This is a genomic window from Pseudomonas sp. VE 267-6A, assembly GCF_024126555.1.
Lineage (GTDB): Bacteria > Pseudomonadota > Gammaproteobacteria > Pseudomonadales > Pseudomonadaceae > Aquipseudomonas > Aquipseudomonas palmensis.
Map to the genome: position 1 here is coordinate 1 of NZ_JAMYBY010000027.1, position 56,172 is coordinate 56,172.

At 63.6% G+C, this 56,172-nt stretch carries 52 protein-coding genes, 3 tRNA genes and 1 riboswitch (1 of these 56 only partly in view); of the genes, 35 read left to right on the top strand and 20 right to left on the bottom strand.

The features are described 5' to 3' along the window. On the top strand, positions 1-3,734 hold a 3,734-nt coding region (locus NJH59_RS24100), incomplete at its 5' end, for a type I secretion C-terminal target domain-containing protein (RefSeq protein WP_253087402.1). A 124-nt stretch (positions 3,735-3,858) separates the two neighbouring features. On the opposite strand, the gene NJH59_RS24105 is transcribed toward NJH59_RS24100, so the two are convergent. Further along, on the bottom strand, positions 3,859-4,224 hold the full coding sequence (locus NJH59_RS24105; RefSeq protein ID WP_043864128.1) for a YbaN family protein: 366 nt from the start codon (positions 4,222-4,224) through the stop codon (positions 3,859-3,861). Positions 4,225-4,234: 10 nt separating this feature from the next. Further along, positions 4,235-4,822, bottom strand: coding sequence for a YecA family protein (locus tag NJH59_RS24110; RefSeq protein WP_054916593.1), 588 nt, complete (start codon positions 4,820-4,822; stop codon positions 4,235-4,237). Positions 4,823-5,067: 245 nt separating this feature from the next. Between NJH59_RS24110 and recQ the strand changes: the two genes are divergently transcribed. Beyond that, a complete protein-coding gene (gene recQ / locus NJH59_RS24115) occupies positions 5,068-7,200 on the top strand; it encodes a DNA helicase RecQ (protein WP_043864126.1) in 2,133 nt (710 codons plus the stop codon). 118 nt (positions 7,201-7,318) lie between these two features. Further along, positions 7,319-7,753 carry a MarR family transcriptional regulator gene (locus tag NJH59_RS24120; protein WP_043864125.1) on the top strand — a complete coding sequence of 145 codons (435 nt, stop codon included), beginning with the start codon at positions 7,319-7,321 and terminating at the stop codon, positions 7,751-7,753. Here NJH59_RS24120 and NJH59_RS24125 read toward each other — a convergent pair. Further along, positions 7,750-9,939 (bottom strand): patatin-like phospholipase family protein, encoded by a 2,190-nt coding sequence (locus tag NJH59_RS24125; protein ID WP_043864124.1) that lies wholly within the window; start codon positions 9,937-9,939, stop codon positions 7,750-7,752. The two genes, NJH59_RS24120 and NJH59_RS24125, sit on opposite strands and share 4 nt — an antisense overlap. A 70-nt stretch (positions 9,940-10,009) precedes the next feature. On the opposite strand from NJH59_RS24125, the gene NJH59_RS24130 reads away from it, so the two are divergent. Then, complete coding sequence (locus NJH59_RS24130; RefSeq protein ID WP_253087403.1) at positions 10,010-10,294, top strand: SelT/SelW/SelH family protein; 285 nt, start codon at positions 10,010-10,012, stop codon at positions 10,292-10,294. Between the two features lies 1 nt (position 10,295). Here NJH59_RS24130 and NJH59_RS24135 read toward each other — a convergent pair whose 3' ends face one another. Further along, on the bottom strand, positions 10,296-11,180 hold the full coding sequence (locus NJH59_RS24135) for a DMT family transporter (protein ID WP_253087404.1): 885 nt from the start codon (positions 11,178-11,180) through the stop codon (positions 10,296-10,298). A gap of 140 nt (positions 11,181-11,320) precedes the next feature. Between NJH59_RS24135 and NJH59_RS24140 the strand changes: the two genes are divergently transcribed. Continuing rightward, complete coding sequence (locus NJH59_RS24140) at positions 11,321-12,139, top strand: UDP-2,3-diacylglucosamine diphosphatase (RefSeq protein WP_253087405.1); 819 nt, start codon at positions 11,321-11,323, stop codon at positions 12,137-12,139. Positions 12,140-12,164: 25 nt separating this feature from the next. Here the strand turns inward: NJH59_RS24140 and NJH59_RS24145 are convergent, their stop codons facing one another. After that, positions 12,165-12,476 (bottom strand): DUF962 domain-containing protein, encoded by a 312-nt coding sequence (locus NJH59_RS24145; RefSeq protein WP_043864120.1) that lies wholly within the window; start codon positions 12,474-12,476, stop codon positions 12,165-12,167. A gap of 159 nt (positions 12,477-12,635) precedes the next feature. Here NJH59_RS24145 and NJH59_RS24150 point away from each other — a divergent pair, with 159 nt between their 5' ends. Continuing rightward, positions 12,636-13,721, top strand: a complete 1,086-nt coding sequence (locus NJH59_RS24150) for an AraC family transcriptional regulator (RefSeq protein WP_043864119.1) — start codon at positions 12,636-12,638, stop codon at positions 13,719-13,721. Here NJH59_RS24150 and NJH59_RS24155 read toward each other — a convergent pair. After that, entirely contained in the window at positions 13,678-15,132 is a 1,455-nt protein-coding gene (locus tag NJH59_RS24155; RefSeq protein ID WP_043864118.1) for a TrkH family potassium uptake protein, read from the bottom strand. The two genes, NJH59_RS24150 and NJH59_RS24155, sit on opposite strands and share 44 nt — an antisense overlap. A 100-nt stretch (positions 15,133-15,232) precedes the next feature. Here NJH59_RS24155 and NJH59_RS24160 point away from each other — a divergent pair, with 100 nt between their 5' ends. Continuing rightward, positions 15,233-15,796 carry a nitroreductase family protein gene (locus tag NJH59_RS24160; RefSeq protein WP_043864117.1) on the top strand — a complete coding sequence of 188 codons (564 nt, stop codon included), beginning with the start codon at positions 15,233-15,235 and terminating at the stop codon, positions 15,794-15,796. A 128-nt stretch (positions 15,797-15,924) separates the two neighbouring features. On the opposite strand, the gene NJH59_RS24165 is transcribed toward NJH59_RS24160, so the two are convergent. From NJH59_RS24165 to NJH59_RS24190, 6 genes are all read right to left on the bottom strand, one after another. Then, positions 15,925-17,262 carry a HAMP domain-containing sensor histidine kinase gene (locus tag NJH59_RS24165; protein ID WP_253087406.1) on the bottom strand — a complete coding sequence of 446 codons (1,338 nt, stop codon included), beginning with the start codon at positions 17,260-17,262 and terminating at the stop codon, positions 15,925-15,927. Between the two features lie 57 nt (positions 17,263-17,319). Beyond that, positions 17,320-17,736, bottom strand: a complete 417-nt coding sequence (locus NJH59_RS24170) for a Spy/CpxP family protein refolding chaperone (RefSeq protein ID WP_043864115.1) — start codon at positions 17,734-17,736, stop codon at positions 17,320-17,322. A 163-nt stretch (positions 17,737-17,899) separates the two neighbouring features. Beyond that, positions 17,900-18,577, bottom strand: coding sequence for a response regulator transcription factor (locus NJH59_RS24175; RefSeq protein WP_043864114.1), 678 nt, complete (start codon positions 18,575-18,577; stop codon positions 17,900-17,902). A gap of 7 nt (positions 18,578-18,584) precedes the next feature. Beyond that, complete coding sequence (locus NJH59_RS24180) at positions 18,585-18,986, bottom strand: translation initiation factor 2 (protein WP_043864113.1); 402 nt, start codon at positions 18,984-18,986, stop codon at positions 18,585-18,587. A 202-nt stretch (positions 18,987-19,188) separates the two neighbouring features. Continuing rightward, positions 19,189-19,488, bottom strand: a complete 300-nt coding sequence (locus NJH59_RS24185) for a YciI family protein (RefSeq protein WP_043864112.1) — start codon at positions 19,486-19,488, stop codon at positions 19,189-19,191. Between the two features lies 1 nt (position 19,489). Continuing rightward, positions 19,490-20,086: a septation protein A gene (locus NJH59_RS24190; protein WP_043864111.1), complete on the bottom strand. Its 597-nt coding sequence runs from the start codon at positions 20,084-20,086 to the stop codon at positions 19,490-19,492. A 66-nt stretch (positions 20,087-20,152) separates the two neighbouring features. Here NJH59_RS24190 and NJH59_RS24195 point away from each other — a divergent pair, with 66 nt between their 5' ends. From NJH59_RS24195 to arfB, 7 genes are all read left to right on the top strand, one after another. Then, positions 20,153-21,016, top strand: coding sequence for a PHP domain-containing protein (locus NJH59_RS24195; RefSeq protein ID WP_043864110.1), 864 nt, complete (start codon positions 20,153-20,155; stop codon positions 21,014-21,016). Positions 21,017-21,029: 13 nt separating this feature from the next. Then, entirely contained in the window at positions 21,030-21,659 is a 630-nt protein-coding gene (locus NJH59_RS24200) for an L-threonylcarbamoyladenylate synthase (RefSeq protein ID WP_043864297.1), read from the top strand. Positions 21,660-21,787: 128 nt separating this feature from the next. Continuing rightward, the gene (locus NJH59_RS24205) at positions 21,788-22,486 is read left to right on the top strand and encodes a ScpA family protein (protein WP_162484885.1); all 699 of its coding nucleotides are present in this window, start codon (positions 21,788-21,790) and stop codon (positions 22,484-22,486) included. 18 nt (positions 22,487-22,504) lie between these two features. Continuing rightward, complete coding sequence (scpB, locus tag NJH59_RS24210; RefSeq protein ID WP_058540764.1) at positions 22,505-23,269, top strand: SMC-Scp complex subunit ScpB; 765 nt, start codon at positions 22,505-22,507, stop codon at positions 23,267-23,269. 153 nt (positions 23,270-23,422) lie between these two features. After that, the gene (gene rluB, locus NJH59_RS24215; RefSeq protein WP_054916588.1) at positions 23,423-24,487 is read left to right on the top strand and encodes a 23S rRNA pseudouridine(2605) synthase RluB; all 1,065 of its coding nucleotides are present in this window, start codon (positions 23,423-23,425) and stop codon (positions 24,485-24,487) included. Positions 24,488-25,189: 702 nt separating this feature from the next. Continuing rightward, positions 25,190-26,611, top strand: a complete 1,422-nt coding sequence (locus tag NJH59_RS24220; protein WP_043864106.1) for an amino acid permease — start codon at positions 25,190-25,192, stop codon at positions 26,609-26,611. A 100-nt stretch (positions 26,612-26,711) separates the two neighbouring features. Beyond that, positions 26,712-27,125 carry an alternative ribosome rescue aminoacyl-tRNA hydrolase ArfB gene (gene arfB / locus NJH59_RS24225; RefSeq protein WP_043864296.1) on the top strand — a complete coding sequence of 138 codons (414 nt, stop codon included), beginning with the start codon at positions 26,712-26,714 and terminating at the stop codon, positions 27,123-27,125. Here arfB and NJH59_RS24230 read toward each other — a convergent pair. From NJH59_RS24230 to phhA, 5 genes are all read right to left on the bottom strand, one after another. After that, positions 27,119-28,318 (bottom strand): MFS transporter, encoded by a 1,200-nt coding sequence (locus NJH59_RS24230; RefSeq protein WP_253087407.1) that lies wholly within the window; start codon positions 28,316-28,318, stop codon positions 27,119-27,121. The two genes, arfB and NJH59_RS24230, sit on opposite strands and share 7 nt — an antisense overlap. Before the next feature lie 137 nt (positions 28,319-28,455). Next, complete coding sequence (locus NJH59_RS25550) at positions 28,456-28,587, bottom strand: hypothetical protein (protein ID WP_255002693.1); 132 nt, start codon at positions 28,585-28,587, stop codon at positions 28,456-28,458. A 203-nt stretch (positions 28,588-28,790) separates the two neighbouring features. Further along, complete coding sequence (locus tag NJH59_RS24235) at positions 28,791-29,984, bottom strand: amino acid aminotransferase (protein WP_253087408.1); 1,194 nt, start codon at positions 29,982-29,984, stop codon at positions 28,791-28,793. Further along, positions 29,984-30,340, bottom strand: a complete 357-nt coding sequence (locus NJH59_RS24240) for a 4a-hydroxytetrahydrobiopterin dehydratase (RefSeq protein ID WP_036994257.1) — start codon at positions 30,338-30,340, stop codon at positions 29,984-29,986. Before NJH59_RS24240 ends, NJH59_RS24235 begins: the two co-directional genes overlap by 1 nt. Positions 30,341-30,384: 44 nt before the next feature. Next, positions 30,385-31,173 (bottom strand): phenylalanine 4-monooxygenase, encoded by a 789-nt coding sequence (gene phhA, locus NJH59_RS24245; RefSeq protein ID WP_043860279.1) that lies wholly within the window; start codon positions 31,171-31,173, stop codon positions 30,385-30,387. Positions 31,174-31,445: 272 nt separating this feature from the next. Here phhA and NJH59_RS24250 point away from each other — a divergent pair, with 272 nt between their 5' ends. Next, a complete protein-coding gene (locus NJH59_RS24250; RefSeq protein WP_043860280.1) occupies positions 31,446-33,005 on the top strand; it encodes a sigma-54-dependent phenylalanine hydroxylase transcriptional regulator PhhR in 1,560 nt (519 codons plus the stop codon). 87 nt (positions 33,006-33,092) lie between these two features. Here NJH59_RS24250 and NJH59_RS24255 read toward each other — a convergent pair whose 3' ends face one another. Then, positions 33,093-33,353: a DUF2790 domain-containing protein gene (locus tag NJH59_RS24255; protein WP_043860281.1), complete on the bottom strand. Its 261-nt coding sequence runs from the start codon at positions 33,351-33,353 to the stop codon at positions 33,093-33,095. Between the two features lie 414 nt (positions 33,354-33,767). Here NJH59_RS24255 and acs point away from each other — a divergent pair, with 414 nt between their 5' ends. From acs to astE, 13 genes are all read left to right on the top strand, one after another. Further along, positions 33,768-35,729, top strand: a complete 1,962-nt coding sequence (gene acs / locus NJH59_RS24260) for an acetate--CoA ligase (RefSeq protein ID WP_043860282.1) — start codon at positions 33,768-33,770, stop codon at positions 35,727-35,729. A 535-nt stretch (positions 35,730-36,264) separates the two neighbouring features. Next, a complete protein-coding gene (locus tag NJH59_RS24265; RefSeq protein WP_043860283.1) occupies positions 36,265-37,047 on the top strand; it encodes an ABC transporter substrate-binding protein in 783 nt (260 codons plus the stop codon). A gap of 90 nt (positions 37,048-37,137) precedes the next feature. Further along, positions 37,138-37,827, top strand: coding sequence for an ABC transporter permease (locus NJH59_RS24270; protein WP_054916585.1), 690 nt, complete (start codon positions 37,138-37,140; stop codon positions 37,825-37,827). Beyond that, positions 37,824-38,522, top strand: coding sequence for an ABC transporter permease (locus NJH59_RS24275; protein WP_054916584.1), 699 nt, complete (start codon positions 37,824-37,826; stop codon positions 38,520-38,522). The genes NJH59_RS24270 and NJH59_RS24275 overlap by 4 nt, the downstream gene beginning before the upstream one ends. Positions 38,523-38,587: 65 nt before the next feature. Further along, positions 38,588-39,352: an ABC transporter ATP-binding protein gene (locus NJH59_RS24280; protein WP_043860285.1), complete on the top strand. Its 765-nt coding sequence runs from the start codon at positions 38,588-38,590 to the stop codon at positions 39,350-39,352. A gap of 107 nt (positions 39,353-39,459) precedes the next feature. Further along, complete coding sequence (gene argR, locus NJH59_RS24285; RefSeq protein WP_043860286.1) at positions 39,460-40,440, top strand: transcriptional regulator ArgR; 981 nt, start codon at positions 39,460-39,462, stop codon at positions 40,438-40,440. Positions 40,441-40,758: 318 nt separating this feature from the next. Then, positions 40,759-41,979: an aspartate aminotransferase family protein gene (locus NJH59_RS24290; RefSeq protein WP_043860287.1), complete on the top strand. Its 1,221-nt coding sequence runs from the start codon at positions 40,759-40,761 to the stop codon at positions 41,977-41,979. A 128-nt stretch (positions 41,980-42,107) separates the two neighbouring features. Then, positions 42,108-43,127: an arginine/ornithine succinyltransferase subunit alpha gene (gene aruF, locus NJH59_RS24295; protein WP_043860288.1), complete on the top strand. Its 1,020-nt coding sequence runs from the start codon at positions 42,108-42,110 to the stop codon at positions 43,125-43,127. A 62-nt stretch (positions 43,128-43,189) separates the two neighbouring features. Beyond that, on the top strand, positions 43,190-44,218 hold the full coding sequence (gene astA, locus NJH59_RS24300; RefSeq protein WP_043860289.1) for an arginine N-succinyltransferase: 1,029 nt from the start codon (positions 43,190-43,192) through the stop codon (positions 44,216-44,218). Further along, a complete protein-coding gene (gene astD, locus NJH59_RS24305; protein ID WP_253087413.1) occupies positions 44,215-45,681 on the top strand; it encodes a succinylglutamate-semialdehyde dehydrogenase in 1,467 nt (488 codons plus the stop codon). Before astA ends, astD begins: the two co-directional genes overlap by 4 nt. 25 nt (positions 45,682-45,706) lie before the next feature. Beyond that, positions 45,707-47,056 (top strand): N-succinylarginine dihydrolase, encoded by a 1,350-nt coding sequence (gene astB, locus NJH59_RS24310; RefSeq protein WP_253087409.1) that lies wholly within the window; start codon positions 45,707-45,709, stop codon positions 47,054-47,056. Positions 47,057-47,070: 14 nt separating this feature from the next. Continuing rightward, positions 47,071-47,361 carry a topoisomerase II gene (locus NJH59_RS24315; protein WP_253087410.1) on the top strand — a complete coding sequence of 97 codons (291 nt, stop codon included), beginning with the start codon at positions 47,071-47,073 and terminating at the stop codon, positions 47,359-47,361. A gap of 12 nt (positions 47,362-47,373) precedes the next feature. Next, entirely contained in the window at positions 47,374-48,384 is a 1,011-nt protein-coding gene (gene astE / locus NJH59_RS24320) for a succinylglutamate desuccinylase (RefSeq protein ID WP_058540770.1), read from the top strand. 89 nt (positions 48,385-48,473) lie between these two features. Here astE and NJH59_RS24325 read toward each other — a convergent pair whose 3' ends face one another. Then, entirely contained in the window at positions 48,474-48,980 is a 507-nt protein-coding gene (locus tag NJH59_RS24325; RefSeq protein WP_043860294.1) for a 6,7-dimethyl-8-ribityllumazine synthase, read from the bottom strand. Between the two features lie 93 nt (positions 48,981-49,073). Continuing rightward, positions 49,074-49,225, bottom strand: a riboswitch (FMN riboswitch). 213 nt (positions 49,226-49,438) lie between these two features. On the opposite strand from NJH59_RS24325, the gene alaS reads away from it, so the two are divergent. The 7 genes from alaS to mgtE all read left to right on the top strand — a co-directional run bounded on the left by alaS (position 49,439) and on the right by mgtE (position 56,083). Beyond that, positions 49,439-52,057: an alanine--tRNA ligase gene (gene alaS / locus NJH59_RS24330; protein WP_043860295.1), complete on the top strand. Its 2,619-nt coding sequence runs from the start codon at positions 49,439-49,441 to the stop codon at positions 52,055-52,057. Positions 52,058-52,147: 90 nt separating this feature from the next. After that, on the top strand, positions 52,148-53,383 hold the full coding sequence (locus tag NJH59_RS24335; RefSeq protein WP_043860296.1) for an aspartate kinase: 1,236 nt from the start codon (positions 52,148-52,150) through the stop codon (positions 53,381-53,383). Between the two features lie 183 nt (positions 53,384-53,566). Next, positions 53,567-53,755 carry a carbon storage regulator CsrA gene (gene csrA, locus NJH59_RS24340; protein ID WP_010226667.1) on the top strand — a complete coding sequence of 63 codons (189 nt, stop codon included), beginning with the start codon at positions 53,567-53,569 and terminating at the stop codon, positions 53,753-53,755. Positions 53,756-53,827: 72 nt separating this feature from the next. Beyond that, positions 53,828-53,918 (top strand) — tRNA-Ser (locus NJH59_RS24345). A gap of 108 nt (positions 53,919-54,026) precedes the next feature. Next, positions 54,027-54,103: transfer RNA gene (locus NJH59_RS24350), tRNA-Arg, on the top strand. A gap of 77 nt (positions 54,104-54,180) precedes the next feature. After that, positions 54,181-54,257, top strand: a tRNA-Arg gene (locus tag NJH59_RS24355). 383 nt (positions 54,258-54,640) lie between these two features. Next, entirely contained in the window at positions 54,641-56,083 is a 1,443-nt protein-coding gene (gene mgtE, locus NJH59_RS24360) for a magnesium transporter (protein WP_043860297.1), read from the top strand. 56 nt (positions 56,084-56,139) lie between these two features. Here mgtE and NJH59_RS24365 read toward each other — a convergent pair whose 3' ends face one another. After that, positions 56,140-56,172 carry the 3' portion of an Arc family DNA-binding protein gene (locus NJH59_RS24365; RefSeq protein WP_003254499.1) on the bottom strand. It continues 294 nt past the right edge of the window, so 33 of the gene's 327 nt are visible here — the last part of the coding sequence; its start codon lies off the right edge, out of view — the gene reads right to left on this strand; the stop codon is at positions 56,140-56,142.

Below are 56,172 nucleotides of genomic sequence, written 5' to 3' on the forward strand. Positions count from 1 at the left end.
CCAATGGCGAGGCGATCTACAAGGCCGACCCCAACTCGGTAGCGCCAACCGGCGCCAAGGACGTGTTCACCTACACCATCCGCGATGCGGACGGCGATGAAAGCACCACGACCATCACCATCAATGTCACCGACAGCAAGCTGGTGGCCTGCGCCGATACCGAGGTGAAAGTCTACGAAAAAGCGCTGGACCTGACCCAGGACCCGCAGGACCTGGCCCCGGGCACGGTGGTGGGCAGCAACCCTACCTCGCCTGGCGAGACGGGTATCGGCACCCTGGTCGGCTCGGTCACGGGCGGTTCCGGCGCGCTCACCTACACGCTGGTGGGCAGCACTACAGGTGCCTATGGGCAGATTCAGCTCAATGCCGACGGCAGCTACAAGTACACCCTGACCTCGGCGCCGCACATCGGCAACGGCGACGACGGGGCGAATATCGTCACGTCCGAGACCTTTACCTACAAGGCGACCGACCAACTGGGCAACAGCGTCACCAGCACCATCGTGATCAAGATCGTGGATGACGTGCCAAGGGCGGAGTCCGACAGCACCACGGTGGTGGAGGGCGGTACGGTCACCGGCAATGTGCTGGATAACGACACATTGGGGGCAGACGGCCCGGCCCAGGGCGGGGCGGTGGTGGGTGTGCGGTTCGGCGCCGACACCTCGACCTCGGCCATCGGCTCGCTGGGCGTGGGCATCGCCGGCACCTATGGCACCCTCATCCTGCATGCCAACGGCGAGGCCGAGTACAAGGCCAACCCCAATGCGGTGACGCAGGACGGTGCCCAGGACACCTTCACCTACACCATTCGTGACGCGGACGGAGACGAAAGCACCACCACCATCACCATCAATGTCACCGACAGCAAGATCGTCGCCTGCCCCAACAACGATGTCACGGTGTACGAGAAGGCCCTGGACCTTAGCCAGGACCCGAACGACCTCGCCCCCGGCACCGTGACCGGCAGCGACCCCGGCTCAGCGGGTGAAACCGCGACCGGCAGCCTGGTGGGCTCGGTCAGCGGAGCCAGCGGCGCGATCACCTATACGCTGGTGGGCAGCAGCACGGGCGCCTATGGGCAGATTCAGCTCAACGCCGACGGCAGCTTCAAGTACACCCTCACGTCCGCACCCAAAACCGCAGGCGGGCTCAACGACGGCCCCAACGTGGTCACCAGCGAGACCTTCGTCTACAAGGCTACCGATGCGGCCGGCAATTCGACCACCAGCAACATCGTGATCAATATCGTCGATGACGTGCCCACAACGGCTGACGCCGTGCGCTCGACCACACCGGGGCAGGTGGACACCAACGTCATGCTGATCATCGATGTGTCCGGCAGCATGGCCGACAATTCCGGGGTGCGCGGCCTGTCGCGCCTGGAGCTGGCCAAGGAGGCCATCGGCGCACTGCTGGACAAGTACGACGACATGGGCGATGTGAAGGTGCAGGTCGTCACGTTCTCCACCGGTGCCAGTGATCGCACCGACGTGTGGGTGACGGTGGCCGAGGCCAAGGCCCTGATCAAGGACCTGACCCCGGGTGGCTCGACCTATTACGACTCGGCAGTCAACGTGGCGCAGACGGCCTACCAGACGCCGGGCAAGCTGGAGGGGGCGCAGAGCGTCAGCTACTTCTTCTCGGACGGTGCGCCGACCTCGGGGCATGCCCTGACGGAAACGCGCACCGGCAACTGGGAGAACTTCCTGGGCGACAACGGCATCAAGTCGTATGCGATCGGGCTGGGCAGCGGCGTCAACACCGGCAATCTCAACCCGGCTGCCTATGACGGCAGTACCCACACCAATACCAACTCGGTGGTGGTCACCGACCTGGCGCAACTGGACAACGTGCTGTCGGGCACCGTGCAGGGCGCGCCGATCACCGGCAGCCTGATGAGCGGTGGCGACTTCGGTGCCGATGGTGGCTTCATCAAGTCGCTGTTGATCGACGGCACCACCTACACCTTCGACCCCAAAGGCAACGCCAACCAGCCCAGCTATGCAGCCAGTGGCGGCGCAGACCGCGGCACCTTCGACGCGAACACCCACAGCATCACGGTCAAGACCGCGCTGGGCGGGACGCTGGTGGTGGACATGGACAACGGCCAGTTCACCTATACGCCGCCCAAGGACAGCGGCAGCAATCAGGTGGAGACCATCCGCTTCGTGGCCAGCGACAACGACGGCGACCTGAGCGGTGCCAACCTGGTGATCAACGTCAACACCAATGCTGCGCCGGTGGCCGGTGCCGATCATGTCATCACCAATATCCTTGCGCCGAGCATCAGCGTGCCGGCCGCCGCCTTGCTGGCCAACGACAGCGACGCCAACCACGATCGCCTGAGTGCGGCGCCGATCACCTTCAACACCGGCTGGACCAAGGGGGCGGATTTCACGGCCGGCAACGGCAAGACGGTCATCACCTTCACCGGCCAGGACGACACGCTGGCCAATCAGGAGCGGGTTCTGGCGCGCAGTGCCTTTACCGGCGCAGCCGGGTCGATGACCGCGGCGCTGGTGGTCAGTGGCTACCTGGGGGCGGTGAGTGCTGCCAATGGCAATGACGAAGACGTGATCAAGGTAAGCCTGCGCGAGGGCGAAACCCTGACCCTGGACCACAACCGCACCGCTGATCGCAACTTGCTGATGCAGTGGAAGGATGAGGGCGGCACCTACCATACCATCGCCGATGGCGGCAGTTTCACCGCCAGCCATGATGGGGTGTACAGCATCCATCTGGTCAACCAGGTCAATGACGACGGCGGCAAGGGCGCAGAAAGCTACCAACTGAACATGTCGATCAACTACGCCGGGGCGCATGACTACACGCCCACCTACAACGGCACCTATACCGTCAGCGACGGCCATGGCGGCAGCGCCACGGGGGCGGTGGACATCACCTACCAGGCCGGCAGTACCCTGGAAGGCACCAGCCACGACGACGTGCTGCTGGCCGGGAGCGGTGATGACGTTCTCAATGGCGGTGCAGGCAACGACGTGCTGATTGGCGGCGATGGCAACGACAAGCTCTACGGGGGGGATGGCAACGACCTGTTGATCGGCGGCAACGGCAACGATCTGCTCGACGGTGGCGCTGGCAACGACACCGCCAGCTACGCCGGGGCGAGCGCTGGGGTGACGGTGAGCCTGGCGCTGACCGGTGAGCAGAACACGATCGGCGCCGGGCTCGACAAGCTGGTGTCGATCGAGAACCTGATCGGCTCCGACCACGACGACAAGCTGACCGGCGACGACAACGCCAACACGCTGATCGGCGGCCTTGGCAACGACATCCTGATCGGGGGCGGTGGTGACGATCTGCTGATCGGCGGGCCGGGCAACAATACCCTGACCGGTGGCGCGGGCAGCGATACCTTCCTGTGGCAACAGGGCAATACTGGCCACGACAAGGTGACCGACTTTACCCCGGGTACCGATCGGCTGGACCTCTCGCAATTGCTGCAGGGCGAGAACGCGACGTCGGCGTCGCTGGACGATTACCTGCACTTCACGGTGACGGGCACGGGCAACGGCGTGATATCGACCATCCAGGTGAGTGCGGTGGCCGGCGCGGCGCCGACCCAGACCATCGAACTGGCCGGCGTGGACCTTGCCCATCACTATGGGGTGACGGCGGGCGCGGGTGGGGTCATCTCGGCGGGCGCGGATACAGCCACGGTGATCAACGGGATGCTCAATGATCATTCGTTGAAGGTGGATACGGTGTGACATGAGGCGTAGATGGCGCAGCTGACCTGCCGCTGCCATCACGGGCCAAGCCCGCTCCCACAGGAGCAATGAAGTAGCTGTGGGAGCGGGCTTGGCCCGCGATGGGGTGGGCGCGTGGTTGCGCCTAGGTACGCTTGCGCAAGGTCTTCTGCCGCGCGATGTACACGGTCACCAGTACCGCACTGGTGAGCATGAACCCGCGTGCCCACGGCAAGGGCACCAGGTAGCACGAAAAACCTATGCTCAACCACATCAGCCCGATGGCGTATGCCTTGGCCTTGAGCGGAATGCCCTCACCGCCCAGGTAGTCGCGAATCCACGGCCCAAGCCGCGGGTGATTGACCAGCCATGCGTGAAAGCGGGGCGAGCTGCGCGCAAAGCAGGCTGCCGCCAATAACAGAAAAGGGGTGGTCGGCAGCACCGGGAGGAAGATGCCGATCACCCCCAACGCGACGCTGAGCCAGCCGATGGCCAGCAGCAGGTAGCGCATGGATGCAGACTCAGTGGTGGCGAGGCTTGAGCAGCGCAGGTTTCTCGTCCGGGGCATGGCACAGCAGGTACAAGGCCGTCAGCGCCTCGGGGATCTGCACGATCATGTCGTCCATAAGGTTGGCGTCGCTGGCGATGTCGGCGAACTCGGCCTCTTCGTCGAACAGGCCGGAACCGACCATGATCGGCAGCAGCATTTCGCTGACTTCTTCCTCGGCGCTTTCGAACCAGGCCGCTTCACGCAGGAACACTCCTTCCATGAAGCCGATGCACCAGCCGCGCAGCTCGGAGTCGTCCGGCTCGTCGCCAAGGTCCAGGTCGCACGGCAGCTCGAATTCCTCATCGCTGGCCAGTTGGCGGGCGATGTGATCCTTGAGCTTGATCAGTGTGCTTTCGATTTCTTCGCGCTGGGCCTCGTCCTTGTAGTGCGGCGGCTCGGCGAACAGGGCGTCGATCCATTCACGCTCGGGAACGGCTTCGGAGCAGATCGACAGCGCGGTCAGGTAGCCGTGTGCGGCAACGTAGTCCAGCGCTTCTTCGTGCAGCTCGTCAGCGTCGAGGAAGGCTTGCAGGCGGGTTAATTGCTCAGCGAAGGACATTACAGGGCTACCTTGGGAATAAACGATGCTGGAATTCTAGCATCTTGCGGCGCCTGCGAGGCAAAGGATGACGCCTATCGCAGAGCCCCCTGCACGGGCGCCGTGTCCGGTATAATGCCCGGCTTTTGCGCCCGGTCACGCCAGCATGCGGCCCCGGCAAAAGCCGCTTACGCAATTTCAGGTGTGGCGGGGAAGCTTTTCATCCAGCCTGTGGCCAGGATGGTTCTGCGATTTATGGAGTTTTTATGCTCGAACAGGCTCAGCGCGTCCTCAAGGACATCTTCGGCTACGACAGCTTTCGCGGGCGCCAGGGGGCGATCATCGAATGCGTGGCCAAAGGCGGCGATGCGCTGGTACTGATGCCCACCGGCGGCGGCAAGTCGCTGTGCTTCCAGGTTCCGGGGCTGCTGCGCGAAGGCCTGGCAGTGGTGGTGTCGCCGCTGATCGCGCTGATGGACGACCAGGTGGCGACCCTCGACGAGCTGGGTGTCGCCGCGGCTTCGCTGAACTCCACGATGAGCGCCGACCAGCAGCGCGAACTGGCCATGCGCATTCGTCGCGGCGAGCTCAAGATGCTGTACCTGGCCCCGGAACGCCTGGTGCAGCCACGCATGCTGGATTTTCTGCGCAGCCTGGACATCGCGCTGTTCGCCATCGACGAGGCGCACTGCGTGTCGCAATGGGGCCATGACTTCCGCCCTGAATACCTGCAACTGGGGCAACTGGCCGAACTCTTCCCCAACGTGCCGCGCATTGCCCTGACCGCCACCGCGGACATGCGTACCCGCGAAGAGATCGTCACCCGCCTGCACCTGCAGAACGCCGAGCGCTTTCTGTCGAGTTTCGACCGGCCGAACATCTTCTATCGCATTGTGCCCAAGGAACAGCCGCGCAAGCAGTTGCTGGCGTTCCTCAACGAGCGGCGCGGCAACGCCGGCATCGTCTATTGCCTGTCGCGCAAGAAGGTCGACGATGTGGCCGCGTTTTTGTGCGAGCAGGGGTTCCCGGCGCTGCCCTATCACGCCGGCCTGCCTGCCGAGACCCGCGCCAGCAATCAGCGCCGCTTCCTCAACGAGGAAGGCCTGATCATGGTCGCGACCATCGCCTTCGGCATGGGCATCGACAAGCCCAACGTGCGTTTCGTGGCCCACCTGGACCTGCCCAAGTCGCTGGAAGCCTACTACCAGGAAACCGGTCGCGCCGGCCGTGACGGCCTGCCCGCCGATGCCTGGATGGCCTACGGCCTGCAGGACATGGTGATGCTCAAGCAGATGCTGCAGAACTCCGAAGGTGACGAGCGTCACAAACGGGTCGAGCAGCACAAGCTCGATGCCATGCTGGCACTGTGCGAAGAGACCCGCTGCCGTCGCCAGACCCTGCTCAACTATTTCGATGAAGAACTGCCCCAGCCCTGCGGGCACTGCGACAACTGCGTCGACGGCGTGCAGACCTGGGACGCCACCGAGCCTGCGCGCCAGGCGCTGTCGGCCATCTACCGTACTGGCCAGCGCTACGGCGTGGGGCATCTGGTGGACGTGCTGCTGGGCAAGGACAACGAGAAGATCCGCAGCTTCGGGCACGAGAAGCTTGCCGTGTATGGCGTGGGCAAGGCTCGCGCAGAAGGCGAGTGGCGTTCGCTGTTCCGCCAGCTGGTGGCGCGTGGCCTGGCCGATATCGACCTGGAAGGCTATGGCGGGCTGCGCCTGTCCGATACGTGCCGGCCCTTGCTGCGTGGCGAAGTCACCCTTGAGCTGCGCCGCGACCTCAAGCCGCAGACCAGCAGCAAGAGCAGCAGCTCGGGCAGCCCGGCCAGCCAGCTGGTGCGCGGTGAGGAACGCGAACAGTGGGACGCCTTGCGCGCCCTGCGGCGCAAGCTGGCCGAGGAGCATGGCGTGCCGCCGTATGTCATCTTCCCCGACTCGACCCTGCTGGAGATGCTGCGCAGTCAGCCCGGCAGCCTCAGCGAGATGGCCCAGGTCAGTGGCGTGGGGGCACGCAAGCTGGAGCGCTACGGCCAGGCCTTCCTCGAGGTGCTGGGCGGCGCTGCAGAGGCCCCGGCCCCGGTCGCCGACCTGCGCCACGAGCTGATCAGCCTGGCCCGCGCGGGCATGACTCCGCTGCAGATCGCCGGCCAGCTGCAATGCAGTGAAAAGAACGTTTACAGCCTGCTGGCCGAGGCCATCGGTCGCCAACAGCTGTCACTGGAACAGGCGCTGGACCTGCCCGAGGACCTGATGGGCGAGATCCAGGACGCGTTCCTCGACGGCGAAGGCGAGTTGCCGCCGGTGTCGGCGATCATCGAGCAGTTTGGCGGACGCGTGCCTGAGGGCGTGCTGTATTGCGTGCGCGCCGCACTGGCGGCCGAGTTCGAGATGTAGAAAGGTTGTTTGTCATCATTTATGACGATTATGCAGCGCCTGCCGACGGCATGAGCCTTGCCTAAGGCCCAAGGGCATGATTAGCTGCCTATTAATTAGTTCTGATGATGAGTTTCCTATGCCGTTGACCGATCACCACCGTTTCGGGATGCAGTTGGCCCATATGTCCCGGGGTTGGCGCGCCGAGCTGGACCGCCGCCTGGCCGGGCTCAACCTGTCGCAGGCGCGCTGGCTGGTGCTGCTGCACCTGGCGCGCTTCGACGAGGCCCCCACCCAGCGTGAACTGGCGCAGAGCGTGGGGGTTGAAGGGCCGACCCTGGCCCGTCTGCTCGACAGCCTCGAGGCCCAGGGCCTGGTCAAGCGCCAGGCCGTGCTGGAGGACCGGCGCGCCAAGAAGATCGTGTTGTGCCCGCCCGCCAAGCCGTTGATCGACCAGATCGAGACCATTGCCAACGCCTTGCGCGTCGAGCTGTTCGAAGGCATCGACGAAGAAGAGCTGCGCGTGTGCATGCGGGTGCACGCGCGCATCCTGGGCAACCTGGAGAAGTCCTAGAAGGTCTGCCCCAGGTTGAGGTAGAACGCCTTCTGGTTCTCGGTGTTCATGCCGTAGCTGAAGTTCAGCGGCCCCAGCGGCGTTTCGAAGCCCAGGAAGATGCTCGCGGCGTTGATGTAGCCGCTGTCGAACTCGTTGTCGTTGTTCCAGGCGCGGCCGCGTTCCAGCGAGCCGCCCAGATACAGCGGGAAGTCCAGCGGCAGGTAGGAGCGCGGGGTCAGGCGCCGGTAGTAGACCATGCGCATCAGGCTCAGGTTCTGGCCTGACACCGAGTCCTGGCGAAAGCCCGACAGCTGCCGGGCGCCGCCCATCACGAAGCTCGAGGTGACCACCTCGGCATCATCCAGAGTCCGCGCATAGCGACCGCCGAATACCCAGGTGTTCGGCCCGCTGCTCAGGGCCTTGTCCAGTTTCATGTCCCATTGGCGATAGCGCTGGTCGGAGCCCAGGCCCGGCTCGAACTGGCGCAGGGTCAGGCTGACGTCTTCGCCGCTGTGGGGGAAGTAGACGTTGTCCAGGGTGTCGAACGAATACTTGAGGTCATAGAAGCCTTCGTTGAAGTTCACCTTGGGCAGGCCCTGTTCGCCGATGCGTACCTCGGCCTGCCCCCAGGCCTGGCCCACCCCCAGGCGCACTTCGCCGTTGTTGCCGATCTGGCGGCCAAGGTTGAGCCCGAAGCCATAGCGTTCCAGGCGGTACTCGGCGATGGGGTCGTTGTCCAGGGTGGCCTCGATGTTCTGCGAGCCGATGTCCAGGTAGGGCGCCACGAAGTAGCGCGACCCGGTATCCAGCGGCTGGTAGAACTCGCTGTAGAGCTCCTGCTTGTCGCCGATCTGGGCCCGGGTGAGCCACTCGGCGCCCAGGCGGTTGATGCCGTTGACGCGGTAGCTGGCGCCCAGGTTGAAGGCGCTGTCGCCGCGCAGGTCATCGGACAGGTTCAGCCCCAGCCGCAGATAGTCGGTGCCGCCACGTCGGCCCCGAGCGTTGATCACCAGGGTGTTCTCGTCGCCCTTGTGCACCACGCGGTACTGCACCCGGTCGAAGTAGTCCAGGCCGTACAGGGTGCCCATGTCGGTGCGCAGGCGGTCGAGCTCCAGCGGTTCGCCGATGGGCTGGCGAATGTAGTAGCGGATCACGTCGTCACTGACCTTGGAGTCGTTCTCGACCTTGATGGCGGTGATCACCGGGGTGCGTTGCCCGGCCGAGCGCGCCTCGGCCAGTTGCACCGCCGTGTCGTTGACCCGGCGCAGGCTGGCCAGGCGCGGGTCGAGCAGGCGGGTGGCGCGGTAGCCGGCGTCGATCATGTCCTGGGCCCGGCCGAAGTCGGTGACGCCAAAGCTCGACAGCGGCGGCTGTACCAGGATGTCGTCGCGGTGCAGCGAGGCCAGTTGCTCTTCGGAGTTGCGCCGGGTCATCAGGGTGATCGACTGGTTGAGCACATCGACCACCGTGGCCAACTGCTTGCGATTGCGCAGCGGCGTGCCGATATCTACGACGATCGCCATGTCCACACCCATCTCACGCACGATATCCAGCGGGATGTTGTCGACCATGCCGCCGTCGACCAGCAGGCGGCCGTCCAGCTCGACCGGGGCGAACACCGCCGGGATCGACATGCTGGCGCGGATCACCTGGGGCAGGTGGCCCTTGCGAAACACCACTTTCTCGCCGCTGGCGATATCGGTGGCCACTGCGCGGAACGGGATCGGCAGCTTGTCGAAGTCACGGGTGTCACTGGCGTGGGCCAGCAGGCTTTCGAGCAGCAGCGCCAGGTTCTGCCCCTGGATCACCCCCAACGGCAGGCCCAGGCTGCCGTCGTCGCGAAAGCTCAGGCGCTGTTTGACCAGGAAGTCGCGGTCGTCCTGCTTGCGCCTGAAGGGGATGTCCTTGCGCGGCGGTGCATCGGACAACGCCTGCTGCCAGTCGATGGCCAGGGCCAGCTTCTCCAGCTCGTCGATCTTGTAGCCCGAGGCGTACAACCCGCCGATCACCGCGCCCATGCTGGTGCCGGCGATGGCGTCGATCTTCACCCCCTGTTCTTCCAGCGCCTTGAGCACACCGATGTGGGCCAGGCCGCGCGCCGCGCCGCCGGACAGCACCAGGCCGACCTTGGGCCGGGCGGCCTCGGCGGCGCAGAGGGCAAGGGAGGTAAGGGACAGCAACAGGCACAACAGCAGACGACGCATCGCGGCTCTCGGAGCAAAGGCTAAAGGTGGCTAGTATAAGCGCGACCACCTATCAGGAGACCGTTACCCCATGTCCGTATCCAAACCCGAAATTGTCATTACCTATTGCACGCAGTGCCAATGGCTGCTGCGCGCCGCCTGGCTGGCCCAGGAACTGCTGAGCACCTTCAGTGACGACCTGGCCCGGGTGGCCCTGGAACCGACCACGGGCGGCAACTTTCGCATCACCTGCGATGGCGTGCAGATCTGGGAACGCAAGGCCGATGGCGGTTTCCCCGAGGCCAAGGTGCTCAAGCAGCGGGTCCGCGACCAGATCGACCCGCAGCGCGACCTGGGCCACAACGACCGCGCCTGACTCAGCCGCCGGAGGTGGCGGGTGCGGTGTGTGGTGCGCCGGCGGCCAGACGGCTTGAAATCACGATGGCCAGAATGATCAGCACCCCGCCCATCAGCATGCGCAAGGTGGGCTGCTCGGCGAAGATCACCCAGGCCATGGCGATGCCGTAGACCGGCTCCATGGCAAACACCACGGCGGCGGTACGGGCCTTGATCACCGCCAGGCTGGCCACGAACAGGCTGTGTGCCACGCCGGTGCAGAACACCCCCAGCAGCCCCAGCCACAGCCAGTCCAGCGCGCTCACCGAAGGCAGCAGCGGGCCCGCCACCGGCAGCAGACACAGTGCCACCACGGCGTTCTGGCACAGCGCCGCCTGTACCGCCGGAATGTGCCGCGAGCCTGCACGGTTGAGCAGTGACAGCAGGGCGAACAGCAACCCCGAGAACAACGCCCACAGCAGCCCGCTGGTGGCCTGGCTGGCGAGGTCGAAATCGGGCGTCACCAACACCAGGCCGATGCTCACCAGCAGTACCAGCAAGGCTTCGTTGCGACGGATGCGCTCACGGAACAACAGCCCTTCCAGAATGCCCGTGAACGCCGGGAAGCTGGCAAAGCCCAGGGTCGCGATGGCCACGCCGGCCACCTTGACCGCGACGAAGAAGCTGACCCAATGGCCGGCCAGCAACATCCCGGCCAATGTCAGCCCGCGCCAGTCCCGCGCCTTCAGGGGTTGCCAGTGTTGTCGGGCAACGCCGACGAAGATGGCCAGGGCCAGCACGGCGAAGGCCGCACGGCCGAACACGATGACCGACGGGCCGGCACTGGCCAGCTTGCCGAACACGCCGGTCAGGCCGAACAACAGTGCGCCTGCATGCAGGGCGCCCAGGGCGGTACGAGGGGTCATGGCGGGCGGTTGCCTTGGATCGGGAGTACAGGCCACGCAGTGTACATGCGCCGACGGCCTGTCACAGGACTGCCGCACTACGGTCATGGTCGATTCACTGCCCACAGGCAAGCTCGCACAAACTCTCCCGGAGCCTGCCCATGACCCATGCCGAGCTTTGCAAACCTTCGCGCAAGCAGCGCGTGCGCACGCTGTGGATCTCGGACGTGCACCTTGGCACCCGCGACTGCCAGGCCGAGCATCTGTCGCAGTTTCTCAAGGGCTACCAGACCGATCGCATCTACCTGGTGGGCGACATCATCGACGGCTGGAAGCTGCGGGGTGGCATGTACTGGCCCCAGGCCCATACCAACGTGATCCGGCGCCTGCTGACCATGAGCAAGCGCGGCACCGAGGTGATCTATGTGACCGGCAACCACGACGAGTTCCTGCGTCGCTACTCCAAGCTGGTGCTGGGCAATATCCAGCTGGTGGACCAGGCCGAGCACCTCACCGTCGACGGCAGGCGGCTACTGGTGATCCATGGCGACCAGTTCGACGTGATTACCCGCTATCACCGCTGGCTGGCCTTCCTGGGTGACTGGGCCTATGAACTGACCCTTACCCTCAACCGCTGGCTCAACCACTGGCGCGCGCGGTATGGCTATGGCTACTGGTCGCTGTCGGCCTACCTCAAGCACAAGGTCAAGACGGCGGTGAGCTTTATCAGCGACTTCGAGGAGGCGATTGCACGCGAATGCGTCAAGCGAGGGTTTCACGGGGTGGTGTGCGGGCACATCCACCACGCCGAAATCCGCAAGGTGGGGGAGGTGGACTACCTCAATTGCGGCGACTGGGTGGAGTCGTGCACTGCCTTGATCGAGCACTGGGACGGCACGATCGAGCTGTACCGCCTGGCCGACGCCCAGGCCCGTGAGGCCCTGCGCCAGGCCCGGGCGGTGGGTGAGCCCAGCCTCTAGGCCACGCGCAGGGGGCGGGCGATGGTCAGAACTGCACCTTGCCGCGCAGCATGTCGCGGTACAGGACAAAATCGCCCAGCAGGCTGTAGAAGGGGTAGGTGAAGGTGGCGGGGCGGTTCTTCTCGAAAAAGAAGTGGCCTGCCCAGGCAAAGCCGTAGCCGGCCACCGGGACCGCCAGCAGCAGCCAGCCGTTGGCACTGGCCAGGGCGTAGGCCAGCAGGGCGATCACCAGGCTGGTGCCGACGAAGTGCAGGCGGCGGCAGACAGGATTGCTATGCTCACCCAGATAATACGGATAGAACTCGGCAAAGCTGTTGAAGCGTGGGGGGCTGTTCACTGCGTCGCTCCCGTATCGGTCGAAGGTGGCGAAACATGCACGGCGTGGAGCCTGAACCGAGTCTAGAATTGTGTCGCAGTATCAGTCAGTGACAATAAGCGCCACTTTAGTATCCTTTGCGTTCACCGCAGGAGCGGTCTTACCCAAAAGAAGCCAGCCATGAGCGAAAGAACCACGTCAGCAAGCTGGGCCTCGGGGATCGTCAAGGCACTTGAATTCGAAGGGCTCGATTGCCCTGCGCTGTTCAAGCAGCTCGGCCTGGACTTCGCCGCGCTGGACGACCCCGACGCACGTTTCACCCAGGACTCCATGACCCGCTTGTGGCAACTGGCCGAAGAGTTGTCGGGCAACCGTGCCATCGGCCTGAACATGGCGCGGGTGGTGCGCCCGGCATCGTTTCACGTGGTCGGCTATGCCTTGATGTCCAGCCGCACCCTGGCCGAGGGGTTCGAGCGCCTGGTGCGTTACCAGCGCATTATCGCGGAGAGTTCCGACCTGAGCTTTCGCCTGGGGCCGGAAGGCTACTCGCTGGTGCTGACCGTGCATGGCGATCACCTGCCGCCCACCCGGCACAGCGCCGAGGCCTCGCTGGCCTGCGCCCTGGCGCTGTGCTGCTGGTTGAGCGGGCGCACCATCCAGCTGCGCCGCGTGCTGGTACAAGGCCCGCAGCCTCAGGATATAGAACCCTACAAGCAAGCGTTTCGTGCCCCGCTGGTGTTTGGCGCGCCCCACGATGCGCTGGTGTTCGAGCGCGCCGACATGGAGGCGCCGTTGCCCACGGCCAACGAGGCCATGGCGATTCTGCACGACCGTTTTGCCGGCGAGTACCTGGCGCGTTTTTCCGAAAGCCGGGTGACCCACCGTGCACGTCAGGTGCTGTGCCGCATGCTGCCCCAGGGCGAACCCAAGCGCGAAATGGTCGCCCAGGCCCTGCACCTGTCGCAGCGCACGCTGCAGCGGCGCCTGCAGGAGGAGGGCACCAGCTTTCAGACCCTGCTCGACGATACCCGTCGCGAACTTGCCGAGCAGTACCTTGCGCAGCCGAACATGACATTGCTGGAGGCTGCCTACCTGCTGGGTTTTGCCGACCCGAGCAACTTCTTCCGGGCTTTCCGGCGCTGGTTCGACCTCACCCCCGGGGAATACCGCACACGCATGGAGCTGGCGCGCAGTGCCGGCCCCGAGGCGTCGGCCCAGGGCGTCAGTGCCGCCAGAACGCCGGCATGCACAGAACCAGCACCGTAATGATCTCCAGGCGGCCCAGCAGCATGCCGCCGGCCAGGATCCACTTGGCGGCGTCGGGCAGGGTGGCGAAGTTGCCCGCCGGGCCGATGGTTTCGCCCAGGCCCGGGCCTACGCCGGATACGGTGCTGGCCGCGCCGGTCAGGGCAGTCATCCAGTCCACGCCCAGCAGCGAAAGCAGCAGCGCGATGATGCAGATGGTGATGGCGAAGAAGAACGAGAAGGTCAGGATCGACCGCACGATCTCTTCGTCGAGGCGGTGACCGTTGTATTTCTGCTTGATCACCGCACGCGGGTGAATCAGCTGATTTAGGCTGGCCTTGAGCAGAATGTAGGCTACCTGGAAGCGGAAGATCTTGATCCCGCCCGCGGTCGAGCCCGAACAGCCGCCGATGAAACCCAGGTAGAAGAACAGCATCAGCGAAAAGTTGCCCCACAGGCTGTAGTCGCCCAGGGCGAAGCCGGTGGTGGTGACCACCGAGGTCACGTTCAGCGCCACGTGGCGCAAGGCATCGAACCACGGCAGGCTGGTGGTGGCCCAGTACCAGGTACCCAGCACCACCCAGGTGGCCACCAGAAGGCCGAGCAGGCCCTGTACCTGCTGGTCCTTGATCAGTGCCTTGCGGTTGCCACGCATCGTGGCCACGTAGAGGGTGAACGGCACACTGCCCAGGATCATCACCACCACCGCCACCCAGTGCACGGCCGGCTGGTCCCACTTGGCCAGCGACTGGTCGGAGGTGGAGAAACCGCCGGTGGAAATCGCCGACATGGCGTGGTTGATGGCATCGAACGGGCTCATGCCGGCCAGCCAGAACCCCAGCCCGCCGATGGTGGTGATGCCCACGTACACCGCCACGATCGACTTGGCGACCATGTGCGAGCGGGGCATGACCTTTTCGGAGCGGTCCGAGGACTCGGTCTGGAACAGGCGCATGCCGCCGATGCGCAGCAGCGGCAGGATCGCAACCGCCATGCCGATGAAGCCGATGCCGCCCAGCCAGTGCAGCAGCGAGCGCCATATCAGGATGCCCGGCGACATGCTGTCCAGGCCACTGAGCACGGTGGCGCCGGTGGCGGTGATGCCCGACATGCTCTCGAAGAAGGCATCGGTGTAGCTGATGTGCTGGGTCAGCAGGAACGGCAGGGCGGCGAAGATGCACACCACCAGCCAGCTGCTCACGGTGAGCAGGTACATGTCGCGCGGGCGCAGGTGCACGTGCTCGGGGCGCCCGGGTATGACCAGGGCCAAGCCGGCAATGAAGGTGATCAGGCTGGCCCACAGAAACGACGGCAGGTCGCCGGTGCGCTCGTAGATGACCAGGGTGGCCATGGGCACGGTCATGCTGATCGCCAGGGTAATCAGGAAGATGCCGATAATGAAACCGATGATCCTTAAGGTCGGCAACGCCATGTGATCTGCTCTGGGTTGAAACGGAGGGGCGCCATTCTACCTATGGGCCTCTTTAAGTAAACGGTAGAATAGCCGCACATTTCTCGACAGGGGGTAGCCGATGGAGGCTCTCGACGCATTGCTCAACCGTGTTTCCGTTCCTCGCCTGGTAGAGCCGGCACCTGATGCTGCGCAGCGCGAGTTGCTGTTTCGGGCGGCCTCGCGTGCGCCGGACCATGGCCAATTGCGGCCCTGGCGGTTCCTGACCATCGAAGGCGCGGCCCGCGAACAATTGGGGGCGCTGCTGGCCGAGGCGGTGCAGGCGCAGGGCGAAGCCACCGAGGCAGCGCTGGAAAAGGCCCATGCCATGCCGCTGCGGGCGCCGTTGCTGATTGTGGTGATCGCGAACGTGCAGGATCACGTCAAGGTGCCCAAGTCCGAGCAGCGGCTGGCGGCCGCGTGTGCGGCGCATGCCATTCTGCTGGCGGCATATGCCCAGGGGATCGGCGCGGTGTGGCGTACCGGCGAGCTGTCCTACAGCCCGCAGGTGGCCAAGGGCCTCGGGTTGGCGGATACCGAAGAGCTGATCGGCTTCCTGTATGTGGGCACGCCGCTTAACCCGCCGCGTACGGCGCCGGTGGTGTCTGTCGAGGCGTTTGTCAGCGCCTGGGAGCAGCCCCGCTAAGCTATACAGGCATCAGATGGCCCTTTCGCTGGCAAAGCCAGCTCCCACAGGTGCGCACTTGCCCTGGAGGACGGTGACATGCCTGTGGGGGCCGGCTTGCCAGCGAAGAAGCCAACACCCGTCTTTATTCAGGCGCTAGCCGGCCCCGCCACCGGCAACTCCAGCGTCGCCACGAACCCGCCCTGCGCATGGTTGCCCAGCACCAGGCTGCCACCATGACGTTCCGCCGCCTTGCGCGCGATCGCAAGGCCCAGGCCATGCCCGGCCGTGGTCTGCCCCGCGGCGCGGAAAAACGGCTCGCCCAACTGCGCCAGGTGCTCGTCGGCCACCCCCGGCCCGTGATCGCGCACCGTCAGCACGATACGCTCGCCTTCACGCTGTGCACTCATCTCGATCGGTTGCCCCGGCGGATTGAAGCGCACGGCATTGCGCAGCAGGTTGTCCAGCGCACGTTCGATCAGTGTCGGCCAGCCCTGCAGGCTCAGCCCTGGCGTGTCGTGCAGCTGGATGTCCTGTTCCGGCGCTGCGAGCTGAGCATCCTTGCGCACGCTGGCCAGCAGCGCATTGAGGTCGACTGGTTCTGCGCTGGCGCTTTCGGCATCCACCCGCGCCAACACCAGGATTTCGCTGATCAACGCCTCGAGGCGGTCGCACTCGCGGGTCAGGCGCGGCCAGTAGGCCTGCTGCTGTGCAGGCTCTGCCCGCTCGGCCAGGGCCAGGGCGATCCGCAGGCGTGCCAGGGGTGAGCGCAGTTCATGGGACACGTCACGCAGCAGTTGGCGCTGGCTGGCAATCAGGCTCTGCAGGCGCGCGCCCATGCGGTTGAAGTCATTGGCCAGCACACCGAATTCGTCGCGCCGGTTGGCCAGGCGTGCCAGGCTGTTCTGCTGGTAGGTGGTCTGCCCCAGGTCATGTACCGCGCCACGCAGGCGACTGAGGGGGCGGGTGATCGACAGGGTTACCAGCAGGCTGAACAGGGTCAGTACCACCAGGGCAATGCCCAATGCACTCAGCGGCCACAGCAGGCTGTCGCGGTGCCAGGCGTCGAGTTCGGGGTGAGGGATGCGGTAGATCAGCAGGTAGGTGTCGCCCGTGCCGGGGCTGGTGTACTCCTCGGTGAGGCGTCGCCAGGGCAGCGGCTCGCCGTTGTGCCGGCGCGCCTCGAAGGCTGCTGCGCGGCGCGGGAACGTGCCTGGCACCACGGCCTCGCCGCTTTCGTTGAGCACCTGCACGTCGATGTTGTAGCGTCGCTTGCGCAGCTCCAGATAACGCTGCGCGGCCTCGGGCCCTTGTTGTTCGTAGCGCGCCGACCAGTTCATGGCCAGGGTATTGAGCCCCGGGTGGCGGCTGAGGATCCAGGCGTCCTGATTGAGCATGTGGCCGAGCAGGATCGACAGCCCGGCAACCAGGGTGATGGCCAGCCAGAAACTGGCCAGGATGCGCCAGAACAGTGAACGCAAGGGCATTACCTCAAACGAAAGAAGCCCGACCTGCGGGGGCAGGTCGGGCGGGGTGTGGACAGCTTACTGGGCCTTGCTGGCTTTTTCAGCTTTCCAGGCTTTGAACTCGGCCCACTCGGCCTTGCGCTCTGCCTGCTTCTTCTTCATTTCATCGAACTGCTTCTGCTGCTCTGGCTTGAGCATGCCGCGGATCTGGGTGTCGACCTTGTCGTGGCTTGCCTTGAGTTCGTCCTTGAGTGCCTTCTGGTCGGCTGCCGGCAGCTTGGCCAGGTAGCGCTGGGTGATTTCGTGGCGGCTCTTCATCTGCTCGCCCATCAGTTGACGGATCTGCTGGCGCTGCTCGCGGGTCAGGTCCAGCTGGGCGAAAGGCGCTCCACCGCGTTGGTGCTCGGCGCCGTGACGGGGGCCGCCATCGGGCATGGCCATGGCTACGGTTGGCAGGGCGGCAGCGAACATCAGGGCGATAAGGGTCTTGCGCATGGTGACTCTCCTTGTTGAGGCCGGTCGTTACCGGATGTGCCCAGTCTAGGGAGATCAAGGTCAGCGGCGGTCAGGCAAGGGTAAAGCTTGGGTAAAGACGGTGGGCGAGGGTGTTTACACGGTGGGGCGTTGGCGTGCGCCCCATTGCCAGCAAGGCTGGCGCCTACAGGCTGTAGTAATAGCCGCGGCTGCGCAGGGCGACGATGCGCGGCCTGCCATCGGGATGCGGGCCGATCTTCTTGCGCAGGTTGCTGACGTGCATGTCCAGGCTACGGTCGTACAGGGTCAGCTTGCGGCCCAGGGCGAGCTGCGCCAGTTCCTGTTTGTCCAGCGGCTCACCCGGCTGGCCCAGCAGGGCTTCGAGAATGCGGCTTTCGGAAAGGGTCAGGGTCAGCTCGCGTTCGTCGATGTCGACCACGCCACGGGCGGGGCTGAAGCGCAGGTCGCCCACTTCCATCTGGGTGGGTGTGGCGGCCGGGTGGCTGCGGCGCAGCACGGCGCGCAGCCGCGCGGTGAGCTCGCGGGGGTCGCAGGGCTTGGCCAGGTAGTCGTCGGCGCCCAGTTCCAGGCCCAGGATACGGTCCAGCGGCTCGCCGCGAGCAGACAGCATCAGCACTGGCAGTTCGGCGTGGTCGCTGCGCAATTGCTTGAGCAGTTCCAGGCCGCTGCCGTCGGGCAGCATCACATCCAGCACCACCGCTGCCGGGGCGTGCTCGGCCAGGGCCTTGCGGGCGCTCTGGCCATCATGGCAGGCACGCACCTGAAAGCCTTCCTGGGTCAGCCAGCTGCTCAGCAGCTCGCACAGTTCCTGGTCATCATCAATCAGTAGCAGCTCGCTCATGTCTCACTCAATTCAACCATTGCCGGCGCCGTCTGTGGCTGCCACTGGCAAAGATACCGCAGAGCACGGCCAACAGGGCAACTCCGGCGCCAATCACGAACCATTGCTGCTGATCGGTGAGCAGCTTGGGCAGCGGGTTGGCCTGGTGTTGCTCGAGCTGCTGCTTCAGGCGTTGGTTCTCCTGGCGCAGGCGGGTCAGCTGGGCACTTTCGCGTTCGTTCTCGGCATTTTTCAGCTGCTGCTTGAGCGCTTCGTGCTGGCGCTCACTTTCCTTGAGACGTTGCTGCAGCTCGGAGATCTGGCTACCCGCACTCAACGACAAAGGGGTGCTGGCGGAGGCTTCGGCGGCCTTGGCGAGCGGGGTCAGCAGCAACAGGCACAGCAGCATGGACAACGGACCTTGACGCATCGGAACTCCTTGATTCCAATCGGGTGTTGCGTAGGTTGTCGGCAGGTGGACGAGAATGATGAACATTCGAGTGGATTTTAAGGCGTAGCACTACAGGCCCGCTGTAGTGGGCAAAGCCAGGAAGGGGAGCAGGGAGTGTGTGCGAAGGTGCGCAGAAGGTGAGGCGAACCGGCGCGACGAAGGGGTCGTCGCGCCGATCAGGTTACGGCAGGACCTGCTTGAACGGCTTCACCAGCACTTCGGCATATACACCCGCCGCAATGTAAGGATCCGCATCTGCCCAGGCCTTGGCAGCCTCGAGCGAGTCGAACTCGGCGACGATCAGGCTGCCACTGAACCCGGCCGCGCCAGGGTCGTTGCTGTCGATCGCCGGGTGCGGGCCGGCCAGTACGATGCGGCCTTCGGCCTTGAGCTGCTGCAGGCGCTCAAGGTGCGCCGGGCGTGCAGCCAGGCGGGCTTGCAGCGAATCGGCAACGTCTGTGGCGATGATGGCGTAGAGCATGTCAGTCCTCGGTCTTGGGGGTAGTAGGGTCGCTGTCGTGCAGGTGACGGGACAGGTAGACACCCTGGCCCACCAGGAACAGTACGGTCATGCCCAGGCTGCCGAATACCTTGAAGTCCACCCAGATGTCCTGGAAGGTGAAGGCAACGAACAGGTTGGCCGCGCCGCAGAACAGGAAGAACGCGATCCACGCCAGGTTCAGGCGCGTCCACACCGGCTCGGGCAAGGTCAGCGCATGGCCCATGATGCGCTTGATCAATACACGGTCACCAATGAAGTGACTGCCCGCAAAAGCGGTGGCGAACAGCCAGTTCACCGCCGGGGCCTTCCACTTGAGGAAGGTCTCGCTGTGGAAGGCCAGGGTCAGGCCGCCAAATACCAGGCATGCCACCAGGGTCAGCCACTGGCCCTTCTCCAGCTTGCGCTGGCGGATCAGCAATGCGCCATACACCACCAGCGAACTGATGATCAGCACCGCCGTGGCGCTGTAGATGCCGCCCAGCTCGAACGACTGGCCGGCAACGTCGACCGTGCGCGGGTCGAGCTTGTAGACGATGAAAAACAGGAACAACGGGATGAAATCGATGAATTGTTTCACAGTGGCAGCCAGAAGCAGGATGTGACGGCATAATAACAAACATCAATGAGAGCGTATGCGCCACCTATGAATGTTGATCTGCACTGCCACAGCACCGCTTCCGATGGCGCCCTGTCGCCCACGGCGCTGGTCGCTCGCGCCCACGAACACGGCGTGCGGATGCTTTCGCTGACCGACCACGACACCCTCGAAGGCCAGCTCGAAGCCCAGGCTGCCACCCAGGCGCTGGACATGCAGTGGGTCAGCGGGGTCGAGCTGTCCTGCACCTGGGGCGGGGCGACGATTCACATCCTGGGCTACAACTTCCCGCTCGATGCCGAACCGCTGCAGCGCGCCGTCGAGTCGCTGCACCGTGGACGCTGGCTGCGCTCCGAGGAAATCGACCGGCGGCTGGCGCTCAAGGGCATGCCCGGCGCGCTGGACGGCGCCCGTGCCATCCAGCAGGAGCTGGGCGACAGCGGCAATGCGCCGGCCCGTCCGCACTTTGCCGAGTACCTGGTGCGTGCCGGCCACGTCAAGGACCGCGGCGAAGCCTTTCGCAAGTGGCTGGGCGCCGGCAAGCTGGGGGATGTGAAGCTGCACTGGCCAAGCCTGGAAGACACCGTGCAGACCCTGCGCCAGTCCCACGCATGGGTCAGCCTTGCCCACCCGATGCACTACGAATTAACCCGCAGCAAGCGTCGACGCCTGATTGCCGACTATATTCAAGCAGGTGGCCAGGCGCTGGAAGTGGTGAACGGGATGATGCCCGCCGAACAGGTGGGCACGATGTCGATCCTGGCCCGTGAGTTCGGTCTGCTGGCCAGCGCCGGCAGCGATTTCCATGGCCCGGGCGCCTGGTCTGAGATCGGTGTCTACCGGCCGTTGCCGGAGGACCTGCCACCTCTGTGGCGTCGATTCAAACATGAGCAGCCCACTGCACCCGTCTGAACAGGTAGAAAACGTGAGTCAATTTTTCCAGATTCATGCGGAAAACCCGCAACCGCGCCTGATCAAGCAGGCCGTCGAGATCATCCGCAAGGGTGGGGTGGTGGTCTACCCTACCGATTCGTCCTACGCCATGGGTTGCCAGATAGGCGACAAGTCTGCCGTGGAGCGCGTGCGCCGCTTGCGCGGGCTGGACAAGAGCCACAACTTCACGCTGATCTGCTGCGACCTGTCGCAGATGGGCCTGTTCGCCAAGATCGACACCGCCACGTTCCGCCTGCTCAAGGCGCATGTGCCGGGGCCCTATACCTTCATCCTCAATGGCACCCGCGAAGTACCGCGCCTGCTGTTGCACGAGAAGCGCCGCACCATCGGCCTGCGCGTGCCGCAAAACCCCATTCTTCTGGCCTTGCTCGAAGAGCTGGGCGAGCCGTTGATGAGCGTCAGCCTGATCCTGCCAGGCGACGACGAACCCATGACCGACCCGTACGAGATCCGTCAGCGCCTGGAAAAACAGGTCGACCTGATCATCGACGGCGGTTACGGCGACCTCAAGGCCTCCACCATCATCGACCTGACCGGGGAGGAGGCGGTGCTGGTGCGTGAAGGCTGCGGCGACCCGGCGCCCTTCATGGCCGAAGCGTGAACCAGGTCGCTGCGGTCGAGCCGGCCCTGGACCCACAGGCCGGCGCCCAGCAGGAGCTGCCACTGGTGATGGTGTATGGCGAAGCCATGACCGAGATGCCGGTGGACCTGTACATCCCGCCCGATGCGCTGGAAGTGTTCCTCGAAGCCTTCGAGGGCCCGCTCGACCTGCTGCTGTATCTGATTCGCAAGCAGAACGTGGATATTCTCGACATCCCGGTGGCGGAGATCACGCGCCAGTACATGGGCTATGTCGAGCTGATGAAGACCGTACGCCTGGAACTGGCCGCCGAGTACCTGGTGATGGCCGCTATGCTGGCCGAGATCAAGTCGCGCATGCTGCTGCCGCGCTCTGCCGAAGTGGAGCAGGAAGAGGACGATCCGCGTGCCGAACTGATTCGCCGGCTGCAGGAGTACGAACGTTTCAAGGCCGCCGCCGAAGGCATCGACGGCCTGAGCCGGGTTGGCCGCGAGGTGATCGTACCGCGCCTGGAGGCACCCCAGGCCAAGGCGCGCAAGCTGTTGCCCGACGTTGCGCTGGAAGAGGTGCTGATGTCGATGGCCGAGGTGCTGCGCCGCGGCGACATGTTCGAGAGCCACCAGGTCAGCCGCGAGGCGCTGTCGACCCGCGAGCGCATGAGCGATGTGCTCGAGCGCCTCAAGGGCGGCGGCTTCGTGCCCTTCGTCGAGCTGTTCACGGCCGAGGAGGGCAAGCTGGGGGTGGTGGTGACCTTCATGGCCATCCTCGAACTGGTCAAGGAATCTCTCGTCGAACTGGTGCAGAATGAGCCCTTCGCTCCCATCCATGTCCGCGCCCGGGCCGAATAACCGTACACGAGCACCCCAATGAACCTGACCGACCCCCGTGACCTGGCGCCGCTGCTGGAAGCCTTCCTGCTCGCCTCTGGCAAGGCGCAATCGCTGGAGCGCCTGTACGAGCTGTTCGAAGAGGCCGAGCGCCCTGAGCCCGGCGTGTTCAAGAAGGCCCTCGAGGTGCTGCGCAAGTCCTGTGCCGGGCGCGCGTTCGAGCTCAAGGAAGTGGCCTCGGGCTACCGCCTGCAGATCCGCGAGGACTACGCGCCCTGGGTCGGGCGGCTGTGGGAAGAACGGCCGCAGCGCTATTCGCGTGCGTTGCTCGAAACCATTGCGCTGATCGCCTATCGCCAGCCGATCACCCGTGGCGAGATCGAGGATGTGCGGGGCGTGGCGGTGAACACCAATATCATCAAGACCCTGCTCGAGCGCGAGTGGGTGCGCATCGTGGGCTACCGCGAAGTGCCCGGCAAACCGGCGATGTTCGCCACCACCAAGGCCTTTCTCGACCACTTCAACCTGAAGAACCTCGACGAGCTGCCCTCGCTGGCCGAGTTGCGCGAGATGGAGCCCGAGCCATTGCTGGAAGTGGATGACGCACCGGTGCCAGCCCACCTGCAGGCCCTGGCCGACGAGAGCGCCGAGCCCGAAGCACCGGTCGAGGAGACCAGCTTTCACAGCCTGTTGCTGGAGCTGGACTCGATGGAGCAGGGGCTCAAGACCGACTTCGACGACCTGCTCGAGGAGGCCGATGAACCCGATGAGGGCCAGGCAGCGCCCGGTTCGCCGCAGGGCTGAGCGGCCTTCGAGCGGAAAACAGCGTCCTGGGGTGCAATATCGGCTAGTCTGTGGTGCGTTTGTCGTCGGTTCGGCGTATGATTCGCGACCTTTTTTGGCGCTTGTTTGGCCAATTCAATGATTTTCAGCAGCACTACACCGGGAGGTGCCCAGATGAGTGAACAGGATCTGCACGATAGCCCGCCGCGTCCAGCCGGCGAAAAACTGCAAAAGGTACTCGCGCGCATTGGCGTGGGTTCGCGCCGCGACGTCGAGGCCTGGATCAGCCAGGGTCGCATCAAGGTCAATGGCGTGGACGCCACCCTTGGCCAGCGCGTCGACATGCACGACGCGATTTCGGTCGACGGCCGCCTGATCAAGCGTGAAGAAGCCGCCGAGACCGTGCGCCGCGTCATCATGTACAACAAGCCCGACGGCGAGATCTGCACCCGTGACGACCCGGAAGGTCGCCCGACCGTGTTCGATCGCCTGCCGCGCCCGAAAGAGGGCCGCTGGATCAACGTCGGTCGCCTGGACATCAACACCACCGGCCTGCTGATGTTCACCACCGATGGTGAGCTGGCCAACCGCCTGATGCACCCGTCGTCCGAAATGGACCGTGAATACGCAGTGCGTGTACGCGGCGAAGTGGACGAAGACATGATCGCGCGCCTGAAGGCGGGCGTGGTGCTCGAAGACGGTCCGGCGCGTTTCACCGACATCCAGGAAGCCCCGGGCGGTGAAGGTTTCAACCACTGGTACCACTGCGTGGTGATGGAAGGCCGCAACCGTGAGGTGCGTCGCCTGTGGGAATCCCAGGGCCTGGTGGTCAGCCGCCTGAAGCGTGTGCGCTTTGGCCCGGTGTTCCTCAACAGCGACCTGCCGATGGGCCGCTGGCGCGAAATGAGCCAGGGCGAAGTGGACATCCTGGCTGCCGAAGTGGGGCTCAAGCCGGTGGCAATGCCGGCGATGAAGGCAAAGGTCAAGGACAAGCTCGAGCGCATGCAGCGCAAGTCGTCCAAGCCGGTGGGCCGTGGCGAGCGCGTGCGCACCCTGCGCCCGGCCAAGGAAGGTGGCGCGACCACCGAGCGCGCAGCGCGCCAGCCGCGTGACGACTCGCCACGCAAGGGCCGCAGCACCGTGGCCGAGCGTCCGAGCGACATGAACAAGCGCAAGCCGGCCGGCTCCGCACCCAAGCGGCCGGGCAGCAGCCGTGGCAAGCCGCCGCGGGCTGAGTAAGCGCTCACACAAGCCAACCTTCGGGTTGGCTTTTTTGTGCCTGTGGTGTTTTCACGTACCTTCGCCGGCAAGGCCGGTTCCTACAGGCGTTGCACTCGCAGTGTAGGAGTCGGCGTTGCCGGCGGAGGGCCGGCGCAGACACTCCAAGGCAACCAGTGGAAACTTTTTGAACCACGTCGTAAATAATTCGTTACGACTTGTGGCGTACTGATTGGGCAAGCCAGCCCATCCTTCAGGCTGTAAACAAACCTTGCCGAAAACGTCGGCGACGCTCACCTTCCGTCCACGTCAACCTCTTGCCCAACCCCCGCAACCACGGTGTGATAGCCGCCATTGCCAAGTGCAAAAGCCCCGCCGCAGAGCTGGGCAAGCCATAACAAGAAATGGAGGCGCCATGCACGCCGTACACTCCCCCAGGCTTCAGAACCCCCGCCGGACCGCTGCGTCTTGTCATCCGACAGTCACGCAACGTGTTGACCCCTGCGCCAAAGCAAGGGTATACAATGCGCCGCGTTTTAACTGTGACCCAACTGCGTACCGCGCAACCTTGCTGACTCCGGGCTGATTCGCCTCGGGCTGACGCCCGTACCGAAGGCTCTGGTCCAAGACTCCTCAAGGTATACCACCTTGTTAATTCCGCTGCGCCACGAGCGCGGTGGGTCCGATTCCGTCACAGATAAAAACAAACAGGTGACTCCGTTCATGAGTGGACAAAACTCGCATTCAGGTGAGCTCAAGCGTGGCCTGAAAAACCGCCACATCCAGCTGATCGCCCTCGGTGGCGCCATCGGCACCGGCCTGTTCCTGGGGTCGGCCGGGGTGATGCAATCGGCCGGCCCGTCGATGATCCTGGGCTATGCGATCTGCGGCTTCATTGCCTTCCTGATCATGCGCCAGCTGGGCGAGATGATCGTCGAAGAGCCGGTGGCCGGCTCCTTCGCCCACTTCGCCCACAAGTACTGGGGCGGTTTCGCCGGCTTCCTGTCGGGCTGGAACTGCTGGGTGCTGTACATCCTGGTGGGGATGTCGGAGCTGACCGCGGTCGGCAAGTATGTCCACTACTGGTGGCCGGAGATCCCCACCTGGGCCTCGGCAGCCGCATTCTTCATCCTCATCAACGCGATCAACCTGGCCAACGTGAAGGTGTTCGGCGAGGCGGAGTTCTGGTTCGCGATCATCAAGGTGCTGGCCATCGTCGGCATGATCGGCCTGGGCAGCTACCTGCTGGTCAGCGGCAGCGGCGGCCCTGAAGCCTCGGTCACCAACCTGTGGGCCCACGGCGGTTTCTTCCCGCACGGCGTCGGCGGCCTGGTGATGGCCATGGCGATCATCATGTTCTCCTTCGGCGGCCTGGAAATGCTCGGTTTCACCGCAGCCGAGGCCGACAAGCCGAAGACCGTGATCCCCAAGGCGATCAACCAGGTCATCTACCGCATCCTGATCTTCTACATCGGTGCCCTGGTGGTGCTGCTGTCGCTGACCCCGTGGGACAGCCTGGTCAGCAGCCTGACCAGCTCGGGCGATGCCTACAGCGCCAGCCCGTTCGTGCAGGTGTTCTCGCTGCTGGGCAGCAACACCGCAGCGCATATCCTCAACTTCGTGGTGCTGACCGCGGCGCTGTCGGTGTACAACAGTGGTACCTACTGCAACGCGCGCATGCTCTACGGCATGGCCGAGCAGGGTGATGCGCCGGCCAGCCTGGCCAAGATCGACAAGCGTGGCGTGCCGGTACGCTCGATTCTGGCGTCGGCAGCCGTTACCGTGGTGGCGGTGCTGCTCAACTACCTGATGCCGCACAGCGCCCTGGAGCTGCTGATGTCGCTGGTGGTGGCGACCCTGGTGATCAACTGGGCGATGATCAGCTACTCGCACCTCAAGTTCCGCCAGCACATGGACCGTACCGGTCAGAAGTCGCTGTTCCGCGCGCTGATCTACCCCTACGGCAACTACCTCTGCCTGGCGTTCGTGGTGTTCATCCTGGGCATCATGCTGCTGATGCCGGGCATCCGTGTATCGGTGTACGCGATTCCGGTATGGCTGGTGGTGATGTGGGGCTTCTACTGGCTCAAGAGCAAGCGCAGCGCCAACGGCGCCCCTGCAGTGCCGAGCGCCGCCCTCAAGTAAGCGCAGGATGCTGCAATGAAAGCCCGGCCTTGTGCCGGGCTTTTTGGTTTTGTGCACCAGGGCGGGTATCCTGAAGGCCAATTCGCGCAAAGCCAGGCCCATGCTGATCATTTCCAACGCCGTGCACATTCCCGATGACGAGATCGAATTGAACGCCATTCGCGCCCAGGGCGCCGGTGGGCAGAACGTCAACAAGGTCTCCAGCGCCGTGCACCTGCGCTTTGACATCAATGCCTCGTCACTGCCGCCGTTTCACAAGGAACGGTTGCTGGGCCTGCGTGACAGCCGGATCACCAGCGACGGGGTGATCGTGCTCAAGGCCCAGCAATACCGTACCCAGGAGCAGAACCGGGCCGACGCCCTGGAGCGCTTGCGCGAACTGATTCTGGCGGCGGTGAAGGTCGAGAAGGCGCGGCGGCCTACGCGCCCGACCCTGGGCTCCAAGACCCGTCGCCTGGAGTCAAAGAGCAAGCGCGGGGCGATCAAGGCCGGGCGCGGCAAGATCGACTACTGAAGCGTGTGGCGTACCGGGTTCAGTCGTGCCTGGCGGTACAGGTAAAGGCTGAGCAGCAGGCCGCACAAGGCGGCGATTGCCGCAAACAGAAAGATCGAGGCAAAGCCGAAACCTGCCGCCACGGCCCCCGCCAGTGGTCCAGTGATACCCAGCGACAGGTCGATGAACAGTGAGTAGGCCCCCACCGCGGCACCGCGGTTGGCCGCCGGCACCAGATTGACCGCCTCTACCCCCAGCGCCGGGAATACCAGCGAAAAGCCGAAGCCGCTCAGTGCTGCACCGGCCAGTGCCAGTTCGGCGCTGGGGGCCAGCCACAGCAGCAACAGGCCGATCGTCTCCACGCTCAGGCAGGCAATGGCGACACGGTAGCCGCCCAGACGGTTGATCAGGTTGCCGAACAGCAGGCGTGCGCTGATGAAGCTGGCGCCGAACAGGCTCAGGCACAAGGCGGCGTTGTGCCAGGACTGGCTGGCGTAGTACAGGGTAATGAAGGTGGCGATGGTGCCAAAGCCGATCGAGCCCAGCGCCAGCCCCGAGCCATGCCCGAACACCCGCCCCAGCACGTGCAGAAACGGCATGCGCACGCCACTGACGATCGGCGCCGCCTGCTTGGGCCAGGCCAGCGCCAGGCCTGCCGCGCACAGCAGCAGGATGCTCACGCCCATGCTCCACAGCCCCAGCTGCTGTACCAGCACCACCCCCAGCGGTGCGCCGATGGCCAGCGCGCCGTAGCTGGCGATGCCGTTCCAGGAGATCACCTTGGCGGTGTGCTGCGCGCCCACCCGGCCGATGCCCCAGCCGATGGCGCCCGAACCCACCAGGCTTTCGGCGCTGCCCAGCACCAGGCGCCCCACCAGCAGGCTGGTCAGGCTCATCCAGGGCGTGGCCTGCAGCCAGGCGGCCAGCAACATGAACACACCGCTCAGGCCGCAGCCGCCCAGGCCGTACATCACCGCACGCTTGCAGCCCTGATTGTCGATGAGGCGGCTGGCATAGGGGCGGCTGAGCAGGGTGGCGAGGTATTGCACGCTGATCACCAGGCCGGCGACCACGGCGCCGAACCCCAGGGTGTCGTGCACGAAGCCGGGCAGCACGGCCAGGGGAATGCCGATGTTGAGGTAGCCGATGAAGGTGAATAGCACGATGGAGACGACTTGCAGGGTGACCGCCAGGGGGCGCGGTGTGACAGGCATGGAAGGTCCGGGAGGTGACGGGCTGGAGTGCCTATCATAGACCTGTGGAGCGCGGGGAGGGTTCTTGGCGGTGTGAAAACCCGTTGCCGGGGTCGTCCCCTGTCGTAGTGGTTTTCACACGCCGGGTAGTGCGCGGTTTATTCCTGTTCGGCGCTCGGGGTTTCGTCGCCATCGGAATCTGCCACGTGGGCAGGTTCGGCGCTGAGAGGAGCAGCAGGCTGCTCGGCTTGGTTCAGGCTTGGGAAGGGAAGATTCGGGATTTCATGCATCTCGTCGTTCCTCGCAAGTTTATAAGGTGGAAAGGCTGCGCAAGGCGCGCTTGGCTTCGATAAAGCCTGGGCAGGATACAGGAGTCTGGATGACAGTATGAATTTTCCTGCTGATTGGTGGCCTTCAGCGGCTTCGCCGGCACGGCCAGCGCCTACACGGATCGACGTCGTCCCTGTAGGAGCCGGCCTTGCCGACGAAGGCTTCAGCGACAGACGTCCGCGATGGCCGCCGCCAGCACCTGCAGCCTGGCCGCATCCGCCCCGGCGATGTTCGCCCGCCCGGTACCGACCATGTACACACTGTGCTTCTCGCGCAGTTGCGTCACTTGCTGCGGTGAGAGGCCGGTGTAGGAGAACATTCCGCGTTGCGCGGCGATATGCGCGAACCGCTCGCTCAGCCCATGGGGCTGCAGCGCCTCGACCAGGCCGACCCGCAGCATGGCGATGCGCTGGCGCATGGCGTCGACTTCGTCGGCCCACAGGCGCTTGAGCGCCGGATCGCCAAGAATCGTCGCCACCACCGCCGCGCCATGGTCTGGCGGCGTCGACCACAGGTTGCGTGCAATCGATGCCAGCTGACTGCGCACATCCTGCAGCTTTTCGGCGCTGTCGGCGCATACCAGCAGCGCACCGGTGCGCTCGCGGTACAGGCCGAAGTTCTTCGAGCACGAACTGGTCACCAGCAGCTCCGGCAGGGCCTGGGCAAACAGCCTCACGGCCCAGGCATCCTGCTCCAACCCGTCACCGAAGCCCTGGTAGGCGAAGTCGATCAGCGGCAGCAGTTCGCGGCGCTTGACCACTTCCAGCACCGCCTGCCAGTCCTGCTGCGACAGGTCGAAGCCGGTGGGGTTGTGGCAGCAGGCGTGCAGCAGCACCACGTCGCCCGAGGGCACCGATTCCAGTGCCGCGAGCATGCCGGTCACGTTCAGGCGGTTGTCTGCGCCCACATAGGGGTAGTGACTGACCTTCAGGCCGGCACTGGCGAACAGCGTTTCGTGGATCGGCCAGGTCGGGTCGCTCAGCCAGATGCCACGCCCTGGCAGGCACTGGCGGATGAACTCCGCCGCCAGTCGCAGTGCGCCGGTGCCGCCCGGGGTTTGCGTGGCACCTGCGCGCCGGGCTGCGAGCAGTGGCGCGTCGTCACCAAGTACCAGTTGCGCGATCAGTTGTCCGAAGGCTGCATCCCCGTGACCGCCTACGTAGCTCTTGCTGGTCTGGCCGTCGAGCAGGCGCTGTTCGGCCAGCTTGACCGCCCTGGGCACCGGGGTAAGGCCCTGGGCGTCCTTGAACACGCCAACCCCCAGGTCGAACCTGTCGGGGTTGGTGTCCCTGGCGTACGCCTCCATCAGCCCCAGAATCGGGTCGCCCGGCACGCGCGCGATGGCGCCGAAGTGCATTACTTGCGACCTTCTGCGGTGCTGGCGACCTCATCGGTGCGCGCGGCCATGATGAAGTCGTTGCGGTGCAGGCCCTTGATCGAGTGGCTCCACCAGGTCACGGTGACCTTGCCCCACTCGGTCAGCAGGCCAGGGTGATGGCCTTCGGCTTCGGAGATCTCGCCCACTGCGTTGGTGAACGCCAGGGCATGTTTGAAATTCTTGAACAGGAACACTTTTTCCAGCTGCATGATGCCGTCGCGCACTTCGATGTTCCAATCCGGGATCTGCTTGATCAGTACCGGCAGTTCTTCGTCGCTGACCTGTGGGGCGTCGGCACGGCAGGCTTCGCAATGGGCTTGGTTCAAGGCGTTCATAGGTGATTCTTCCGCAAGTGGTTGTTATAGGTGTACAGGGTGGCTCAAGCGGCCACCTTGGGGGGGAATTTGGGGGCGTGCAGGCCCAGCTGCATGGCGCGTTGAACCATGCCCATGATGTCTTCGTGGGCCAGGTCGAACAAGCGCTTGAGCTGCGGCAGGGCGAAGTACACCGGCTGCAGGATATCGATGCGATACGGCGTGCGCATGGCCTCGAGCGGATCGAAGGCCTGGTGTTCCGGTTCGTCGGACAGGCTGTAGACGGTTTCCTTGGGCGAGGAGAGGATGCCGCCGCCGTAGATCCTGCGGCCCTGCGGGGTGTCCACCAGACCGAACTCGATGGTCATCCAGTACAGGCGGGCCAGGTAGACGCGCTGTTCCTTGGTCGCGGCCAGGCCGAGTTTGCCGTAGGTGTGGGTGAATTCGGCAAACCAGGGGTTGGTCAGCAGCGGGCAGTGGCCGAAGATCTCGTGAAAGATGTCGGGCTCTTGCAGATAGTCGAGTTCTTCTTCGGTGCGAATGAAGGTGGCCACCGGAAAGCGCTTGCTGGCCAGCAGTTCGAAGAAGGTCTGGAAGGGGATCAGGGCCGGCACGCGGGCAACTTGCCAGCCGGTGGTGGCGCCCAGTACCTGGTTGATCTCGCTCAGTTGCGGAATGCGGTCATGAGGCAGGTTCAGTTGTTCGATGCCGTCCAGGTACTCCTGGCACGCGCGCCCCTCGATCACCTTCAGCTGGCGGGTGATCAGGGTATTCCACACCGCATGTTCCTGCGGCGGGTAATCGATAAAACCCTGCGCATCGGGCTCGCGGGCCACGTAGTGCGTCTGTTTCATGCTGCTCTCCTGATGAGGGCCTTTATTGTTATAGGGTGGCTTTCGCCATGCCCTAGGAATACCCCCTCACCCTGGTGTTTGCATCCCGTTGCCTCGTGCCCGGCGGGCGGTTCAACCGTATTTTTGTAACGCAGATTTTACGGTGGTGCCGAAGTGCCGAGAAAACGCAGGTACTGGTAGCTGTGAATCCGCCTTTTTGTAACGTATTCTTTACGAGAATTCATGCCGTTGTGCAGATAGTTGGCCTCGTCTTCTTGTTTGTAGGACCTTTCATGCGTATCAAAGTGCACTGCCAGAACCGCATCGGTATCTTGCGCGACATGCTCAACCTGCTGGTCGAGTACGGGATCAACGTGGCCCGCGGCGAGGTGGGGGGCGAGCATGGCAATGCCATCTACCTGCACTGCCCGAACCTGATCAACCTGCAGTTCCAGGCGCTGCGCCCCAAGTTCGAAGCCATTACCGGTGTGTTCGGGGTCAAGCGCGTGGGCCTGATGCCCAGCGAGCGCCGGCACATGGAGCTCAATGCCTTGCTGGGTGCGCTGGATTTTCCCGTGCTGTCGATCGACATGGGGGGCTCGATCGTCGCGGCCAACCGTTCGGCGGCACAGTTGCTCGGGGTACGGGTGGACGAAGTGCCGGGCATTGCATTGTCGCGGTATGCCGAGGATTTCGACCTGCCGGAGTTGGTGCGGGCCAACAAGTCACGCATCAACGGCTTGCGGGTGAAGATCAAAGGCGATGTGTTCCTGGCCGATATCGCACCGCTGCAGTCCGAGCACGATGACAGCGAGGCGCTGGCAGGGGCCGTGCTGACCCTGCACCGGGCTGACCGCATCGGCGAACGCATCTACAACGTGCGCAAGCAGGAGCTGCGTGGGTTTGACAGCATTTTCCAGAGCTCCAGGGTGATGGCGGCGGTGGTGCGCGAGGCACGTCGCATGGCGCCGCTGGATGCGCCACTGCTGATCGAGGGCGAGACCGGTACCGGCAAGGAGCTGCTGGCCCGTGCCTGCCACCTGGCCAGTCCGCGTGGGCAGGCGCCGCTGATGGCGCTCAACTGTGCCGGGCTGCCCGAGTCGATGGCCGAGACCGAGCTGTTCGGCTACGGGCCGGGAGCGTTCGAAGGCGCCCGCGCCGAGGGCAAGCTTGGCCTGCTGGAACTGACCGCTGGCGGCACGCTGTTTCTCGACGGCGTGGGTGAGATGAGCCCGCGCCTGCAGGTGAAGCTGTTGCGCTTTCTGCAGGACGGTTGCTTTCGCCGGGTGGGCAGTGACGAGGAGGTGTACCTGGATGTGCGGGTGATCTGCGCGACCCAGGTGGACTTGTCGGAGTTGTGCGCCCGCGGCGAGTTTCGCCAGGACCTGTATCACCGCCTCAACGTGCTGTCGCTGCACATTCCACCGCTGCGCGAGTGCCTGGACGGCCTGGCGCCGCTGGTGGAGCATTTTCTCGACCAGGCCAGCCGTCAGATTGGCTGCCCGTTGCCGAGCCTGGCACCGGCGGCGATGGAGCGCCTGAGCCAATACCATTGGCCGGGCAACGTGCGGCAACTGGAGAACGTACTGTTCCAGGCGGTTTCATTGTGCGACGGCGGGGTGGTCAAGGCCGAGCACATTCGCCTGCCCGATTATGGCGCGCGCCAACCTTTGGGCGAGTTTTCCCTGGAAGGTGACTTGTCGCAAATAGTCGGTCGTTTCGAAAAAGCCGTACTTGAAAGTTTGCAGGGTGAATTCCCCAGTAGCAGAGCACTGGGTAAACGCCTGGGCGTTTCGCATACCACCATTGCCAACAAGTTGCGTGATTACGCAATCGGCAAAGTTGTGGAGTGACTTGAAAGGCGGGGAAGTTACTGTTTTCAGTGAGGGTGCGCCTCGTCGACACAAGGCCCGAGGCGCAACTACCGTCAGTGTGCTCTATCAGCCGTTGGAGCACCCGTTACCCATGACGCGGTATTCGAGAATGTGCTTCTGGCCTTGGGAGTCCTCGTAGGTCATGCGGGCCGGAACCACTTCGCAGACGTTCGGGACTTCGGTCATGGAAATGACTTTGGCGATGTCCAGATGTTGCGAGTAACTGTATTGTTCAACCGGAATCTGCTCGGCGGAAACATCTGCAACTTCAGCCGCCATGGCCGATGCGCAAAAACTACCGAGTGCCAATACCAGTAAAGCTTTCATCTTCAAGTTACCTGTCTAAGGTCGTAAGGGGTCACGCTGCGCTTGTGGCGCGGCGTGTGCAGCAAGTTGAAACTTTCAGGGTTATCGCGGGATTAACATGCCTTCGTGGGGGCTGTTACCAGTTAATTCGCGTTGCCGTTGCTGGCGAGGTGAATTCTAGGAGTGTGGCGGGCCCCGAAACAGAGCCCGTTTTGATAAACACTGTTGGCGGAAACTGTAACAATCAGTTGAAATTTCACCCCGGGATTTATTTTTCTATCTGTTGCTGCGCTGGAACGCCCGTGCCAGAGCGGTCGGCGCGCAGTGTTGGACCAAATGCAGGTCCCGTTACTACCAACGTCGAATGGCCCTTGGCGCTCTGGTACAGTTAAAACGAGGTCATACAAAAACAACTATTACACCGAGGTAACAAAGATGAGTGCGGCTCCCCTGTATCCCGTGCGTCCCGAGGTTGCGGCCAACACGCTGACCGACGAGGCGACCTACAAGGCCATGTACCAGCAGTCGGTGATCAACCCTGACGGCTTCTGGCGCGAGCAAGCTCAGCGCCTCGAGTGGATCAAGCCCTTCACCAAGGTCAAGCAGACCTCGTTCGACGACCACCATGTCGACATCAAGTGGTTTGCCGACGGCACTCTGAACGTTTCCTACAACTGCCTGGACCGTCACCTGGCCGAGCGTGGCGATCAGCTGGCGATCATCTGGGAAGGCGACGACCCTTCCGAGCACCGCAACATCACCTATCGCGAACTGCACGAGCAGGTCTGCAAGTTCGCCAACGCCCTGCGTGGCCAGGACGTGCACCGCGGCGACGTGGTGACCATCTACATGCCGATGATTCCCGAAGCCGTGGTCGCCATGCTGGCGTGCGCGCGTATCGGCGCGATCCACTCGGTGGTGTTCGGCGGCTTCTCGCCCGAGGCGCTGGCCGGGCGCATCATCGACTGCAAGTCCAAGGTCGTGATCACCGCCGACGAAGGGCTGCGTGGCGGGCGTCGTACCGCACTCAAGGCCAACGTCGACCTGGCGCTGACCAACCCGGAAACCGCCAGCGTGCAGAAGATCATCGTGTGCAAGCGCACCGGTGGCGACATTGCCTGGCACCAGCACCGCGACATCTGGTACGAAGACCTGATGAAAGTGGCTTCTGCCCACTGCGCGCCGAAAGAGATGGGCGCCGAAGAAGCGCTGTTCATCCTCTATACCTCCGGCTCCACCGGCAAGCCCAAGGGCGTGCTGCACACCACTGGCGGCTACCTGGTGTACGCCTCGCTGACCCATGAGCGCGTGTTCGACTATCGCCCTGGTGACGTGTACTGGTGCACCGCCGACGTGGGCTGGGTAACCGGTCACAGCTACATCGTCTATGGCCCGCTGGCCAACGGCGCCACCACCCTGCTGTTCGAAGGCGTGCCGAACTACCCGGACATCACCCGTGTGGCGAAGATCGTCGACAAGCACAAGGTCAACATCCTCTACACCGCGCCCACCGCCATTCGCGCGATGATGGCCGAAGGTCAGGCGGCCATGAAGGATGCCGACGGTTCGAGCCTGCGCCTGCTGGGCTCGGTGGGCGAGCCGATCAACCCTGAAGCCTGGAACTGGTACCACACCACCGTGGGCAAGGAGCGTTGCCCGATCGTCGACACCTGGTGGCAGACCGAGACCGGCGGCATCCTGATCAGCCCGCTGCCGGGCGCCACTGCGCTCAAGCCGGGCTCGGCCACCCGTCCGTTCTTCGGCGTGGTGCCGGCGCTGGTGGACAACCTGGGCAACCTGATCGACGGCGCCGCCGAGGGCAACCTGGTGATCCTCGATTCGTGGCCGGGCCAGTCGCGTTCGCTGTACGGCGATCACGACCGTTTCGTCGACACCTACTTCAAGACCTTCCGCGGCATGTACTTCACCGGTGACGGCGCGCGCCGCGACGAAGACGGCTACTACTGGATCACCGGCCGGGTCGACGACGTACTCAACGTCTCGGGCCACCGCATGGGGACCGCCGAGATCGAGAGCGCCATGGTTGCGCACCCGAAGGTCGCCGAGGCGGCGGTCGTCGGTGTGCCGCATGATCTGAAGGGGCAGGGCATCTATGTCTACGTCACGCTCAACGGTGGCGAGGAGCCGAGCGAAGCATTGCGTCTGGAGCTGAAGAACTGGGTGCGCAAGGAGATCGGGCCGATCGCCTCGCCAGACGTGATCCAGTGGGCGCCAGGGCTGCCTAAAACCCGCTCGGGCAAGATCATGCGCCGTATCCTGCGCAAGATCGCCACGGCCGAGTACGACGGCCTGGGCGATATCTCGACGCTGGCCGACCCGGGTGTGGTGCAGCACCTGATCGACACGCACAAGTCGATGAACCTGGCGTCGGCCTGAGTCATCGCCGGCAGGCCGGCCCGTGTAGGGGTCGGCCTGCCGGCGATAGGGCCGGTTGGCTGTCAGCACAAAGCCCCGCACTGCGGGGCTTTTTCATGCCTGTTACGCCGACTTTCATCGGTAACCTTTTCTGTCACCGGTTTCGCACACAAACGGGGCATTGGGAAACGCCGCCGCCCGATCCGGGCGCATCCACCACGCCAATTTTGCATGGGTGCCACGCTGCACTTGCCGGATTACAAGGCTTTGCCAATAATGGGCGCGGTTATTGCTTGATTGATAGGTTATTTGTCTCTCGCTTTTGCATATTCCGCGAAAGCTGTCAATATCTCCGGCCCTGACTTCCGGCGCTTCTGTAACTAGTTGTCGCATTGAAGAAATATCGGGTTCGGAGCTGTCGCTAAAATGCCAATCACTCGCTCGTGATGCCTCGACCCTGTTTCGTCGAGCCCTGCGCAGCTCGCGTTGTACCCATTCGCAACGTCGACGGCCAATCGGCCTGTCACGTATTGCCCTTTACCGATGGAGTTCCCAGATGAAGAAACTCGCACTGCTTGGCGCCCTGGCGCTGTCCGTGTTTTCCCTGGCATCGCTGGCTGATGAAAAACCACTGAAGATCGGCATCGAGGCCGCCTACCCACCGTTCGCTTCCAAGGCGCCGGACGGCAGCATCGTGGGCTTCGACTACGACATCGGCAACGCGCTGTGTGCAGAGATGAAGGTCAAGTGCGTTTGGGTCGAGCAGGAATTCGACGGCCTGATCCCGGCGCTGAAGGTGCGCAAGATCGACGCCATCCTGTCGTCCATGTCGATCACCGATGATCGCAAGAAGTCCGTGGACTTCACCAAGCGCTACTACCTCACGCCGGCCCGCCTGGTGATGAAGGACGGTACCACCGTCAGCGACAGCCTGGACGAACTCAAGGGCAAGAAGATCGGCGTTCAGCGTGGCTCGATCCACGACCGTTTCGCCAAGGAAGTGCTGGCCCCCAAAGGCGCCACCATCGTTCCCTACGGCACCCAGAACGAAATCTACCTGGACGTTGCCGCCGGTCGTCTGGATGGCACCGTGGCCGATGCGACCCTGCTCGAAGACGGTTTCCTCAAGACCGACGCCGGCAAGGGCTATGCATTCGTAGGCCCGTCCTTCACCGACGCCAAGTACTTCGGTGACGGTATCGGTATCGCCGTGCGCAAGGGCGACGCCCTGAAGGACAAGATCAACACCGCCATCGACGGCATCCGTGCCAATGGCGAGTACAAGAAGATCCAGGACAAGTATTTCAACTTCGACATCTACGGCCCTGACGCGCAGTAATCCGTCGACGTTTCACCTGTTCAATGGTGCAAGCAGCAGAAGCGCTGAGGTTTGCACCATTTTTTCATCCCTAAGGTCGAGGACCTCAACATGTTGAAAGGCTACGGGGCAGTCATCCTCGATGGAGCATGGCTGACGCTACAGCTCGCCTTGTCGTCCATGGCCCTGGCCATCGTACTGGGCCTGATCGGCGTGGCGCTGCGGCTGTCGCCGGTGCGCTGGCTGGCCTGGCTGGGCGACCTGTACGCCACGGTGATCCGCGGGATCCCCGACCTGGTGCTGATCCTGCTGATCTTCTACGGCGGTCAGGACCTGCTCAACCGCGTCGCACCCTTGCTCGGTTTCGACGATTACATCGACCTCAATCCGCTGATGGCGGGTATCGGTACCCTGGGCTTCATCTTTGGTGCATACCTGTCCGAAACCTTCCGCGGCGCTTTCATGGCCATCCCCAAGGGGCAGGCCGAAGCCGGCATGGCCTATGGCATGAGCGGCCTGCAGATCTTCTTCCGGGTGCTGGTGCCGCAGATGATTCGCCTGGCGATCCCTGGCTTCACCAACAACTGGCTGGTACTGACCAAGGCCACCGCACTGATTTCGGTGGTGGGCCTGCAAGACATGATGTTCAAGGCCAAGCAGGCGGCGGACGCGACCCGCGAGCCGTTCACGTTCTTCCTGGCGGTCGCGGCGTTGTACCTGGTGATCACCAGCGTCTCGTTGCTGGCCCTGCGTTACCTCGAGAAACGCTACTCGGTTGGCGTAAAGGCGGCTGATCTATGATTTTCGATTACAACGTCATCTGGGAAGCCATGCCGCTGTACCTGAGCGGCATGCTGACCACGCTCAAGCTGCTGGCGCTGTCGTTGCTGTTCGGCCTGCTGGTGGCAGTGCCGCTGGGCCTGATGCGGGTGTCCAAGCAGCCGCTGGTGAACATGAGCGCCTGGCTCTACACCTACGTGATTCGTGGCACGCCGATGCTGGTGCAGCTGTTTCTGATCTATTACGGGCTGGCCCAGTTCGAGGCGGTGCGCGAGAGCTTCCTGTGGCCGTGGCTGTCCAGTGCGACCTTCTGTGCGTGCCTGGCCTTTGCCATCAATACCAGTGCCTACACCGCCGAAATCATCGCCGGCAGCCTCAAGGCCACGCCCCACGGCGAGATCGAAGCGGCCAAGGCGATGGGCATGTCGCGGGTCAAGATGTACCGCCGCATCCTGCTGCCCTCGGCCCTGCGCCGGGCGCTGCCGCAGTACAGCAATGAAGTGATCATGATGCTGCAGACCACCAGCCTGGCGTCGATCGTGACCTTGATCGACATCACCGGTGCGGCGCGCACGGTCAATGCCCAGTACTACCTGCCGTTCGAGGCGTACATCACCGCCGGTGTGTTCTACCTGTGCCTGACCTTCATTCTGGTGCGCCTGTTCAAGCTGGCTGAACGCCGCTGGCTCGGCTACCTGGCGCCGCGCAAGGGCTGAGCCCGGCGGCAACTTTTTCGCCCCGGGCGCAGGCCCGGGACTGACGCTTTGTGAGAACCGACAGCATGTACAAACTCGAAGTCCAAGACCTGCACAAACGCTATGGCAGTCACGAAGTGCTCAAGGGTGTGTCCCTGGCGGCCAAGGCGGGCGATGTGATCAGCATCATCGGCTCCAGCGGCTCGGGCAAGAGCACCTTCCTGCGCTGCATCAACCTGCTCGAGCAGCCGCATGCCGGCAAGATCCTGCTCAACAACGAAGAGTTGAAGCTGGTGGCGAACAAGGACGGCGCGCTGAAGGCGGCCGACCCCAAGCAGTTGCAGCGCATGCGCTCGCGTCTGTCGATGGTGTTCCAGCACTTCAACCTGTGGTCGCACATGACTGCGCTGGAGAACATCATCGAGGCACCGGTGCACGTGCTGGGCATGAGCCGCAAGGACGCGCTGGAAAAGGCCGAGCACTACCTGGCCAAGGTCGGTGTGTCCCATCGCAAGGATGCCTACCCGGGCCATATGTCCGGTGGTGAGCAGCAGCGTGTGGCGATCGCCCGTGCACTGGCGATGGAGCCTGAAGTGATGCTGTTCGACGAGCCGACCTCGGCGCTGGACCCGGAGCTGGTGGGCGATGTGCTCAAGGTGATGCAGGCGCTGGCCCAGGAAGGCCGCACCATGGTGGTGGTGACCCACGAGATGGGCTTCGCCCGCGAGGTGTCCAACCAGCTGGTGTTCCTGCACAAAGGTGTGGTCGAAGAGAGCGGCAACCCGCGTGAAGTGCTGGTCAACCCGCAGTCCGAGCGGTTGCAGCAGTTCCTGTCCGGCAGCCTGAAGTAATCGACCGTGCTACAGTTCGAGGCTGCCGCTTTGCACCAGAATAGGGCATGCTGCGCCTCGATCGAGGCTTTTCTCCCAGACTCCTCTCAGGTTTCGGACCTTACCCAATGACCACCCAGCGAATCGGTTTTCTCCTCTGGCCCAGCACCAAGGCCTTGACCCTGGCGCTGGCCGAAGAGGTCTTGCGGGTGGCCCAGAAGGTGCACCCCGAAGTGGTCTACGAGTTGCTGTTCCTGCAGGCCGAACCTGCGCCGGAGGGCGCCTGGCGCTTGCCCGGCGAAGCCTGGGTGGGGCGGCTGGAAGGTTGCCAGAAGCTGTTTCTGCTGGCCGATGAGCCGCCGCAGGCGGTAGGCGCGGCGCTGGGCAGCGCGCTCAAGCAACTGGTGCGCTCGGGGTGCGTGGTGGGTGGTCTATCGGCAGGTGTGTATCCGCTGGCCCAGCTGGGCCTGCTGGATGGTTATCGCGCCGCAGTGCACTGGCGCTGGCAGGATGACTTCGCCGAGCGCTTCCCCAAGGTCATCGCCACCAGCCACCTGTTCGACTGGGATCGCGATCGGCTGACCGCCTGTGGTGGCATGTCGGTACTGGACCTGCTGCTGGCCGTGCTGGCCCGTGACCATGGCGCCGAGCTTGCCGGTGCGGTTTCCGAAGAGCTGGTGGTCGAGCGCATTCGCGAGGGGGGCGAGCGTCAGCGCATCCCGCTGCAGAATCGCCTGGGCTCCAGCCATCCGAAGCTGACCCAGGCGGTGCTGCTGATGGAGGCCAACATCGAGGAGCCGTTGACCACCGACGAGATTGCCCAGCATGTGTGCGTATCGCGCCGGCAGCTGGAGCGGATCTTCAAGCAGTACCTCAATCGGGTGCCCAGCCAGTATTACCTGGAGCTGCGCTTGAACAAGGCGCGCCAGATGCTGATGCAGACCAGCAAGTCGATCATCCAGATCGGCCTGTCGTGCGGGTTCTCGTCGGGGCCGCATTTTTCCAGCGCGTACCGCAACTTCTTTGGCGCAACGCCACGCGAAGACCGCAACCAGCGCCGCAGCAACAGCCCGTTCGAGTTGTCGTCGGCGCCTGCCGAGCGCGGCTGATTCGGTAGCGCAGCGCGACCTTCGGCGGCAAACCAGCGCCCGCAGCTTCGAAGGGTGCTGCACAGGCCCGAGGGCGCTGGCTTGCCAGCGAAGCAGCCCCCGCAAATCCGTGCGTGACACAATCTCCCCGCCAGCACCGCGCACCGTTTAAACTGCGCCTTTGCGACCCTATTTGTCGCATTGCCGAAAGCCTTGGCAAAACAGGGTTTGGCGCTATAAGAAGTTGTCGCTTGGCGGCAAGGCCGGGCGTTCATCAGTCCTTACAATCCCCCCATCGCTCGCCAGTTCCAGGCAGGCGTTCCTCTTCAGGAGACTCCGATGTCCGTTGAGCAAGCTCCGGTGCAACGCGCCGATTTCGACCAGGTAATGGTCCCCAACTATGCGCCGGCCGCTTTCATCCCCGTGCGTGGCCAGGGCTCCCGTGTATGGGACCAGGCGGGGCGCGAGCTGATCGATTTCGCTGGCGGCATCGCCGTAAACGTCCTGGGGCACGCCCACCCGGCACTGGTCGGTGCGCTGACCGAGCAGGCCAACAAGCTGTGGCACGTGTCCAACGTGTTCACCAACGAGCCAGCCCTGCGCCTGGCCCACAAGCTGGTCGACGCCACCTTTGCCGAGCGTGCGTTCTTCTGCAACTCCGGCGCCGAGGCCAACGAGGCCGCCTTCAAGCTGGCCCGTCGTGTCGCCCACGACCGCTTCGGCCCTGAAAAGCACGAGATCATCGCTACCGTGAACAGCTTCCACGGTCGCACCCTGTTCACCGTGAGCGTCGGTGGCCAGCCCAAGTACTCCGACGGCTTCGGCCCTAAGATCACCGGCATCAGCCATGTGCCGTACAACGACCTCGAAGCGCTCAAGGCGCAGATCAGCGACAAGACCTGCGCGGTGGTGATCGAGCCGATCCAGGGCGAGAGCGGCGTGGTGCCGGCCGACAAGGCCTATCTGCAAGGCGCGCGCGAGCTGTGCGACAAGCACAACGCACTGCTGATCTTCGACGAAGTGCAGACCGGCGTCGGCCGTACCGGCGAGCTTTTCGCCTACATGCACTACGGCGTGACCCCCGACATCCTGACCAGCGCCAAGAGCCTGGGCGGCGGCTTCCCGATTGCCGCGATGCTGACCACCGAAGCGCTGGCCAAGCACCTGGCCGTGGGCACCCACGGCACCACCTATGGCGGCAACCCGTTGGGCTGCGCCGTGGCCTCTGCGGTGCTGGATGTGGTCAACACCCCCGAAGTGCTGGCGGGCGTCAAGGCCAAGCACGAGCGCTTCAAGGCGCGCCTGGAGAAGATCGGCCAGCAGTACGGCCTGTTCACCCAGGTCCGCGGCCTGGGCCTGCTGATCGGTTGCGTGTTGTCCGATGCCTGGAAGGGCAAGGCCAAGGACGTGTTCAATGCTGCCGAGAAAGAAGGCCTGATGGTTTTGCAGGCCGGCCCGGACGTGGTGCGTTTCGCCCCCAGCCTGGTGGTGGAAGATGCCGACATCGATGAAGGCCTGGACCGCTTCGAACGCGCTGCCGCTGCACTGACCAAGGCCTGATACCGGCCTGCGGTCCTTCGCTGGCCCCGGTGGCCAGCGAACCGATTCTGGTGGCCCGTGCCCGTGGCACGTGCCGCTTCTTCTGCGCCGGCAGCTGTCGGCCCGATTTTCCCTAAAGGAGTGACACCATGCTGGTGATGCGCCCCGCGCAAATGGCTGACCTGGGTGAAGTGCAGCGTCTGGCCGCGGACAGTCCCATCGGTGTCACGTCCCTGCCGGATGATGCCGGTCGCCTGGGCGACAAGATCGCCGCGTCCGAAACCTCCTTTGCCGCCGAAGTCAGCTTCAATGGCGAGGAGAGCTACTTCTTCGTGCTCGAAGACAGCGAGACCGGCAAGCTGGTCGGCTGTTCGGCCATCGTGGCCTCGGCCGGCTATTCCGAGCCGTTCTACAGTTTTCGCAACGAGACCTTCGTGCACGCCTCGCGCGAGCTGAAGATCCACAACAAGATCCATGTGCTGTCGCAGTGTCACGACCTGACCGGCAACAGCCTGCTGACCAGCTTCTACGTGCTGCCCGAACTGGTGGGCACCGGCTGGGCCGAGCTCAATTCCCGCGGCCGGCTGCTGTTCATGGCAGCGCACCCGGAGCGGTTTGCCGATTCGGTGGTGACCGAGATCGTCGGCTACAGCGACGAGCACGGCGACTCGCCGTTCTGGGATGCCATCGGGCGCAACTTCTTCGACCTCAACTACGCTGCCGCCGAGCGCCTGTGCGGGCTCAAGAGCCGCACCTTCCTTGCCGAGCTGATGCCGCATTACCCCATCTATGTGCCCCTGCTGCCGGATGCCGCGCAGGAGGCCATGGGCCAGGTGCACCCGCGCGCGCAGATCACCTTCGACATCCTGATGCGCGAAGGCTTCGAGACCGATCACTACATCGACATCTTCGACGGTGGGCCGACCCTGCATGCGCGGGTGTCCGGCATCCGCTCCATCGCCCAGAGCCGGCTGGTGCCGGTCAAGCTGCAGGAGCAGGCCGTCAAGGGTGGGCGCCCGTACCTGGTATCCAACGGCCAGTTGCAGGATTACCGCGCCGTGATGCTGGAGCTGGACTGGGCCCCTGGCAAACCGGTGCAGCTGGACCTGGCCGCCGCCGAGGCGCTGGGAGTGGGTGAGGGCGCCAGCGTGCGCCTGGTCGCGGTCTGATTGCCTGGCTACCCCAGGTCGAGTTTCGCAGGGGCCAGCAGGCACCTGCCCGAGGAGATAGCATGATTGTTCGTCCCGTACGCAGCAGCGACCTACCGGCGCTGATCGAGCTGGCGCGCAGCACCGGCACCACCGGCCTGACCACTCTGCCGGCCAACGAAGAGCGCCTGGCCCACCGGGTGGGCTGGGCCGAGAAGACCTTCCGCGGCGAAGCCGAGCGTGGCGATGCCGACTACCTGTTCGTGCTCGAGAACGACGAAGGCGAAGTGGTGGGCATTTCGGCCATCGCCGGTGCCGTTGGGCTGCGTGAACCCTGGTACAACTACCGGGTGGGCCTGACCGTCAGCGCGTCCCAGGAACTGGACATCTACCGCGAGATCCCCACGCTGTTTCTGGCCAACGACCTGACCGGCAACTCCGAGTTGTGCTCCCTGTTTCTGCGCAGCGACTACCGCAGTGGCCTCAATGGTCGCCTGCTGGCCAAGGCTCGCCTGCTGTTCATCGCCGAATTCAGCGAACTGTTCGGCAACAAGATCATTGCCGAAATGCGCGGCATGTCCGACGAGCAGGGCCGTTCGCCCTTCTGGGAGAGCCTGGGCCGACACTTCTTCAAGATGGAGTTCAGCCAGGCCGACTACCTGACCGGGGTCGGCAACAAGGCGTTCATCGCCGAGCTGATGCCCAAGTTTCCGCTGTACACCTGCTTTCTGTCCGAGGCGGCGCGCAATGTGATCGGGCGCGTGCACACCGATACCGAACCGGCGCTGGCCATGCTGCAGAGCGAAGGCTTCAGCTATCAGGGCTACGTCGACATCTTCGACGCGGGCCCGGCGGTCGAGTGCCAGACCAGCAAGATTCGCGCGGTGCACGACAGCCAGGCCCTGGTGCTGGCGATCGGCACGCCGGGCGACGATGCCACCCCATTCATCATCCACAACCGCAAGCGCGAGGACTGCCGTATCACCGCAGCGCCCGCGCGCTTGGCTGCGGGCACCCTGGTGGTCGACCCGCTGACGGCCAAGCGCCTGCGCCTGAGCGCCGGTGACCAGGTACGTGCGGTGCCACTGTCCGCAGCACGGGAGGCCAAATAATGACCACGCACTACATTGCCGGTACATGGCAGGCCGGCCAGGGCGAGGCCCTGCAGTCGCTGAACCCGGTCAGCCAACAGGTGATCTGGCAGGGCCAGGGCGCCGACGCGGGGCAGGTCGAGGCCGCGGTACAGGCTGCGCGTCAAGCCTTTGCTGGCTGGGCTCGCCAGCCGCTGGAGGCGCGTATCAGTGTGCTCGAAGCCTTTGCCGCGAGCCTCAATGCCCACGCCGATGAACTGGCCCGCTGCATCGGCGAAGAAACCGGCAAGCCGCTGTGGGAGGCCACCACCGAAGTGACCAGCATGGTCAACAAGGTGGCCATTTCGGTGCAGAGCTACCGCGAACGTACCGGCGAGAAGAGCGGCCCGCTGGCTGACGCCACGGCGGTACTGCGGCACAAGCCCCACGGTGTGGTGGCGGTGTTCGGCCCGTACAACTTCCCGGGCCACCTGCCCAACGGGCATATCGTGCCGGCGCTGCTGGCCGGTAACAGCGTGGTGTTCAAGCCCAGCGAGCTCACGCCGAAAGTGGCCGAGCTGACGCTCAGGTGCTGGATCGAGGCCGGGCTGCCGGCTGGCGTGCTCAACCTGGTGCAGGGGGCGCGGGAAACCGGGGTGGCCCTGGCGGCCAACCCCGGCATCGACGGCCTGTTCTTCACCGGCTCCAGCCGCACCGGCAACCTGCTGCACCAGCAGTTTTCGGGGCGCCCCGACAAGATCCTGGCCCTGGAGATGGGGGGCAACAACCCCCTGGTGGTCGACCAGGTGCAGGACCTGGACGCTGCGGTATACACCATCATTCAGTCGGCCTTCATTTCCGCCGGCCAGCGCTGCACCTGTGCACGCCGCCTGCTGGTACCCCAAGGCGAATGGGGCGACACCCTGCTGGCGCGGCTGGTGGCCGTCAGCCGGAACATTTCGGTGGGCGCGTTCGATCAGCAGCCGGCGCCGTTCATGGGCTCGGTGATCTCCCTGGGGGCAGCCCGCGCGCTGCTCGATGCCCAGGCCCAGTTGCTGGCCAGCGGCGCACAGTCGCTGCTGCCGATGACCCAGCCACAGGCCGATGCGGCGTTGCTGACCCCGGGCATCATCGACGTGACCTCGGTGGCCGAGCGCCCGGACGAGGAGTTCTTCGGGCCGCTGCTGCAGGTTATCCGCTACAGCGATTTCGATGCCGCGATCCGCGAAGCCAACAACACCCAGTACGGCCTGGCCGCAGGGCTGTTGTCCGATTCCGAGGCGCGCTACCAGCAGTTCTGGCTGGAAAGCCGCGCCGGTATCGTCAACTGGAACAAGCAACTGACCGGTGCCGCCAGCAGCGCACCGTTCGGTGGTGTCGGGGCCAGTGGCAACCATCGGGCGAGCGCCTATTACGCGGCCGACTACTGCGCCTACCCGGTGGCGTCGCTGGAGGCATCCAGCCTTGTGCTGCCCGCCACGCTGACGCCCGGCGTCACCCTATAACAACAGCTTCACGGAGCCTTAGCCGATGAAATCATTTGAAGTGAATTTTGATGGCCTGGTGGGGCCGACGCACAACTACGGCGGGCTGTCCTACGGCAACGTTGCTTCGCAGAGCAACAGCCAGCAGGCATCCAACCCGCGTGAAGCGGCGCGCCAGGGCCTGGCGAAGATGAAGGCGCTGATGGAGATGGGCTTTGTGCAGGGCGTACTGGCCCCGCAGGAGCGTCCGGATGTGGCTGCGCTGCGTCGCCTGGGCTTTGGCGGCAGCGATGCGCAGGTCATCGAGCGGGCGGCCAGGGAGGCGATGCCGTTGCTGGTCGCCAGTTGCTCTGCGTCCAGCATGTGGGTGGCCAACGCCGCCACGGTCAGCCCGAGCGCCGATACGGCCGATGGACGCGTGCACTTCACGGCGGCCAACCTGAACTGCAAGTACCACCGCAGTATCGAGCACCCGACCACCAGTCGTGTGCTGGGCGCGATGTTCGCCAATGCGCAGCACTTTGCCCACCATGCCGCGTTGCCGGCGGTGGCGCAGTTCGGTGACGAAGGTGCTGCCAACCACACGCGCTTCTGCCGTGCCTATGGCGAACCGGGCGTGGAGTTCTTCGTGTTCGGGCGCAGTGCGTTCGATGCGCGCTACCCGGCGCCGCACAAATACCCGGCCCGCCAGACCCTGGAGGCTTCCCAGGCGGTTGCCCGGCTGCATGGCCTGAGTGCCGACGGCGTGGTCTATGCTCAGCAGAACCCTGCCGTGATCGACCAGGGCGTGTTTCACAACGATGTGATCGCGGTGGGCAACGGCGAGGTGCTGTTCTATCACGAGGACGCCTTCCTCGACACCGAAGCGGTGCTGGCCGAGCTGCAGGCTAAACTGGCCGGATGTGGCGGCAAGTTCAAGGCCATCTGCGTGCCGCGGGCCCAGGTGACGGTCGAGGACGCCGTGCGTTCGTATCTGTTCAACAGTCAGTTGCTGTCCCGTGAAGACGGTTCGATGCTGCTGATCGTGCCGGAGGAATGCCGCAACAACGAGCGGGTCTGGGCCTATCTGTCGGCCTTGACCGGCCAGGGCGGGCCGGTGACCGAGGTCAAGGTCTTCGACCTCAAGCAGAGCATGCAGAATGGCGGCGGCCCCGCGTGCCTGCGTTTGCGCGTGGCGCTCAACGAAACGGAACTGGCGGCCGTCAACCCAGGGGTTATCATGACCGCGCCGCTGTACGACACCCTGACCCAATGGGTCGACAGGCACTACCGCGACAGCCTGAGCGAACGCGACCTGGCTGACCCGCAGCTGTTGCTGGAATGTCGTACGGCACTGGATGAGCTGACCCAGATCCTCAAGCTGGGTTCGGTGTATCCGTTCCAACTCCAACCTTGAAAGAGAACTCGATTATGTCCGACGCCCTGCAGCTGATCCTCGAAGATGAAGATGGCACCCAGCTGGAAACTCCCTGCACCCGTTTTGCCGTGCTGTGGCAAGGCAAGGAAGTGTGGATTCAGCAGGATGGCCGCGGCCAGCTGCTGATCGGTGTCGATGTTGAAGAAGGCGACGCCGAGTATGCCAACCTGCTGCTGCGCCCGCTGGCCACCAACCTGGTGAGCCTGCAGCTGGAAATGGAGCCGGCCGATGCTGGCGAAGATGACGACCACGTCCATGGCCCCGATTGCGGGCATCACCACTAAGGAACACCGCCCATGCTCGCCCTCGGCAAACTGCTTGAACTGACCCTTGCCGGTCGTGAACCGGCAGAGAAGACCCAGCTGACTGTCGAAGGCGTGCGCATGCGCTGGCTCGACGAGGGGGCGCTTGAAGTGACCCCGCCCGAGGGGCGTGACGATGGCATGGACCTGCTGCTGTCTGCGGGTATTCATGGCAACGAGACTGCACCGATCGAGTTGCTCGACGAACTCCTGCATGGCATTGCCAGGGGGGAGATCAAGCCGCGGGCGCGTGTGCTGTTCCTGTTCGGCAACCCCGAGGCGATGCGCACGGGCGCGCGGTATATCGAGCACGACGTCAACCGTCTGTTCAACCGGCGTCATGAGCAGTCCAGTGGTGTCGAGGCATTGCGTGCCTGTGCGCTGGAGCGTCTGGCAACGGCCTTTTTTTTCTATAAAGAGGGCCGTACCCGCCTGCACTATGACCTGCACACCGCCATTCGCGGCTCCAAGATCGAGCAGTTTGCGCTGTATCCCTACAAGGAAGGCCGTCAGCACTCGCGTCGAGAACTTGCTCGCTTGCGCGCCGCTGGCATGCAGGCTGTGCTGCTGCAGAGCAAGCCTTCGATCACCTTTACCGCATTCACCTACGAAACCCTGGGGGCCGAAGCGTTCACCCTCGAGCTGGGCAAGGCGCGGCCGTTCGGCCAGAACGGCGAGATCAAGCTCGGCAAGCTCGAAGCGCGGCTCAGGGCGATCATCGAGGGTAACGAGCCGGCTGAAGATGAAGGGATCGGCGGGCTGCAACTGTTCAGCGTCGCGCGCGAGATCATCAAGCACAGCGACAGCTTCCACCTGCACCTGCCGGCGGATATCGAGAACTTTTCCGAGCTTTCCAGAGGGTATCTGCTGGCCGAGGACCTGGCCGAGACGCGCTGGGTTGTCGAGGAGGAGGGCGCGCGGATCATTTTCCCGAACCCCAAGGTGAAGAACGGGCTGCGTGCGGGGATGCTGATCGTGCCTGCGTCGGATGAGCAGTTGGTCTGAAGATGAAACACCTTCGCCGGCAAGGCCGGCTGCTACAGGTGTCGCGCATCCCGTAGCAGCCGGCTCTGCCGGCGAAAGGGGCAGTGCAATCAGCCCGCCATCTTCTGCGGTACTTCATTGCGGCGCAGCGAGCGCAGCTTGAGCAGGGTGTCGGCGCAGGTCACTGCCGCTTCGGCGCCCTTGTGCACGAAGTGATCGAAGAAGAACTTCTGGTGCTCGTCGCCGGCATGGAAGTGATGAGGGGTCAGTACCACCGAGAACACCGGCACTTCGGTTTCCAGCTGCACCTGCATCAGGCCGCTGATCACCGACTGGGCGACGAACTCATGGCGGTACAGGCCGCCGTCCACCACCAGGCCTGCAGCCACGATGCCGGCGTAACGGCCGCTGCGGGCCAGCAGCTTGGCGTGCAGCGGGATTTCGAAGGCACCGCCGACTTCATAGAAGTCGATATCGCTCAGCTGATAGCCTTGCTTGGCCATCTCTTCGACGAAACCCTTGCGGCTCTGGTCAACAATATCCTTGTGCCAGCAGGCCTGGACGAAGGCGATGCGATCGTTGTGATGGCCTTTGCTGTCGATTGGGGTAGCTTGCATTGAAACGAACTCCTGTTTGTATGAGAAACAGGGCAGTGGATCGAAGGGGATTGTCGTTGCGCAGATGTGCAGACGCAGGCACTCGCGTGCCTATCCCGCTCTCTCTTTATCCGGACTATGACCGTCGGCCCCGGAATCACACCGGGTCTGCTGACCTTGCAGGGTTGCCTGCAAGCGCTCGCGGGCTATGCGCAATGGGCGCAATTACCGCCGGTGGGGAATTGCACCCCGCCCTGAGAACGTGCCGCCAGTGGCTGGCGACGCACACGTTGTAGCATAGATGTCGGCAGAACGTATAGCCTGCTAAGCAAACCGCGCCGGATGAAGGTCATTTCATCCTCAAATGGCGGTTGGCGATGTATAAACTCACTGCACCTCGTGTTAAGGCTCGATATAATGCGGCCCTTTGCCGTCGTTTCGTCAATTTGACGCAGGCCGCCGTTTCCGTGGAAGAACCTATGAAAAGCGCAGAAATCCGTGAAGCCTTCCTTCGCTTCTTCGAAGAGCAGGGCCATACCCGAGTTGCCTCCAGCTCCTTGATCCCGGGCAACGACCCGACCCTGCTGTTCACCAACGCGGGGATGAACCAGTTCAAGGACTGCTTCCTTGGCCAGGAAAAGCGCGCGTACACCCGCGCCACCAGCAGCCAGAAGTGCGTGCGCGCCGGCGGCAAGAACAGCGACCTGGAAAACGTCGGGTATACCGCGCGTCACCATACGTTCTTCGAAATGCTGGGCAACTTCAGTTTCGGCGACTATTTCAAGCGTGATGCCATCACCTACGCCTGGACCTTCCTCACCGGCGTGCTGCAACTGCCCAAGGAAAAGCTCTGGGTCACCGTGTATGCCACCGATGACGAGGCCTACGACATCTGGACCCAGCACATCGGTGTGCCGGCCGAGCGCATGGTGCGCATTGGCGACAACAAGGGCGCGCCCTACGCCTCGGACAACTTCTGGACCATGGGCGATACCGGCCCGTGCGGCCCCTGCACCGAGATCTTCTATGACCACGGCGCCGACATCTGGGGTGGCCCGCCAGGCTCGCCGGAAGAAGACGGTGACCGTTACATCGAGATCTGGAACAACGTCTTCATGCAGTTCAACCGCACTGCCGACGGCGTGCTGCACCCGCTGCCTGCACCGTCGGTGGACACCGGCATGGGCCTGGAGCGCATCAGTGCGGTGATGCAGCATGTGCATTCGAACTATGAAATCGACCTGTTCAAGAACCTGCTGAGCGCGTCGGCTGCCGCCATCGGCTGCAGCAACGAAGACCAGTCGTCGCTCAAGGTAGTGTCGGACCACATTCGTTCGTGCAGCTTCCTGATTGCTGATGGCGTGCTGCCTTCCAACGAAGGCCGTGGCTACGTGCTGCGTCGCATCATTCGTCGCGCCTGCCGTCACGGCAACAAGCTCGGTGCCACCGGCAGCTTCTTCTACAAGATCGTTGCGGCGCTGGTTGCCGAGATGGGCGAGGCGTTCCCGGAACTCAAGCAGCAGCAGGCCAACATCGAGCGCGTGCTCAAGGCCGAGGAAGAGCAGTTTGCCAAGACCCTGGAACAGGGCCTGAAGATCCTCGAGCAGGACCTGGCCGAACTCAAGGGCAGCGTGGTGCCCGGTGACGTGGTGTTCAAACTGTATGACACCTACGGTTTCCCGATGGACCTGACGGCCGACATCGCCCGTGAGCGCAGCCTGACCATCGACGAAGTCGGTTTCGAGCGCGAGATGGAGGCGCAGCGTGAGCGCGCGCGTTCGGCCAGCGCCTTCGGCCTGGACTACAACACCCTGGTCAAGGTCGATGTGGCCACCGAATTCACCGGTTATGCCACCACCGAAGGCGCTGCCAGCGTCGTTGCACTGTACAAGGACGGCAAGGCCGTCGAGCAGCTGGGTGAAGGCGAGGAGGGTGTGGTGATCCTCGACCGCACGCCGTTCTACGCCGAGTCCGGCGGCCAGGTGGGTGACTGCGGGTACCTGCAGGCCGGTGCCGTCCGCTTCGATGTCCGTGACACCACCAAGACCGGCGGTGCCTTCCTGCACCACGGTGTGGTTGCCAGCGGCAAGCTGAGCGTCGGTGCCCAGGTTGAAACCCGGGTCGATGCGCAGGTTCGTCATGCCACCTCGCTCAATCACTCGGCCACCCACCTGCTGCACGCGGCATTGCGTCAGGTGCTGGGCGAGCACGTACAACAGAAAGGCTCGCTGGTCGACAGCCAGCGCCTGCGTTTTGACTTCAGCCATTTCGAGGCGGTCAAGCCAGAGCAGCTCAAGGCGCTGGAAGACATCGTCAACCGCGAAGTGCGCAACAACACCGAGGTCATGACCGAAGAGACCGACATCGAGACTGCCAAGCAGAAGGGCGCCATGGCGCTGTTCGGCGAGAAGTATGGCGACAGCGTGCGCGTGCTGAGCATGGGCGGTGATTTCTCCGTCGAGCTGTGCGGCGGCATCCATGCCAAGCGCACCGGCGATATCGGTCTGCTCAAGATCATCAGCGAAGGCGGTGTGGCCTCCGGGGTGCGTCGTATCGAAGCGGTCACTGGCGCCGCCGCACTGGCCTACCTGAACGCTGCCGAAGAGCAGCTCAAGGAAGCTGCCCAGCTGGTCAAGGGCAGCCGCGAGAACCTGGTCGACAAGCTGTCGGCGGTGCTCGAGCGCAACCGTCAGCTGGAAAAGCAACTGGAGCAACTGCAGGCCAAGGCCGCCAGTGCTGCCGGCGATGACCTGTCTGCCAGCGCAGTCGACGTCAAGGGCGTCAAGGTGCTGGCCGCGCGTCTGGACGGACAGGACGGCAAAGCCTTGCTGGCCCTGGTCGACCAGTTGAAGAACAAACTCGGCCGCGCAGTGATCCTGCTCGGCAGTGTCCACGAAGAAAAGGTCGTACTGGTCGCAGGCGTGACCAAGGACCTGACCGGCCAACTCAAAGCCGGTGATCTGATGAAGCAAGCCGCTGCAGCGGTGGGCGGCAAAGGCGGTGGTCGTCCGGACATGGCGCAAGGCGGTGGCGTGGATGCCGCAGCGTTGGACGGTGCACTGGCTCTGACCGTGCCATTCGTAGAACAGGGTGTCTGAAGCGCCCGGTGGCCCGCCATCCGATGGCGGGCCCTGGCGTTGGGTAATTGTGTTTATTGGGTGCCCTTCACGGGCTGAGGCGGCTTTGAAATGGCGTTGATCGTACAGAAATTTGGCGGCACCTCGGTGGGCACGGTCGAGCGCATCGAACAGGTTGCCGACAAGGTGAAGAAGTTCCGCGAGGCTGGCGACGACCTGGTGGTCGTGCTGTCGGCAATGAGCGGGGAAACCAATCGTCTGATCGAGCTGGCGAGGCAAATCAGCGATCAGCCGGTTCCGCGCGAGCTGGACGTGATCGTGTCCACCGGCGAGCAGGTGACCATCGCGTTGCTGGCCATGGCGCTGATCAAGCGGGGTGTGCCTGCGGTGTCCTACACCGGCAACCAGGTGCGTATTCTCACCGACAGTGCGCACAACAAGGCGCGCATCCTGCAGATCGATGATCAGAAGATTCGTGCCGACCTCAAGGCAGGTCGCGTGGTCGTGGTAGCCGGTTTCCAGGGCGTTGACGAGCACGGCAGCATCACCACGCTGGGGCGTGGCGGTTCCGATACCACCGGCGTGGCCTTGGCGGCTGCATTGAAGGCTGACGAGTGCCAGATCTACACCGACGTCGATGGTGTCTATACCACCGACCCGCGCGTGGTGTCCCAGGCGCAGCGGCTGGACAAGATCACTTTCGAAGAGATGCTGGAAATGGCCAGCCTCGGGTCCAAGGTGCTGCAGATTCGGGCCGTGGAGTTTGCCGGCAAGTACAACGTACCGCTGCGTGTACTGCACAGTTTTCAGGAGGGTCCGGGTACCCTCATTACTATTGATGAAGAGGAATCCATGGAACAGCCGATCATTTCCGGCATCGCCTTCAATCGCGATGAAGCCAAGCTGACCATTCGCGGTGTGCCGGATACCCCGGGTGTGGCATTCGGGATTCTGGGCCCCATCAGTGCAGCCAATATCGAAGTCGACATGATCGTGCAGAACGTTTCGCACGATAACACCACCGACTTCACCTTCACCGTACACCGCAACGATTACGAAAAGGCGCAGAAGGTACTGGGTGAAACCGCCCTGAAGCTCAATGCCCGCGAAGTGGTGGGTGATACCAAGATCGCCAAGGTATCGATCGTGGGTGTGGGCATGCGCTCGCATGCGGGCGTTGCCAGCCGCATGTTCGAATCGCTGGCCAAGGAGAGCATCAACATCCAGATGATCTCCACTTCGGAAATCAAGGTGTCGGTGGTTATCGAAGAGAAGTACCTGGAACTGGCTGTGCGTGCCTTGCACACCGCTTTCGAACTCGACGCGCCTTCCCGTCAGGGCGAGTAAGCGTTGTGCTCACTGGGGCGCGGCCTGGCCGCGCCCTTCGTGTTTTTGAACGGCACAAGAAACCTGTGGGTTGTCGGGTGTCGGTCAACGTTCAGGCGTAGGTCCGCCGCTGTTCTGGCGGCGGGTTGAAGCCCTTTTTTTGCAGACTGTTATCCCTGAACTGAATTGCGTGAGGAGAAAGGTATGTTGATTCTGACTCGTCGGTGCGCAGAGAGCCTGATAATTGGCGACGGCGAAATCACCGTGACCGTGCTCGGCGTCAAAGGAAACCAGGTACGGATTGGGGTGAACGCGCCCAAGGAAGTGGCCGTGCACCGTGAGGAAATCTACCTGCGGATCAAGAAAGAGAAGGACGAAGAACCAACCCATTAATTTTTATCGATATTTTTTCAAAAAAGGGTTTGCAAACGGGGAAGGCTCTGGTTATTATACGCCCCGTGTTGCGGAGAGGTGGCCGAGTGGCCGAAGGCGCTCCCCTGCTAAGGGAGTATACCTCACAAGGGTATCGGGGGTTCGAATCCCCCCTTCTCCGCCATTATTCATGTAGGGCGCTGTAATCTTGCTTGAATCGCTAAGTAGTTGAAATTAAACGAAAAAGTGGTTGGCAAATCGATTAAGCGGTCTATAATGCGCGGCAACAAATGCACTCGTAGCTCAGCTGGATAGAGTACTCGGCTACGAACCGAGCGGTCACAGGTTCGAATCCTGTCGAGTGCACCATACGACGAAGTAGTTTCCAGTCTGGAAGTTGCCTCAGTTTCAACCAGAGGTGATCTGGTCCATCAAGTACCAACCCTGCACTCGTAGCTCAGCTGGATAGAGTACTCGGCTACGAACCGAGCGGTCACAGGTTCGAATCCTGTCGAGTGCACCATACAACAGAAGGCCCGCTTTTTGAGCGGGCCTTCTGCTTTTCGGCTTTTCACTTTTCCGTAAGGCGCGATGAATAAACTGTCATCGATGCGTTTACCGGCCTCTGCTAACTTTTGCGTCTTCAATGTGTTCTTTGGGGTGTGCCAGCCGTCGCACTGTCAGAGCTGTACGTTGTCACAGCTTTATCTCGCAAGCGATTGTTCTGGCCAATATTTTCAGCCCGAGCAGCCCAAGCCGTGTATGATTGCGCCCGTCAGCTCCGCCGGGGCTTGTGGAATACCACCATGGACTTACCCAGTAGTTACTCAATAGCTTGTTTTGCCAATCACGATCTGACTGATTGATTCTCCTGGCGTGCTCCGCTGCTGGGAGTGGAGTACGCGTATGACCGAAAGTGAAGTAAAAAAATCGCAAGAAAGCCTGCAGGATCGCCTGGCCCAGGTGGTCGAATTGCTGCAGCGCCAACGAGTGGTCGAAGACCTGACACATCGTCAGGAAGGGCACCATAACGATCGGGTCGAAAATCTCGTACACCGCCAGAATCTGGTCGAGCTGCAACGCAAGCTCGATGATCTGCACTCCGCTGACGTTGCCTACATTCTCGAAGCCCTGCCGCTGGATGATCGTCTGACGGTCTGGCAACTGGTCAAGGCCGAGCGTGATGGTGACATCCTGCTCGAGGTATCCGATTCGGTTCGGGAAACCCTGATCGCCGACATGGACGATCACGAGCTGCTTGCCGCTGCCAAGGAGATGGACGCCGACGAGCTGGCCGACCTTGCGCCGGAGCTGCCGCGCGACGTCGTGCATGAGCTGATGGAAACCCTCGATGCCCAGCAGCGTGAGCGCGTACGCTCCGCGTTGAGCTATGACGAGGACCAGGTCGGTGCCTTGATGGACTTCGAGATGGTGACCATCCGCGAGGACGTCAGCCTTGAGGTGGTGTTGCGTTACCTGCGCCGGCTCAAGGAGCTGCCAAGCCATACCGACAAACTGTTCGTGGTCGATTACGACGGCAAGCTCAAGGGTGTGTTGCCCATCAAGCGGCTGCTGGTGAACGACCCCGACAAGCAGGTTGCCGAGGTGATGGCCAGTGACCCGGTGAGTTTTCATCCCGATGAAGACGCCTACGATGCGGCACAGGCCTTTGAGCGCTATGACCTGATTTCGGCACCGGTGGTGGACAAGAGCGATCGCCTGATCGGCCGTTTGACCATCGACGAAATGGTCGACCTGATCCGTGAGGAAAGCGAGAACGAAGTCCTCAACATGGCGGGTCTGCGTGAGGAGGAAGACATCTTCGCCTCGGTCTGGCGTTCGCTTCGCAACCGTTGGGCATGGCTGGCAATCAACCTGATCACGGCCTTTGTCGCTTCGCGAGTGATCGGCCTGTTCGAGGGGTCGATCGAGAAGCTGGTGGCGTTGGCTGCACTGATGCCCATCGTGGCCGGTATCGGGGGCAACTCCGGCAACCAGACCATTACCATGATCGTACGTGCCATGGCGCTCGATCAGGTCAGCCCGGGCAATACTGCGCGATTGATGCGCAAGGAGCTTGCGGTGGCCTTGATCAATGGCCTGGTGTGGGGGGGCGTGATCGGCGTTGTGGCCTACCTGCTCTATGGCAGCTGGTCGCTGGGGGTAGTGATGACTGCGGCGATGACCCTGAACCTGCTGTTGGCGGCCCTGATGGGCGTTCTTATCCCGATGACGCTTGCTCGAATGGGTCGCGATCCTGCGATGGGCGCAAGTGTGATGATCACTGCCATGACCGACAGTGGCGGGTTCTTCATCTTCCTGGGCCTTGCTACGATCTTCTTGCTGTAAAAAGGCAAGGCATAAAAAAAGCCAGCGAAAGCTGGCTTTTTTGTGCGTGGGTGGAATCAGGAAGCGTCTGCGGCCATCTCGACGTCATG

Coding starts and splice junctions, on each gene's coding strand:
- NJH59_RS24160 (WP_043864117.1), top strand. CDS start 15,233: ATGGAGGCTCTCGACGCATTGCTCAACCGTGTTTCCGTTCCTCGCCTG.
- scpB (WP_058540764.1), top strand. CDS start 22,505: ATGAACCTGACCGACCCCCGTGACCTGGCGCCGCTGCTGGAAGCCTTC.
- astA (WP_043860289.1), top strand. CDS start 43,190: ATGATTGTTCGTCCCGTACGCAGCAGCGACCTACCGGCGCTGATCGAG.
- astB (WP_253087409.1), top strand. CDS start 45,707: ATGAAATCATTTGAAGTGAATTTTGATGGCCTGGTGGGGCCGACGCAC.
- NJH59_RS25550 (WP_255002693.1), bottom strand. CDS start 28,587: ATGCATGAAATCCCGAATCTTCCCTTCCCAAGCCTGAACCAAGCCGAG.
- NJH59_RS24155 (WP_043864118.1), bottom strand. CDS start 15,132: ATGGCGTTGCCGACCTTAAGGATCATCGGTTTCATTATCGGCATCTTC.
- aruF (WP_043860288.1), top strand. CDS start 42,108: ATGCTGGTGATGCGCCCCGCGCAAATGGCTGACCTGGGTGAAGTGCAG.
- NJH59_RS24275 (WP_054916584.1), top strand. CDS start 37,824: ATGATTTTCGATTACAACGTCATCTGGGAAGCCATGCCGCTGTACCTG.
- NJH59_RS24250 (WP_043860280.1), top strand. CDS start 31,446: ATGCGTATCAAAGTGCACTGCCAGAACCGCATCGGTATCTTGCGCGAC.
- NJH59_RS24140 (WP_253087405.1), top strand. CDS start 11,321: ATGACCCATGCCGAGCTTTGCAAACCTTCGCGCAAGCAGCGCGTGCGC.
- NJH59_RS24130 (WP_253087403.1), top strand. CDS start 10,010: ATGTCCGTATCCAAACCCGAAATTGTCATTACCTATTGCACGCAGTGC.
- NJH59_RS24170 (WP_043864115.1), bottom strand. CDS start 17,736: ATGCGCAAGACCCTTATCGCCCTGATGTTCGCTGCCGCCCTGCCAACC.
- NJH59_RS24235 (WP_253087408.1), bottom strand. CDS start 29,984: ATGCACTTCGGCGCCATCGCGCGCGTGCCGGGCGACCCGATTCTGGGG.
- NJH59_RS24165 (WP_253087406.1), bottom strand. CDS start 17,262: ATGCCCTTGCGTTCACTGTTCTGGCGCATCCTGGCCAGTTTCTGGCTG.
- NJH59_RS24175 (WP_043864114.1), bottom strand. CDS start 18,577: ATGAGCGAGCTGCTACTGATTGATGATGACCAGGAACTGTGCGAGCTG.
- argR (WP_043860286.1), top strand. CDS start 39,460: ATGACCACCCAGCGAATCGGTTTTCTCCTCTGGCCCAGCACCAAGGCC.
- NJH59_RS24220 (WP_043864106.1), top strand. CDS start 25,190: ATGAGTGGACAAAACTCGCATTCAGGTGAGCTCAAGCGTGGCCTGAAA.
- NJH59_RS24270 (WP_054916585.1), top strand. CDS start 37,138: ATGTTGAAAGGCTACGGGGCAGTCATCCTCGATGGAGCATGGCTGACG.
- alaS (WP_043860295.1), top strand. CDS start 49,439: ATGAAAAGCGCAGAAATCCGTGAAGCCTTCCTTCGCTTCTTCGAAGAG.
- recQ (WP_043864126.1), top strand. CDS start 5,068: ATGCTCGAACAGGCTCAGCGCGTCCTCAAGGACATCTTCGGCTACGAC.
- csrA (WP_010226667.1), top strand. CDS start 53,567: ATGTTGATTCTGACTCGTCGGTGCGCAGAGAGCCTGATAATTGGCGAC.
- acs (WP_043860282.1), top strand. CDS start 33,768: ATGAGTGCGGCTCCCCTGTATCCCGTGCGTCCCGAGGTTGCGGCCAAC.
- NJH59_RS24325 (WP_043860294.1), bottom strand. CDS start 48,980: ATGCAAGCTACCCCAATCGACAGCAAAGGCCATCACAACGATCGCATC.
- NJH59_RS24195 (WP_043864110.1), top strand. CDS start 20,153: ATGAATGTTGATCTGCACTGCCACAGCACCGCTTCCGATGGCGCCCTG.
- rluB (WP_054916588.1), top strand. CDS start 23,423: ATGAGTGAACAGGATCTGCACGATAGCCCGCCGCGTCCAGCCGGCGAA.
- NJH59_RS24280 (WP_043860285.1), top strand. CDS start 38,588: ATGTACAAACTCGAAGTCCAAGACCTGCACAAACGCTATGGCAGTCAC.
- arfB (WP_043864296.1), top strand. CDS start 26,712: ATGCTGATCATTTCCAACGCCGTGCACATTCCCGATGACGAGATCGAA.
- NJH59_RS24240 (WP_036994257.1), bottom strand. CDS start 30,340: ATGAACGCCTTGAACCAAGCCCATTGCGAAGCCTGCCGTGCCGACGCC.
- NJH59_RS24120 (WP_043864125.1), top strand. CDS start 7,319: ATGCCGTTGACCGATCACCACCGTTTCGGGATGCAGTTGGCCCATATG.
- NJH59_RS24335 (WP_043860296.1), top strand. CDS start 52,148: ATGGCGTTGATCGTACAGAAATTTGGCGGCACCTCGGTGGGCACGGTC.
- NJH59_RS24150 (WP_043864119.1), top strand. CDS start 12,636: ATGAGCGAAAGAACCACGTCAGCAAGCTGGGCCTCGGGGATCGTCAAG.
- NJH59_RS24315 (WP_253087410.1), top strand. CDS start 47,071: ATGTCCGACGCCCTGCAGCTGATCCTCGAAGATGAAGATGGCACCCAG.
- NJH59_RS24185 (WP_043864112.1), bottom strand. CDS start 19,488: ATGCTCTACGCCATCATCGCCACAGACGTTGCCGATTCGCTGCAAGCC.
- NJH59_RS24125 (WP_043864124.1), bottom strand. CDS start 9,939: ATGCGTCGTCTGCTGTTGTGCCTGTTGCTGTCCCTTACCTCCCTTGCC.
- phhA (WP_043860279.1), bottom strand. CDS start 31,173: ATGAAACAGACGCACTACGTGGCCCGCGAGCCCGATGCGCAGGGTTTT.
- NJH59_RS24110 (WP_054916593.1), bottom strand. CDS start 4,822: ATGTCCTTCGCTGAGCAATTAACCCGCCTGCAAGCCTTCCTCGACGCT.
- NJH59_RS24180 (WP_043864113.1), bottom strand. CDS start 18,986: ATGCGTCAAGGTCCGTTGTCCATGCTGCTGTGCCTGTTGCTGCTGACC.
- astE (WP_058540770.1), top strand. CDS start 47,374: ATGCTCGCCCTCGGCAAACTGCTTGAACTGACCCTTGCCGGTCGTGAA.
- NJH59_RS24105 (WP_043864128.1), bottom strand. CDS start 4,224: ATGCGCTACCTGCTGCTGGCCATCGGCTGGCTCAGCGTCGCGTTGGGG.
- NJH59_RS24230 (WP_253087407.1), bottom strand. CDS start 28,318: ATGCCTGTCACACCGCGCCCCCTGGCGGTCACCCTGCAAGTCGTCTCC.
- NJH59_RS24265 (WP_043860283.1), top strand. CDS start 36,265: ATGAAGAAACTCGCACTGCTTGGCGCCCTGGCGCTGTCCGTGTTTTCC.
- NJH59_RS24135 (WP_253087404.1), bottom strand. CDS start 11,180: ATGACCCCTCGTACCGCCCTGGGCGCCCTGCATGCAGGCGCACTGTTG.
- NJH59_RS24255 (WP_043860281.1), bottom strand. CDS start 33,353: ATGAAAGCTTTACTGGTATTGGCACTCGGTAGTTTTTGCGCATCGGCC.
- mgtE (WP_043860297.1), top strand. CDS start 54,641: ATGACCGAAAGTGAAGTAAAAAAATCGCAAGAAAGCCTGCAGGATCGC.
- NJH59_RS24290 (WP_043860287.1), top strand. CDS start 40,759: ATGTCCGTTGAGCAAGCTCCGGTGCAACGCGCCGATTTCGACCAGGTA.